This window comes from Rathayibacter sp. AY1C1, assembly GCF_002932105.1.
Taxonomy (GTDB): Bacteria; Actinomycetota; Actinomycetes; order Actinomycetales; family Microbacteriaceae; genus Rathayibacter.
In genome coordinates, this window is sequence record NZ_PSWH01000009.1 from 1 (window position 1) to 57,671 (window position 57,671).

Below are 57,671 nucleotides of genomic sequence, written 5' to 3' on the forward strand. Positions count from 1 at the left end.
CCGCCCCGCTCCCCGCCCCCGCGAGTGACTCCTGCACACTCGCGGGAGCCGGCGAGGACCGCGCGCACCCGCGAGTGGCCGCGCGTCCGCGAAAGCCAGCACACATTGCCCGCGGCAGAATGTGGACATGCGCAGCCTCGAAGTCCTCCTCGATCCGGAGTCGGAGGCTCGCGTCCGCAGCCAGTGGGAGGCGCTCGAGGCGGCCGGCATCCCGAGCCTCGCGCTGCACACGTCCGCCAGCAACCGCCCGCACCTCACCCTGGTCGCCGGGCCCGAGCTGACCGCCCCGGAGCCGGGCGCGCTCGGTCCGCTTCCGGCGACGGTCGACTTGGGTGCTGTCCTCCTCTTCCCGCACGCCGGGCGCTTCGTCCTCGCCTGGGGAGTGGTCCGCTCGCCCGCCCTCGACGCTCTGCACGACCGGGCCACGCGCCTCGTGCCGGGCGGCGTCGACACCTCGCTGCCGGACGCCTGGACGCCGCACATCAGCGTCTCGCGCCGCCTCCGCGCCGAGCAGCTCGGCGACGCCGTCCCCCTCCTCGGCGAGCCGTTCACCGTCGGCCTCGCGGGCGTCCGCTTCTGGGACGGCGACACCCGCACCCTCACCGACCTCTGATCCGGGCGCCGCAGAAGCCCCCCCGACGCTCCTTGCAGCCGCCTCCCCAGGTCCCTCCCTGCAGCCCTTCTCCACAGTTCCCCGGACCCCCGGGGCGGCGTCGGAGGCGGCGGGTAGAGTTCCCCGGGTGACAGAGCCCACCGCGACAGCCCTCCCCGCCCCGCCGCTCGCCGACCCCTCGGCGGAGTCCCGCGGCGGCGTCCGGAGCGACGCGGCGAGCGGCGCCCCGGGATCCGGATCCTCCGAGGCGCAGGCGATCCTCGAGAAGGTCTTCGGCTACGGCTCCTTCCGCGGCGAGCAGCAGGCCATCGTCGAGCAGGTCATCGGAGGCGGTGACGCCGTCGTCCTCATGCCCACCGGCGGCGGCAAGTCGCTCTGCTACCAGATCCCCGCCATCGTGCGCCCCGGCACCGGCGTGGTCGTGTCCCCGCTCATCGCGCTGATGCAGGACCAGGTCGACGCCCTCCGCGCGAACGGCGTCCGAGCCGAGTTCCTCAACTCCACCCAGGACGCGGGCGAGCGCAGCCGCGTCGAGCGCGCCTACCTCGACGGCGAGCTCGACCTGCTCTACGTCGCCCCGGAGCGCCTGGGCAACGAGGGCATGAAGCAGTTCCTCGCCCGCGGCCGGATCGCCCTCTTCGCGATCGACGAGGCCCACTGCGTCAGCCAGTGGGGCCACGACTTCCGCCCCGACTACCTCGCACTGGGCGAGCTCGCCGAGCGCTGGCCCGACGTCCCGCGCATCGCCCTCACCGCGACCGCCACCGAGGCGACGCACCGCGAGATCACCTCGCGCCTGCACCTCGGCGCCGCCCGCCACTTCGTCTCGAGCTTCGACCGCCCGAACATCCAGTACCGGATCGTCAACAAGGTCGAGCCGCGCAAGCAGCTGATCGACTTCCTGCGGCGCGAGCACGCGCACGACGCGGGCATCGTCTACGCCCTCTCCCGCAAGAGCGTCGAGGCGACGGCCGAGGCGCTGCGCTCGGCGGGCTTCGACGCCGTCGCGTATCACGCGGGCCTCGACTCGCGGGTGCGCGCCGCCGCCCAGTCGCGGTTCCTCCGCGAGGAGGGCGTCATCGTCTGCGCGACCATCGCCTTCGGCATGGGGATCGACAAGCCGGACGTGCGGTTCGTCGCGCACATCGACCTGCCCAAGTCGGTCGAGGGCTACTACCAGGAGACGGGTCGCGCCGGCCGCGACGGACTGCCGTCCACCGCCTGGCTCGCCTACGGCCTGCAGGACGTGGTGCAGCAGCGCCGGATGATCGACGAGTCGCCGGGAGACCTGGCGCACCGTCGGCGGATGTCCGCGCACCTGGACGCGATGCTCGCGCTCTCCGAGACGGTCCAGTGCCGCCGGGTGAACCTGCTCGCCTACTTCGGCCAGGAGAGCACCGCCTGCGGCAACTGCGACACCTGCCTCGAGCCGCCCGCCTCCTGGGACGGCACCGTCGCGGCGCAGAAGTTCCTGTCGACGGTCGTCCGCCTCAAGCGGGAGCGCAACCAGCAGTTCGGCGCCGGACACATCATCGACGTCCTCCGCGGCAAGACCACGCCGCGCACCACTCAGCACCAGCACGACGGCCTGGCCACCTGGGGCATCGGCGCCGAGCTCAGCGACACCCAGTGGCGCGGAGTCGCCCGCCAGCTCCTCGCGCAGGGCCTTCTCGGCGTGAACGACGACGGCTTCGGCACGCTCGTGCTCACGCCCGCGTCCGGCTCCGTCCTCAGCGGCGAGCGGAAGGTCGAGCTGCGGCAGGAGCCGGAGAAGCCGGCCCGCTCCAGCGGATCCTCCCGCTCCGGGCGGTCCACCGTCGCCGAGCTGTCGGGCGAGGCTCAGCCGCTGTTCGAGCGGCTCCGGGAGTGGCGCGCCGCGCAGGCCCGCGCGCAGGCGGTCCCGGCCTACATCGTCTTCAACGACGCGACCCTCCGCGAGATCGCGACCGCCGAGCCGGCGACGATGGACGCGCTCAGCATCATCGGCGGCGTCGGCCAGAAGAAGCTGCTCACCTACGGGGAGGCAGTGCTGGCCGTCGTCGCGGGGGAGAGCCCCGAGATCGCCGTCCCGGAACCGGGTGAGGAGGCTCCCGCTCCCCGCCGCGCGCCGGCCGCCCGTGGCGGGGCGTCCCGCTCGCAAGGGGCGAAGCCCTCGTTCGGCCGCGAGTCGTCCGGTCCGCCGGTGTCCGCCGCGCAGCCGCCGGAGGACGACTGGGTGCCGCCGGACGAGCCCGACTGGGAGCCCGGCTGGGACAGCTACTGATCCGTCGCTGAGGCGCGCGATTAACCGCCCGCGACGGAGGCGGGCGCCGGCGCGGGCGATCGTGTTCCGGGCTCCGCGTCGACGATCGTGCCCACCTCGGCACCGACGCGAGCGTCCTCGGTCCGAGGCGCCGGCGAGCGCCCTCAGCCGCCCGCGCCCGTCGACGCCATCCACCCGCCGAGCAGCGTGCAGCAGAACGACACCGCGAGACCCGCCACCGGCACCCAGAACGCGATGCGCCGCCGCACCAGCAGCACGATCGAGACGACCAGCGCCGCGAGGAACGGCACCCACACTCCTCCTGCGGCGAGGACCATCCCGCCCTCGATCAGCCCGATGTCGCAGGCGTTCGATCCGCCGCACGAGTCGCTGGCCATCGCGAAGAACAGCCCGAAGAACGACAGCAGCAGCGTCACCGCGGAGGCCACGAGGATCAGCACGATCGTCAGCACCAGGTCCCAGACGCGGACCGGACGCCGATGCGGCACCCCGGATCCCGGCGCCCCGGATCCCGGAGTCCTGGTTTCCGGCACCCGGTATTCCGGCGCGGCGGGAGGCCCTGCCGCGACGTCCGAGGGCGGCGCACCCGGAGTCCCGAGAGACGCGGGCGAGCCGACCACGGGCGGCCCGGCCGCCGGCTGTCGGGCGGGCGGAGGGGGAGGCAGCGGCGGCTCGCTCATGCCGAGAGACTAGCGAGGCGGCCTTCGGTGCGGCGTCGCTCCTCTGCTGGGATCCGCAGGGACAGTCCGTTCAGCACACGGACGAGCCGCCCCCTCCTCCGCTCCCGTCGGCAGGGACAGCCCCAGCGCACAGACGAGGCGCCCCGCCCCCGCCTGGTCGGTTCCGACAACGCGCTTCCGCCTCCGCCCGGCGCTGTTTGTGCCCGGGCGACGGAACGTTTCCGCCGCGCCGCCGCGCGACCTACCGTGCGAGGACCGCCTCCGCTGCCGCGCCCGTCGGCACACGACGCACCGGGAGCGGCCCGAACCGCAGACGGTCGAAGGGACACGAACACCATGGTCAGCACCGCTCCCCACCCCCGCTCCGCCGCCGACGCCGCCGACCGGGCGGCCACCGGACGCACGCGGGCCCGGCGCTCCCGCTCGGGCTCCATCGCGCCCACGCCGCCGGTGGACTCCCTCGGCTCCGAGGTCGACGCGCGCCTGGACGAGGACGGCGCCCCCGCCGTCGACGTCGCCGCCCTCGGCGAGACCCTGCTCGGCGCCTGGCGCGAGCAGCGCCTCGCCAGCCGCGCCCTGACCGCCCGCCCCGAGCTGCACCGCACCGACGGCCTCCCGATGAAGGAGCACCGCCTCCGCGTCTCGGAGCAGATGCGCGTGCTCGCGGCCGAGGGCGGCGTGCACCGCGCCTTCCCGGTCGACCTCGGCGGCGAGGCCGACCACGGCGGCAACATCGCCGGCTTCGAGGAGCTGGTCACCGCCGACCCCTCGCTGCAGATCAAGTCCGGCGTGCAGTGGGGACTCTTCGGCGCCGCGGTCCTGCACCTGGGCACCCGCCCGCACCACGAGAAGTGGCTGCCGGGGATCATGAGCCTCGAGATCCCGGGCGCCTTCGCGATGACCGAGACCGGGCACGGCTCCGACGTCGCGTCGATCGCCACGACCGCCACCTACGAGGACGGCGAGTTCGTGCTGCGGACGCCGTTCCGCGCGGCCTGGAAGGACTACCTCGGCAACGCGGCGGTGGACGGGCGTGCGGCGGTCGTCTTCGCGCAGCTGGTCACCCTAGGGGTGAACCACGGCGTCCACGCCTTCTTCGTCCCGATCCGCGACGAGCAGGGCGCGTTCCTGCCCGGCGTCGGCGGGGAGGACGACGGCCTCAAGGGCGGTCTGAACGGGATCGACAACGGCCGCCTCCACTTCGACGGGGTCCGCGTCCCGCGCGAGAACCTGCTGAACCGCTACGGCGACGTCGCCGCCGACGGCACCTACTCCTCGCCGATCGCGAGCCCGGGCCGCCGCTTCTTCACCATGCTCGGCACGCTGGTGCAGGGCCGCGTCTCGCTCGACGGAGCCTCGGTCGCCGCGGCGAAGATCGCGCTGACGGTCGCCGTCACCTACGGCGACCAGCGCCGCCAATTCACCGGCGGCGGCGAGCGGGAGGAGGTGCTGCTCGACTACCAGCGGCACCAGCGCCGCCTCCTGCCGCGCCTGGCCACCACCTACGCCGCCGCCTTCGCGCACGAGAAGCTGCTGACGGCGTTCGACGAGGTCTTCTCCGGCGCGAACGACACCGAGCAGTCGCGGCAGGACCTCGAGACCCTCGCCGCGGGGCTGAAGGCGCTCTCGACCTGGCACGCTCTCGACACGCTGCAGGAGGCGCGCGAGGCCTGCGGAGGCGCGGGCTTCCTCGCGGAGAACCGGCTCACGCAGCTGCGCGCCGACCTCGACGTGTACGCGACCTTCGAGGGCGACAACACCGTGCTCCTCCAGCTGGTCGCCAAGCGCCTGCTGACCGACGTCGGACGCCGCTTCAAGGGCGCCCAGCCCGCGGAGCTCGCGCGGTACGCCGCCTCGCAGGTCGCGGGGGCGACCGTCGACAACTCGGGTCTGCGCCGTCTGGCCCAGGTCGTCGCCGATCGCGGATCGACGGCCCGCTCGGTCGGCCAGCTGCGGGAGGACCAGCGCGAGCTGCTCACCGGCCGCGTCGAGAGCATGGTCGCGGGGATCGCCTCACGGCTGCGCCCGGCGTCGAAGCTGCCCTCCGACGAGGCGGCCCGCCTGTTCAACGCGCACCAGAGCGAGCTCATCGAGGCGGCGCGCGCGCACGCCGAGCTGCTGCAGTGGGAGGCGTTCACGGAGGCGCTCGCCGGCGTCGAGGACGCGGGCACGCGCACCGTCCTCACCTGGCTCCGCGACCTGTTCGGCCTGGGCCTGATCGAGAAGCACCTCGACTGGTACCTCATCCACGGGCGCCTGTCGTCGCAGCGAGCGGTCGCGGTGACGTCCTACATCGACCGGCTGCTCGCCCGCATCCGCCCGCACGCCGCCGACCTGGTCGCGTCGTTCGGCTACGGGCCCGAGCACGTGCGCGCGGCGATCGCGACCGGCGCCGAGGCGGAGCGCCAGGAGGAGGCGCACGCCTGGTACGAGGCCGCCCGCGCCTCCGGCACCCTCCCCACTCCGGAGAAGCGCCGCTGAGCCCCTCCTCGAGATGCCGCTCCGGTACGCGACACGTCGCGCGAGGCGTACCGGAGTGGCATCCCGTGGCGACAGGACGGGGAGGGGCGCGTCAGGACGCGAGGAACGCCAGCGCCTGGTCGCGCTCGGCGCGCAGCTCGAGCACGGACTCGTCGATCCGCGCGCGGGAGTGCGCGTCGATCTCGAGCCCCTCGATGATCCGCCACTCGCCGTCGACGGAGCGGACCGGGAACGAGGAGACCAGCCCCTCCTCCACCCCGTAGGAGCCGTCCGACTCGACGGCGGCCGAGGTCCACGACGTGCCGTCGACCCAGTCGCGCACGTGGTCGATCGCGGCGGAGGCGGCGGACGCGGCCGAGGAGGCTCCGCGGACCTCGATGATCTCGGCGCCGCGCTTGGCGACCCGCGGCTCGAACTCCGTGTGCAGCCACTCGGCGTCGACCAGCTCGGGCACCGGCCGTCCGCCGACGGTGGCGTGCGTCGCGTCGGGGTACTGCGAGGCGGAGTGGTTGCCCCAGATCGCGACGCCCTCGATCGCGTCGACGGGGGCGTCGAGCTTCGCGGCGAGCTGCGCGACCGCCCGGTTGTGGTCGAGTCGCGTCATCGCGGTGAAGCGGCCGGCGGGGATGTCCGGGGCGCTGCGCCGCGCGATCCAGGCGTTGGTGTTGGCCGGGTTGCCGACGACCAGCACGCGGATGTCGGAGGCGGCGTGCGCGTTCAGCGCGGCGCCCTGAGGTCCGAAGATGCCCGCGTTCGCGGCGAGCAGGTCGGCGCGCTCCATGCCCGCGCTGCGCGGCCGGGCGCCCACGAGGAGGGCGACGCTCGCGCCGTCGAACGCCGCGGCCGGGTCGTCCGTCGCCTCGATCCCGCGGAGGAGGGGGAAGGCGCCGTCCTGCAGCTCGAGCGCCGTGCCCGCGGCCGCGCGGAGGCCGGAGGGGATCTCGAGCAGGTTCAGGCGGACGGGGACGTCCGGCCCGAGGAGCTGACCCGAGGCGATGCGGAAAAGGAGCGCGTAGCCGATGGCGCCTCCCGCTCCCGTGACCGTGACCGTGACCGGAGTGCGCTGCTGGTTCATGCGCCGAGCGTATTCCCGCCGGCTGGGGGAGGGGGAGGAGTCAGCCGGACGGCGGGCCCTCGGCGGGAGGCGCCGTCGACCCGCGGAGCACGAGCTTGTTGCGCAGCCGCACGTGCTGCTCGGCCACGCTCCCGCCGTCGATCAGCGTCAGGAGCGCCCGGGCGGCCGCGCGCCCCACGCGGTGCAGCGGCTGCCTCACCGTCGTGAGCGCGGGGACCACCCGCGAGGCGTCGGGCACGTCGTCGTAGCCCACGACCGACAGCTGCCCCGGCACCGAGAGGCCCAGCGCCCGGGCCGCCTCGATCACGGCGATGGCGGAGGCGTCGTTCGCGGCGAAGACCGCCGTCGGGCGGTCGGGCAGGAGCAGCAGCTCGTGGGCGGCGACGAGGGAGGGGTCGTGCCGGTAGTAGCCGATCCGCACGAGGGCGGGGTCGTAGGGGAGGCCGGCGTCCGCGAGCCCCCGCTGATAGCCGGCGCCGCGCCGGTGCGACGACTCCAGGTCGGGGCGGCCCGCGACGAAGCCGATGCGGCGGTGGCCGAGCCCGATCAGGTGGCTCGTCGCCAGCTGCGCTCCGCCGAAGTCGTCGGTCGCCACCGAGTGCAGCTCGGTCTGCGCGGTCAGCGGATCCACGACGACGAGCGGCAGATCCGACGAGGGGATCACGCCGGAGGGAGTCACCAGGATCGCCCCCGCTACGTGCGCCTCGGTGAGGCGCCGCAGGGACTCCTGCTCCCAGCCCGCCCGGCCCCGGCGGCTCGCCCCGCTGCCGGCGAGGAGGTCGAACCGGGTCCCCCGGAGCGCCGTCGCCACTCCCTGCAGCACCTCCGTGCCGAACGGCTCGAAGTCGCCCAGGAGCACGCCGATGACGCCCGAGCGCTCCGCGCACTCCGTCGTCACGACCTCCTGCTCGGCCTCCGCCGTCGCCGCCCCTGCGGACATCCTCGTCCCCTCCCGCCGTCCCCGCCCGGCCGCGGCGGAACGCGGTGATCGCCTCGCTGCGCTGCTCCGGACGGTTGAGAACACGTCCTTGCAATCGGGAATGTTCCCGGTAACATTGCCCGCAAGACTAGCTGAGGGAAAGCTCAGCAGTCGAGAGAGACGAGTGTCGGGCAGCCTTTCTCCCCTCAGTGCTGAGGGGGTCGAGAGCTGGAGCTCGCGTGGCCACGCTGTGGAAGCCGCCGCGCACGAGCCGTCCGCCGCTCTCCGCGCGTCCTGCGCTCCAGGCGCGGCCGAACGCCCCTCGGGCTGCGCCGCGCTCCGTCCTCTCGCGGCCTCGGGCCGCGCCACCACTCCGCGCCGTCCGGCGCTCGACCTGATCGGCGACGATGCCGATCGAGTGAGGAACACCATGTCCACGCGACGCACCCCCCGACCCCTCTGGCTCGTCCGCTCGGGCGCAGCTCTCGCCGGCTGCCTGCTCCTGTCCGGCGTCGCCGCCGCGGCCGCGGCCGCCGACACCGAGTACGGCTCCGACGACGTCGACGTGAACGTCAGCATCGAGGAGCTGGAGCAGCCCGGCGCCCTCTCGATGTCGATCGACGGCACCTCCGCCACGCTCGCCGAGGAGGGCTCCACCCCGACCGTGCGCGCCTTCACGGGGCAGCTGCCCGACGTGACCGTGACGGACACCCGGACCGTCGACGAGATCCCGGCCGGAGCCGGCTGGTACGTCCTCGGCTCGGCGAGCGCCTTCACCGGCGACGCGGACCAGGAGGACATCTCCTCCGACCACCTCGGCTGGACGCCGGTCCTCGTGGACGGCGGCGAGTCGGGTCTCGTGTCCGAGGGCGACCCGGTCGACACGATCCTCGACGAGGGTGCCGACGCCGTGGGCCTGTTCGACCAGGAGCTGCTCGCGCTGTCGCTCGACTCGCAGGAGACCGCGACGGACGGGTCCTGGACCGTGTCCGCGGGCCTCACCCTGAAGACCGAGGCCGACGTCGCCCCCGGCGACTACTCCTCCGTCCTGACGCTGTCGCTGTTCGAATGACCCCGATGCGCGCAGTCGCCTCCACGGCGATCGGCGCCCTCCTCGCGGCGGGCCTGCTCACCTCCGGCGCGGCTCCGGCGACCGCGGCCGGCGCGTGGTCGCCGAAGGCCTCGTACACGTCGACGGACCGCGGCGACGGCACCTACTCCGTGCCGCTGCTGAACGCCGACGTGCCCGACGTCAGCGTCGAGCGCGTGCCCGCGTCCGAGAACGACGAGGGCCGCGACATCTACTACATGATCAGCACCACGATGCACCTGAGCCCGGGCGCCCCGATCATGAAGTCCTACGACCTCGTCAAGTGGGAGATCGTCAACTACGTCTTCGACCGGCTCGAGATCGGCGACCGCTTCTCGCTCCGCAACGGGCAGAACTCCTACGGCAACGGCCAGTGGGCCTCGTCGCTGCGGTACCACGACGGCCGCTACTACGCGGTCTTCAACACCAACAACCTCGGCGGCTCCTACCTCTACTCGACCGACGACATCGAGGACGGGACCTGGACCCGCACGGCCCTCGGCCGCGCCTTCCACGACCCGTCGCTCTTCTTCGACGACGCGGACGGCGGCACGCCGTACATCTTCTACGGCTCCGGATCCACCAGCGCCGTGAAGCTGAGCGAGGACCTGACGACAGTCGTCGCGGAGTACCCGAACATCCTCCGCACCTCCGACTACCCGGGAGCCGGCTACCTCGGCGGCCTCTTCGAGGGCGCGCAGGTGCAGTACATCGACGGGCAGTACTACATCGTCATCATCACGTGGCCCTCGGGCCAGGGCCGCCAGGTGGCGCTGTTCCGCTCCTCCGAGCTGCTGGGCCGCTACGCGACCGCCGACGGCAGCAACCCCTACGAGGGCAAGGGCGTGCTGAACTCCAGCGGCTTCGCCCAGGGGAGCCTCGTGCCGATCGCGAAGGAGGACGGCTCGACCGCCTGGCACGGCATGTTCTTCCGCGACAGCTTCCCGACCGGCCGCATCCCCGGGCTCATTCCGGCGACGTGGAAGGACGGCTGGCCGACGTTCGGGACGAACGGCTCGGTGCCGGTGGGCGGGAGCTTCCCGAAGCCGATCCGCCTCAGCCCCGAGGAGGAGCTGTTCGAGCGGCAGAAGAGCATCGTCGTCTCGGACGACTTCGACAACGACGCCCCGGCGAAGGCCTACCAGGACGAGTCGTGGACGATCCCGCCCGCGCCCGCCTACGACGCGTCGCTGCTCGGCGTGCAGCTGCTCCAGAACCCGGGAGCGGAGTCGGGGACGGCGCCGTGGGCCGGCCAGTTCGGCGCGACGCTGTCGGCCGACACGACCGACCCGGCGTCCGGCACCGCCGCGCTCCGCGTGGGTACCCGCACGCTCAACGGCTCCGGCCCGAGCCAGGTGCTGGCGAACAAGCTGCAGCGCGGCGTCACGTACACCGTGTCCGCGAAGGTGAAGTACACGACCGGCCCCGCGTCGGTCCGCTTCAACCTCTGCGCCGACTTCGGCGCGGGACCCGTGACGATGGCGTCCGCCGCCGTCACGCAGGGCCAGTGGACGACGGTCACGGGGACCTACACGGTGCCCGAGACCGCGAACGTCGGCAGCGTGAAGTTCGCCGTCGAGACGCCGTGGGGCAACCCGCAGCCGGCGTCCTCGAGCACCGAGTACCTGCTCGACGACGTCTCGCTCGTCGGCGCCGCTCCCACCCTCGAGCGCCCGACGGCCGCCGAGATCGAGCCGAACGGCTCGACCCTCGCCCTCCCCTGGCAGTGGAACCACGCCCCCGACAACCGCTACTGGTCGCTGACCGAGCGCGAGGGCTGGCTCCGCCTCACCAACGGGAAGGTGCTCAGCGGAACGGCCGCGCACACGCGCCTCTCGGGCTCGCCCGAGATGACGTACCTGGAGGAGGCGCGCAACACGCTCTCCCAGCGCATCGTGGCCCCGAAGCAGTCGGCGGAGGCGGCGTTCGACGTCTCCGGGATGAAGGACGGCGACGTCGCCGGGCTCGCGGCCTACAATTGCGGCTTCTCCTACGTCGCGGTCAAGCGCGTGGACGGCGTCACCACCGTCGGCGTCGTGAACCGCAGCCAGCCGTTCGCGACCACGTTCGACCAGGCGGCCGTGGAGTCCTTCCTCCCCGGCACCACCGCCGCCCTCGGCGATTCCTCGCAGGTGCGCCTGAAGGCCGATCTCGAGCTCTCGGCTCCGGCCGGACAGCTCTGGACGACCTTCTCGTACAGCCTCGACGGGACGAGCTGGACGAAGCTCGGCAGTCGCGTCGGCCCGCAGACCCTCGACGGTCAGCTCACGCACTTCATGGGCCACCGCCTCGGGCTGTTCAGCTACGCGACGAAGACCGCCGGCGGCCACGTCGACGTCGACGAGTTCCTCCTGAGCGACACCCTCTCCTCGGAGGGGAAGGCGCTCGACCGCTCGCAGCTCGACGCGGCCGTCGCTCACGCGGCGACGCTCCGCTCCGACGACTACCCGGCCGACGCCTGGTCCGACCTCCAGTCGGTCCTCGCGAAGGCGCAGGCGGTCGGCACCGCGGGAACGCAGAACCAGATCGACGCCCCGGAGCGCGCGCTCAGCTACCAGCTGGCCCGCCTCGGGACGCTGAAGGAGGCGTCGCTCGACGTGACCGCCGCCGCCGCGACCCGCTGCATCGCGGGGAAGGTCGTCGTGACCGTGCGGGCGACCAACGCCGACGACGTGCCCGTCGCCCTCCGGATGGAGAGCGCCTCCGGCACGAAGACGGTCGCCGCGCTCGCACCCGGCGCCACGACGAGCCACGCCTTCACCACGCGGGCGGCCTCGGTCCCCGCCGCCGAGGTGGTCGTGACCGCGACCGCCACCCTCGACGGCGAGCCGGTGACGACCACGGTGAGAGCGCCCCACCCGGCCGCGTCCTGCGGCTGAGCACTCCGGGGGCGGCCCGCGCGGCCGCCCCCGCCCCCGAACGCGTCAGCGGCACCCGTCGCCGACGATCTCCTGCACGACACGATCAAGGAGGATCCGTGAGATCACCACAACGAGAAGCCGCTCCGAAGGGGCGGTTGCGGCTGAGGCTGCTGGCCACGGCCGCGCTGACCGCGCTCCTGGTGGCCCCCTTCGCCGCCCAGACCTCGTCCGCCGCTGAGGCGGAGCTCATCGTCAACGGCGGCTTCGAGAGCGGCATCAGCAGCTGGTTCGTCAACAACGGCAACGCCGCCGACGCCGGCACCATCGCGACGACCACGGACGCGCGCACCGGCACCGCCGCAGCGCTCGTCACCGGCCGCACGACCACCGGCGCGGGCGCCATGCAGGACCTCAGCGGCAAGGTCGTCGCCGGCCAGACCTACCAGGTCAAGGCGCAGATCAAGTACGAGAACGCCGCGAGCCCCGCGACCAAGCAGTTCTTCGCCACCATGCACTACGGCGGAGGCACCTACACGAACCTCGCGAGCGTCACCGCCACGAAGGGGCAGTGGGCGACGATCAACGGATCGTTCACCATCCCCGCCGGGCAGAGCGTCGCGACCGCGCGCCTCTTCTTCGAGACGCCGTGGACCGCGACTCCCTCGGCCGCGCCCGAGACGCACCTCATGGACTACAAGCTCGACGACGTCTCGCTGGTCGGAGCGGCGCCGCCCGCGCCCGCCTCGCGCACCATCGAGGTCGTGGGCAAGATCCCGGGCGACCACAACCCGCTCATGGGCTGGAAGTTCGGCGCCGACGGCTTCGGCTTCGTCGAGAACGGCCGCGTGTACATGTACATGACGAACGACACCCAGGGCTACGCTCCGAACCCCGCCACGGGCGTCTCGGCGGGCATCGACTACGGCAAGATCAACCAGATCACCGTGATCTCCTCGGACGACCTCGTCAACTGGACCGACCACGGCGAGATCCAGGTCGCCGGCTCCACCGGAGTCGCGCCCTACACCGGCAACTCGTGGGCTCCCGGCATGGCGAAGAAGACCGTGAACGGCGTCGACAAGTACTTCCTCTACTACGCCAACGGCGGCGGCTCCAGCAACGTGATCACCGGCGACTCGCCGGTGGGTCCGTGGACCAGCCAGCGCACCTCCACGCTCATCAACGCGTCCACCCCGGGCGCCGAGGCGGTCGCGTGGAAGTTCGACCCGGCACCGCTCGTCGACGACGACGGCCAGGGCTACCTGTTCTTCGGAGGCGGACCCGCCTCGACCGCGCTCCCCGCGGCCGAGCGCTTCAACAACCCGAAGAACATCCGCGTGATCGAGCTCGGCGACGACATGATCTCGACCCAGGGCACCTCCGCCGTCGTGGACGCGCCCGTCGCGTTCGAGGCGGCCCAGGTGTTCAAGCGCCAGGACAAGTACTACCTCTCGTACTCGTCCCACTTCGGCGGCAACGACTTCGGCGGCAACCAGACCCGCGAGCCCGGCTACCCGGGCGGCGGTGAGATCGGCTACATGATCTCGGACGACCCGATGTCCTGGCCCAAGGAGAACTACGCCGGCGTGATGTTCCCGAACCAGAGCCGCTTCTTCGGAGCCGGCACCGGCGGCAACAACCACCAGTCGGTCTTCGAGCTGGGCGGCAAGTACTACTTCACCTACCACGCGCCGACGCTCAACAAGCGGATCAACGGCGACACCACCCAGGGGTACCGCAGCCCGCACATCCAGGAGCTGCAGTTCAACGCCGACGGCACGGTGCAGCAGGTGGTCGGCGACTACAAGGGCGTCGACCAGGTGAAGGACTTCGATCCGTACCGCACCTTCCCGGCCGAGACCATCGGCTGGAGCAAGGGCATCGCCACGGCGCCGCTCGGCACCCCCGCCGCGGGCGCGACGCAGAACCTCGTGCTGAAGGACCTCGACAACGGCGACTGGACCGCGCTGTCCGCCGTCGACTTCGGGGACACCGGAGCCGCGACGTTCACCGCGAAGGCCAAGGCGCTGCAGGCCGGCGGCACCGTCACCGTCCGCCTCGACTCCGAGACCGGGCCCGTCGCGGGCACCGTCGCGGTGAACGGGACGACCGGTGAGTGGACCGACGTCAGCGCCGCGCTGACCGGAGCGACCGGAGTGCACGACGTGTTCTTCAGCTACTCCGGACCCTCCGGCGACCTGTTCGAGCTCGACACCTTCGCCTTCACCGAGGGCGAGGCGGCTCCGGCGCTCGACATCACGGCGAGCGCGGCGACCCGCTGCATCGCGGGCAAGGCGATCGTCACCGTCCAGGCGAGCAACGGCTCCGACGTCCCCGTCGGCGTGACCTTCACGTCGACGTCCGGCACGAAGTCGTTCACCTCGGTGGCGCCCGGCAAGACCGTGTCGCACGCCTTCACCACCCGTCAGGCGAACCTGCCCGCCGGTGCGGTGACCGTCGAGGCCACGGCCACGATGAACGGCGCCCCCGTCGAGACGGAGGTGAGCGCTCCGTACGCGGCGCGCCCGTGCTCGTAGCGCACGGCTGAACCACCGGGGAGCGCCCCCGGCCCTGCGGGGCCGGGGGCGCTCCTGCGCGTGCGGGGGGATCTCGATGCGCCCTCCGGGGCTGCTCGATCAGCATGTGCCGGCCGCGCAGCGGGGTGATGAGACCCCGCTGGGTCAGCGGGTGTCGGCCAGGCGCATCGTGCCGCCGGCCTGGGCGGCGAAGGCGCGGGCGGTCGCCGCGATGGTGCGCTGCATGACCCGCGCCGCGGCGGTCGGCGCGAGGTCCGCCGGGCGCGCGAGGCTGATCGTCCGGGTCAGGGTGGGCTTCTCGAGCGTCGGCTCCTCGAGGCGGATCGAGCGCAGCCCCGGGCGCCCCTGCAGCACCATCGCCGGGACGACCGCGACCCCGAGGCCCCGCTCGGCGAAGCGCAGCACCGCGTCCATCTCGGCGCCCTCCAGCACCACGTCCGGCTCCAGGCCCGCGGCGGCGAACGCGGCGTCGGTCGTGCGGCGCAGGTCGTAGCTGGAGTTGAAGACGATCTGCGGGAGGCGGGCGACCGCCGCCAGGTCGAGCGCGCCGGTCGCGGCGAGGGGAGGCTCCGCGGCGGAGGAGACCACGACGAGCTCCTCGACGAGCAGCGGCGTCACCGTGAAGGCGCCGGGAGCGGCCGCGGTCGAGGTCGTCACCAGCGCCAGGTCGAGCTCGCCCCGGGCCAGCCGGTCGAAGAGGCTCCGCGACCCGTCCTCGGCGAGGTGCAGCTCCACGGCGGGATGCGCGGAGTGGAACGCGTGCAGCACCTCCGCGACGAGGCTGATGCAGAGCGTCGGCGTCGCGCCGAACCGCACCCGGCCGCGCTCGAGTCCGGCCAGCTCGGCCAGCTCGCGGCGCACCGATCCGGCGTCGGCGAGCATGCGCCGGGCGAGCGGCAGCAGCAGCTCCCCGGCCGGTGTGAGGGTGCTGCCGGAACGCGCCCGGTGGAAGAGCTCGGAGCCGAGGTCCTGCTCCAGCGCGGCGATCCGGCGGCTCAGCGAGGGCTGCGCGAGATGCAGCTCCTCGGCGGCGCGGGTGAAGCTGCCGAGGCGGGCGACCTCGACGAATCCGGTGAGCTGCTCGAGATCCACATGCATACCCTATGCGCATGGCTGTGCCCAGCATTATGCATTGGAGTAATCGAAGCGCCGTGCCTAGCGTGGAGGCATGACCACTTCAGAGACCACCGCACCGGAGCGTCGGATCTCCACCTCCGTCCTCGTCATCGGCACCGGCGGATCGGGCCTGCGCGCCGCGATCGAGCTCGCCGAGGCGGGCGTGGACGTCCTCGCGCTCGGCAAGCGCTCGAAGTCGGACGCGCACACCTCCCTCGCCGCCGGCGGCATCAACGCCGCCCTCGCCACGATGGACCCCGACGACAGCTGGCAGCAGCACGCGGCCGACACCATCACCGAGTCCTACCAGCTCGCCAACCCGCACACGGTCGAGATCGTCACCTCCAACGCCGCCCGCGGCATCCAGGACCTCGAGCGCTACGGCATGCCGTTCGCCCGCGAGGACGACGGCCGCATCTCGCAGCGCTTCTTCGGCGCGCACACCTACCGCCGGACCGCCTTCGCGGGCGACTACACCGGCCTCGAGATCCAGCGCACGCTCGTCAACCGGGCCGCCCAGCTCGAGATCCCGATCCTGGACACCGTGTACGTCACGCGCATCCTCGTCAACGAGGACGGAGCAGTGTTCGGCGCCTACGGCTTCGACCTCGTCGACGGCACCCGCTACCTGATCCACGCGGATGCGGTGATCCTCGCCGCGGGCGGGCACAACCGCATCTGGCGCCGCACCTCCTCCCGCCGCGACGAGAACACGGGCGACTCGTTCCGCCTGGCCGTCGAGGCCGGCGGCCGCCTGCGCGACCCCGAGCTCGTCCAGTTCCACCCGTCGGGCATCATCGAGCCCGAGAACGCGGCGGGCACGCTGATCTCCGAGGCCGCGCGCGGCGAGGGCGGCATCCTCCGCAACGGCCTCGGCGAGCGCTTCATGGGCAAGTACGACGCCGAGCGCCTCGAGCTCTCGACCCGCGACCGCGTCGCCCTCGCCTGCTACACCGAGATCAAGGAGGGTCGCGGCACGCCGAACGGCGGGGTCTGGCTCGACGTCTCGCACCTGCCGCGCGAGACGATCATGACCCGGCTGCCGCGGGTTTACCAGACGATGCTCGAGCTGCAGATGCTCGACATCACGAAGGACCCGATCGAGATCGCGCCCACGGCGCACTACTCGATGGGCGGGGTCTGGGTGCGCTCGGACGACCACAGCACCGACGTCCCCGGGCTCTACGCGATCGGAGAGGCCTCCAGTGGACTGCACGGCGCCAACCGCCTCGGCGGCAACTCGCTGATCGAGCTGCTGGTGTTCGGCCGGATCGTCGGGCAGGCGGCGGCGGAGTACTCCGCCTCGCTGACCGCCCAGACCCGCTCGGCCGCGTCCATCCAGGTCGCCCGCGACGAGATCGCCGGCCTGCTCGCGGCCGACGGCACCGAGAACGTCCGCGCCCTGCAGCGCGCGATCCGCAACACGATGACCGAGCACGCCGGAGTCGTCCGCGACGAGGAGGGCCTGCTCGCCGGGCTCGCCGAGCTGGACGCGATCGAGGCGCGCATCGCCGACATCGGCGTGCACCCGGACATCGCCGGCTTCCAGGACCTCGCCCACGCCTTCGACCTCAAGTCGGCCGCGATGGCCGCGCGGGCCACCCTCGAGGCAGCGCTCGAGCGCCGGGAGAGCCGCGGCTGCCACAACCGCAGCGACTACCCGGACATCGACCCGGCCCTCCAGGTGAACCTCGTCTGGTCGCCCTCCACGGGGATCACGCGCGAGGAGATCCCCGCGGTGCCGGAGGAGATCCAGGCGCTGATCAGCGGCGAGGTCGCCACCGCGGGCAAGCTGCTCGAGTAGCCGGAACCGCGACGGCACGACGCCGGTCGCCCTCACCGCCTGCTCGCCGGGCACCACCGGAGCCCAGGCGCCCCCCGGGATCCTCCTGGGGACCACGGACAAGGTCACCGCCCTGGATCCCGCCGGCTCCTGGGACCTCGGCTCGGCGACGCTGCAGAACCAGGTCTTCTCCTGGCTGCTGACCTCCGCCCCCGGATCGACGGATCCCGTGCCGGACCTCGCGGCCTCGGCCGAGTTCACCGACCCCACCCACTACCGCGTCGCCCTGCGCGAGGACGCCGCCTTCGCCAACGGCAATCCGCTCACCGCCTCGGACGTGGTCTTCACCTTCGAGCGCCAGGTGGCGATCGCCGCTCCGAACGGCCCCTCGTCGCTGCTCTCGGACATGGTCTCGGTCGAGGCGGAGGACGACTCCACCGTCGTCTTCACGCTGGCCACCCCGGACAACGCCCTCTGGCCCCAGATCCTCACCAGCCCCGCCGCCGCGATCGTCGACGAGGACGTCTTCTCGGCCGACTCCCTCACCACCGACGACGACATCGTCGCCGGCGACGCCTTCAGCGGGCAGTACTCCATCACGAGCTACACGCTGAACTCGCTCGTGCAGCTCACCCGCAACGACTCCTATGACGGCCTCCTCGGCGCCGCCGCCAACGAGTCCGTGATCGTCCGCTACTACGCGGACGAGAGCAACCTCAAGCTCGACATCCAGCGCGGCGAGATCGCGGTCGCCTACCGCACGCTGAACGCGACCGACACCGAGGACCTCCGCGGCGAGGAGGGCCTGACGGTGCACTCCGGTCCCGGCGCCGAGATGCGCTTCCTCGTCTTCAACCCCGAGACCATGCCCTACGGCTCCGCGACCCCCGAGGCCGACGCCGACAAGGCGCTCGCCGTCCGCACCGCCGTCGCCGACCTGATCGACCGCGACGAGCTGTCGGACCAGGTCTACAAGGGCACCTACGCGCCGGTCTACTCGATCGTTCCCAGCGCCCTGACCGGATCGACGCCGGCGTACGAGCAGGCCTTCGGCGACGGGAGCGGCGGTCCCAGCGCGGACGAGGCCGCCGCCGCGCTCCAGGCCGCCGGGATCACCGGTCCCGTCGATCTCAAGCTGCAGTACAACACCGACCACTACGGCTCCAGCACCTCGGACGAGTACGCGCTCATCAAGAACCAGCTCGAGCGCAGCGGGTTGTTCACGGTCGACCTGCAGTCGACGGAGTGGACGCAGTACGTGAAGGAGAAGTCGACGTCCTACCCGCTCTACCAGCAGGGCTGGTTCGCGGACTACCCGGACTCGGACAACTACCTGAACCTGCTCTACGGCACCGACGAGGCCCCCTCCATCCTCGGCGCCGCCGTGAAGGACGACGCCTACAACGAGGTCGTGCTGCGCGAGCGGAGCCTGGCGCCCGGCGACGAGCGCACCGCGGCGATCGAGGAGGCGCAGCGCCTCGCGGCGGAGAAGGCGATCACCGTGCCGCTCCTCGAGGGCACGGAGACCGTCATCGCCTCCTCCACGATCTCGGGCATCGACGACACGCTCGACGGTTCCGGCCGGTTCCGGCCGGTTCCGCTTCGGGCTGCTCCGGAGCGAGTGATCGGGACGCGCTGATCGGCCGGACGGGCCGCGGCGCCGCAGAGGGGGAGACCCTCGGCGGCAGCCGCGGCCCGTCCGTGCGTCCGGGGGCGGCTCTGCGAGGACGGCTCTGCCAGGACGGGGCACCCGGATCGATCAGCGCGCCAGCGCCGCCAGCTCCGCCCGGGTGCGGGCGCCGGCCTTGCGCAGCAGGTTCGACACGTGGAACTTCACGGTGTTGCCGCTGATGCCGAGGTCGTCCGCGATCCGCTGGTTCGAGGCGCCGAGCGTGATCAGGTTCAGCACCTCCCGCTCGCGGGCGCTGAGCTCGGCGAGGTCGAGCCCGTCGGGCTGCGCCGGCGGATCGAGGGGGAGGCGGATCGACAGGGTCGACCCCCAGCCCGCGGTCGACGCGACCGAGAGCTCCCCGTCGAGCCCGCGCACGCGCTCGGCGATCGGGCGCAGGGCGTCGTCGCGGGTCGTCAGCTCGCCCCGGCCGTCGTCGCGGATCTCGATGAGCAGGTTGAGCCCGTCGCAGTCCCACTGGATCCGCACCCGGCGCGTCTGCTCCGACTCCACGAACGCCAGCACGGCGCTCCGCACGATCGCGCGGGCCCCGTGCGCCACTTCGCCGGGGAGGGCGCGCCCGGTGGCGGGCGGCTCGACGAACTGCACGTCGAGGTCGCCGAAGCGGACGAGCGGGCGCAGGTCGCTCCGGAGCCGCGCGAACGCGCCCACGACGGGCTCCAGCATCGCGCTGCGCTGCTCGTCCGAGGCGGTGCGCAGCTCGACCAGGGCGTTCGCGGCGATGTCGATCGCGACGGTGCGGGCCGCACGGTCGTCGAGGCGCTCGGCGCGCAGGGCGGCGAGCACCGACTCCAGCGCCACCGCGTGCCGGTCGGCCTGCTCGGCCACCGTGCGGGCGTGCTGCTGCAGCAGGGTGCGGGAGGCGGGGGACTCGGCGGGATCCATCCTCCGAACCTACCCGTCCTACCCGCGAGCGGCATCGCCCACCCGATCGGGTAGGCGGACCTCCTCGATCAGGTGGCGCGCGGGCCGGTCGCCGGGCGCACTGTGGATCCATGCCCGCTGACGACCGCACCACCGACCCCGCAGAGGCGCTCGCCGTGATCGCCGCCGAGGTGTCCGCCGCGACCGCCTCGCTGACGACCGACCGCCTCGAGCCCGTCCTCGAGCTGCTCGCCGGCGCCGATCGCGTCTTCATCCACGGCGCCGGCCGCTCCGGCCTCGCCCTGCGGATGACCGCCATGCGCCTCATGCACCTCGGACTCGTCGTGCACGTGGTCGGCGACGTGACGACCCCGGCGATCCGCGGCGGCGACGTGCTGCTCACCGCGAGCGGCTCCGGCACCACCGGGGGCATCGTCCGCGCCGCGCAGACCGCCGTCGACGCCGGAGCGCGGGTCGCGGCGATCACGACCGCCGCCGACTCCCCGCTGGCCGGGCTCGCCTCCGCCGTGGTGGTCGTGCCCGCCGCCGACAAGCTCGACCGCTCCGGCGCCGCCTCGGCGCAGTACTCCGGCGGGCTCTTCGAGCAGGTCGTCGTGCTCACCGGCGACGCCCTGTTCCACGCGCTCTGGCAGCGCCGCGGCGACAGCGCCGACGAGCTCTGGCCGCGCCACGCGAACCTCGAATGACCCGACTCCCCACCTCGACAGGAAGAAGAACCCCGTGAAGCTCCAGTTCGCCATGGACACCCTCAGCACCGACGCCGCCCTCGAGCTCGCCGCTGCCGCCGCCCCGCACGTCGACATCCTCGAGCTGGGCACCCCGCTCATCAAGAGCGCCGGCCTCTCCGCCATCACCGCCATCAAGGAGGCGCACCCCGACAAGACGGTCTTCGCCGACCTCAAGACGATGGACGCGGGCGAGCTCGAGGCCGACATGGCCTTCGCGGCCGGCGCCGACCTCGTGACGGTCCTCGGCGTCGCCGGCGACAGCACCATCGCCGGCGCGATCGCCGCCGGGAGGAAGCACGGCAAGGGCGTCGTCGTCGACCTCATCGGCGTGCCCGACAAGGCCGCCCGCGCCCGCGAGGTCGTCGCCCTCGGCGCCGAGTTCGTCGAGATGCACGCCGGTCTGGACGAGCAGGCGGAGGAGGGCTTCACCTTCGAGACCCTGCTGCGCGACGGCGAGTCCTCCGGCGTGCCGTTCTCGGTCGCGGGCGGCGTGAGCACCGCCACCATCGAGTCGGTGCAGCGCGCCGGCGCCCTCGTGGCCGTCGCGGGCGGGGCCATCTACGGCGCCCCGGACGTCGGCGAGGCCGCCGCGGCCCTCCGCGCCGCCATCGTCTGACCCGTCGGCGTCGGCGCCCCCGAGGCCCGCTGATCCGGGTCGCGAGGGCGGCGGCGCCCGCGTCCGCGCGGGCGGCGGCAGCGCATCCCCGCCGGACGCCCGGCCCCTCTCGACTCGCCGACGGCGCGGTCCTACAGTGGCTGCGACGACCCTCGACTCCCGCCGCGGGACCGACGGCGCCGTCGCGAGCGGAGGGAAGCCGTGTCCTCGACCGCCCCCGTGCCCGGACCCGCCGTCGACGCCTCGACGAGGCTCCGCGACTTCCACCAGATCCTCCTCAACACCGCCGTCGCGAACGTGACGACGAGCTTCCTCTGGTTCGCGCTCACGTTCTGGGTGTACCTCGAGACGCGCTCCGTCCTGGCGACCGGGATCATCGGCGGCGCCTACATGCTGCTCGTCGCGGTCTTCGCGATGGCCTTCGGCACGATCGTGGACCGGCACCGCAAGTTCCGCGTCATGGTGTTCGCCGGCGCGGTCACGCTGGTGTCCTTCGGCGTCGCGGGCGGTCTCTTCCTCGCGCTGCCCGAGGCGGCGCTCCTGGACTTCCGCGCCCCCTGGTTCTGGGTGTTCTCGGGCACGATCCTCTTCGGCGCCGTCATCGAGAACATGCGCAACATCGCCCTGTCCACGACGGTGACCCTGCTGGTCCCGGTGGAGGGGCACGCCCGCGCGAACGGCCTCGTCGGCACGGTCCAGGGCCTCGCCTTCGTGGTGACGAGCGTCTTCAGCGGGCTCGCCATCGGCCTGCTCGGCATGGGGTGGACGCTGGTGATCGCGATCGGCCTCTCCGCCGCCGCGCTCCTGCACCTCCTCTTCCTGCGCATCCCGGAGGACCGGCCCGCGCCGACGGGGGAGAGGGCGCCGCTGATCGATCTCCGCGGCAGCATCACCGCGGTGCGGGCGGCGACCGGGCTGTTCGCGCTCATCGTCTTCTCGACGTTCAACAACCTGATCGGCGGCGTCTACATGGCGCTGATGGACCCGTACGGCCTCGAGCTGTTCCCGGTCGAGCTGTGGGGCGTGGTGCTCGGAGTGACGGCGACCGGTTTCGTCATCGGCGGTCTGCTCGTCGCGAGGTTCGGTCTCGGGAGGAACCCGATCCGGACGATGCTGCTGCTCGTGATGGCGATGGGCCTGATCGGCGCGGTCTTCACCCTCCGCGACTGGTGGTGGCTCTACGCCGGCGGCATCTGGATCTACATGACCCTGATCCCGGCGGTCGAGGCCGCCGAGCAGACGGTGATCCAGAAGGTCGTCCCCTTCGAGACCCAGGGGCGCGTCTTCGGCTTCGCGGCGGCGTTCGAGTCGGCCGCCGCTCCGATCACGTCGTTCCTCATCGCCCCGATCGCCGAGTTCGCGCTCATCCCGTACATGGAGTCGCCGGCCGGGCGCTCGGCGTTCGGCGGGCTGCTCGGCGACGGCATCGGCCGGGGGATCGCGCTGGTGTTCCTGGTCGGCGGAGTCGTCATGATCATCGCGGCCGGCGCGGCGATGCTCACCCGCTCCTACCGCGTCATGTCGGCGCAGTACCTGCGGGAGGCCGCGGCGAGCGGGGAGGCGGAGCCCGTCCGCACGGAGGCGCCGGAGACGCACCGGACCGCGCCGAGCACCGTCGAGCAGAACCGCTAGCGCCCGCAGACGCCGCCCGTCATGCGCCTCCGGGGGGTCCGGCGGACCGGACGGCGCGGACACGAGGGGGACGTGCCGGACGCCCCCTCCCCAGGGTGCGGCGTCCGGCACGTCGGCTGCGACCACCCGGTCGAGGGGCCCTCCTCGACTCCCGAGCGCTCCGCTGCCCCGCGCCTCCGGAGGGAGACATCGGGGCATGCGGCGCCGGCGGGGGGGAGGGCTCTGGTTCCCCGCCCCGCCGGCGCCGGCCGCCCGCGAGGGGCGGCGAGGATGCTCGTTCGGGCGTGCCTCGAGTGACGGCTACATGCCGTCACTGAGCATGGACTGCACCAGCTTCACGTGGCGCTCGAGGTTCAGCTGGCTGAACTCGCTGTTGTAGTTGAGGCCGTAGTTCAAGATGTGACCCGGGGTGCACTGGATTGTCGCGTCCGGTCCGTCCCAGGTGCGCAGCAGTGCCAGGGCCGAGTCCCAGCTGCTGTTCTCGCAGTTCGTGTTGAAGGTGGTCGACGTGCCCAAGCCCACGGTGTGCGAGATCTCGTGCATGGCGGTGCCCTCCACCATGTAGACGCGCTCCTTGCCGAAGCGGATCTGGCCGTAGATGTTCGCATCGGCCGTCGGGGTTCCGGGGCTGTACGAGACGGTCAGGGAGCGGGAGATGTTGCTGAGGCGGTTGTAGCGCGCCACGGCGCGGTCCATCGCGTCGGTGATGCGGGCGTAGGCGTCGGCCTCGTCCGCGGTCGGGCTCGCGACGCGGTTCAGCGTCCAGGTGATCTTCTGCACGGTCGGATCGGTCAGTGCCCAGCGCTGGGCCTTGGAGCCGGTGCAGGTCCACTGCTGAATGGGGGAGCCGTCGATCTGGCGGAAGTCCTTGTTGTCGAGGCAGAGGTCGCTGTGCCGATTGGCGATCTCGGCGTAGCCTCCGCCGACGGAGGTGATCCGCCACTGCTGGGCGGTGCTTCCGTTGCAGCTCCACTGCCGCACCTCCGAGCCCGGAGTGGTGCCGAAGTCGAAGTTGTCGAGGCAGAGGTTGCTGAAGGTGTTCTTGATCTCGGCGTAGCCGGTGCCGAGGTCGGTGACCTGCCAGCGCTGGTTGCTCCCCTCGGTGCAGCTCCACTGCCGCACCTCGGCTCCGGGCTGAGTGCCGAAGTCGAAGTCGTCGAGACACATGCTGCTGTGCTGGTTGCGGATCTCCTGCGCCGATCCGAGACCGACCGGGGCGGTGGCTGCAGAGGCGGGCGAGCTGATGCCGAAGGTCGTGATGCCGACGACGGCCGCGATCAGGGCGCCGATCAGGCGCTTGGAGGGGTGGGACTTCGTTGTCCGGGACATGGGTGCCTTTCACAGACATCCGGCGTCCCCGAAGGGACGCGGATGAGGGTCGCAGGAAGGAGCCGTGTCCGAAGGGATCGGAGCACGGCAGAGGATGCGCCGGAGCGACCGGGATGGTGATCCGGTCGTCCCGCCGCGGGACGCGTCAGCGCCGACGCTCCGAGTGGGATGGGAAGCTGATCACGACCTGCATGTTGACGTGGACAACCATCGACCGGTCGCGGAGCCGGTGTCAAGTGCCGGTCTCGAGCGGGTCCGGTCCGAGCCCCGCCGGGCGAGGGTGATCCGTCCACGCGGATCCCCGTGCTCGCAGGGAGAGAGCGCTCACACCCGCCGTCGCTGCGGCATCGCCCGGGAATCCGCCATTGTTACCGTTAACAAAAGTCGGTACGGTGTCACCTGAAGTGGGCAAGCGCGTCCTCGCGCCTCGCGTCCCACTCCGACCGGTTCGAAGGCGAACCTGAGAGGAACGTCGATGATGACGACAGCACCACCCTCCCGCCGCACCCTCCCGCCGCAGGCCCACGCCCGGCCCCGATGACTGTCGGCCCGGCCGACACCTTCAACGCGGTGACCGCGGTCGGCGCCCGCAGCGCGCGACGTCTCGTCCTCGCACCCACGTCGACCTCCGCCTCCCGATCACGGGTCGCCAGGCCCGCGTCCCGGGCCGCCTTCCGGCGATTCCCTCCCCGCCAGACGGACGCCGGACTCACCACTCCGCCGGCCGATCGCGCGGGCTCCGTCCTCCCCCTCCGACCCCTCACCTGAAGGACCCCCCATGTCACGAACCCCCCGGCAGGAGCGCACCCGGCGCTCACGCCTCCCTCGAGCGGGCGCTGCGCTGACGCTCGCCATCGCCTGCCTCGGCGGCGTCCTCGGACCGATCGGCGCCGCCGGCGCCGCAGAGACCGTCCCCGCTCCCGCGCTGCAGTACTCGTTCGACGGCATCGGCGCGACGCTCGCCAATGGAGCCGTCGTCGCCGACTCCGCTCCGGGCAACCACCCCGGCACCCTGATCAACTCCGGCGCGACCAGCGTCGCGGGTCCCTCCGGCGCCTCCACCGACCGCGCTCTCTCGCTCCCGGGCGGATCGAGCACGTCGGCCGCGCCGCACGTCCGGATCGCCCCGGGCCTGATCCCCGCCGGCACGCAGGACGTCACGATGTCCGCCTGGCTGCGCTGGAGCGGTGCTCCGGACTGCACCTGGCCCTTCACGCTCGGCTCCAGCGTCGACTCCCACGTCCTCTCCACCACGAAGTGCGGACCGGCCGGCTTCGGCGCGATCAAGAGCGGCTCCGAGGTGCGGGCCGCAGGCAACACTCCGGTCGCCGCGAACCGCTGGGTGCACATGGCGGTCGTCGTCAAGGGCGGCCAGTCGGTCTCGACCTACTTCGACGGAGCTCTCGTCGGCCAGGGCAGCACGACCTTCACCGCCGCGTCCGCGATCGGCACGTCCACGTTCTCCGGCTTCCTCGGCAAATCGTTCTACGGCGCGGACGCCTACTGGGCCGGTGCCATCGACGACATGCAGGTCTGGACCTCCGCGCTCACCGCCGGCCAGGTGCAGCAGAGCGCCGCATCCGTGCACTCGGTGCTCGCGAACCAGGACGCCGCCGTCTCGCTCGGCGACACATCGAACGTGACCTCGAACCTCGCCCTCCCCACGACCGGCGCCAACGGCTCCACGATCACCTGGACGTCGAGCGCCCCCGGCGTCGTCAGCACCAGCGGCGTCGTCACCCGGCCCGCCGCGGGCAGCCCGGACGCCACCGTCACGCTGACTCCGACCGCCGTCCACGGCGGCATCACCGTCGTCGGCCGTGCCACCACCGTGTTCGTCCCGGCGTACGCCGCCGGTGACAGCGCCGAGGCCGAGCTCGCCCGGGCCGTAGCCGACGGCATCAGCAACGATCCCGCTCTCGCCGGACCGGTGCGCGGCAGCCTGAACCTGCCCTCGAGCGGAGCCGACGTCGCCGCCACCGCAGCGCGCGCGAACAGCTCCAGCGCCGTGGTCAGCTGGACCTCGTCGAACGAGGCCGTCATCACCTCCGCCGACAAGGGCACCGCGCCGAACGTCGTCGCGAAGGGCTCGCTCACGCGTCCGTCCGCCGACACCACCGTCACCCTCACCGCGACGGTCACGGTGCCCGGCACCACGCCCCTCGTGCGGACGCTCACGCGCACCGTTCCGGCCGCGGCTCCCGTGGCCGCGAGCGACCTCGACGCGTACCTGTTCGCGTACTTCACCGGCGACAGCATCGAAGGCGAGAAGATCCGCTTCGCGACCTCCGACGGCAACGACTCGCTCACGTGGAAGACCCTGAACGACGCCCAGCCGATCCTCACCTCCACCATGGGCACGAAGGGGCTGCGCGACCCGTTCGTCTTCCGCTCGAAGGAGGGCGACCGCTTCTTCCTGATGGCCACCGACCTCTCCGTCGGCACCACCGGCTTCGGCGGATCGACCAACCGCGGCAGCCGCTACCTCGAGATCTGGGAGTCCACGGACCTCGTCAACTGGGGCCAGCAGCGCCACGTCGAGGTCAACCTGCCCAACGCGGGCATGACCTGGGCACCGGAGGCCACCTACGACCCCACCATCGACGCCTACGTCGTCTACTGGACCTCGGCCCTCTTCACCGACAGCACGCGCAACGTCGAGGACGGCAACGGACCGCAGATCCTCACGTCCACCACCCGCGACTTCCGCGACTTCACCACCCCCGAGGTCTGGTTCAAGGCCGCTGACGTCCCCTCGCTCAACAAGAGCAACGGACTGATCGACGCCACGATGCTCAAGGACGGCGACACCTACTACCGCTTCACGAAGGCGACCCAGACCAGCGGCTGCCCCTCGCCCGACATCATCGGACAGAAGTCGACGAACCTCCGCGCCACCACCGCCTCCGGTGCGTGGAGCCTCATCGACACCTGCATCGGCCGCACCGCCGGAACGCCGGAGGTCGAGGGTCCCGAGATCTTCAAGACCAACGAGGGCGACCGGGCGGGGTACAAGTACTTCCTCTGGACCGACAACTACGGCGGACGCGGCTACATCCCGCTCGGCACGAACTCGCTCGAGGGCGACATCCAGTGGACGATCCCCAGCAGCTTCTCGCTGCCGACGTCGCCCCGCCACGGATCCGTCGTCTCCATCACTGCGAAGGAGCGCGACGGGCTCGCCGCGAAGTGGAACCCGTCGCTCCTGGTGACCTCGATCGACGCCGTGGCGCGGACCGTTCAGGCCGGATCGACCACCGTCGACCTGCCCGCCACGGTGGGCGCGACGTTCAAGGACGGCCACCGTGAGACGGTCGCCGTGACGTGGGCGACCGCCGATCTCAGCTCGCTGAAGAAGGCGGGCGACACCGTGCAGGTGCGCGGACAGCTCGCCAACTCGGCAGCGACGCCGGCCATCGCCACCATCACCGCCACGGCTCCTCCCGGACCGTCGCTGACGGCCTCGGCCGCGAGCCGCTGCGTCGCCGGCAAGGTGACGGTCACCGCGACCGGCACCAACACGAGCGGCTCCACGGTCGAGATGACCGTCGGCTCGCAGTGGGGGAGCAGGACCTTCGCCGGGGTCGCTCCCGGCAAGTCCGTGTCCGCCGCCTTCACCACCCGGGCGACCTCGGTCACCGCGGGCGAGGTGAGCGTCGCCTCGAAGGACGCGAACGGCACCAGGACGGCCACCGCGCCGTACTCGGCGCTCACCTGCCGCTAGGCCGGTGACAGGGGAGGGGCGGCGTCCAGCCGCCCCTCCCCTGACCTCCTCTGTTCCGGGGCCTCCGGCCACCGGAGCAGGGGAGCATGGACCCTGGGTCCGTGCTCCCCGCATCCACCTCTCCCACGGAAGTAGACGAACAATGCGGTTCCGACGCACGACGGCCCTCCTGGTCGCCGCGAGCCTGACAGCGGGAGGGGCTGCGCTCGGCGCGGCACCCGCACAGGCCGCGGTGCCCAGCCCGGTCCTCTCCTACGACTTCTCCTCGTCCGCCGCCGTCGGCTCCGCCGTGGGCGCGGGCACGACCCTGACCGACTCCGCTGCCGGCCGCTCCGCCACCGTGCGCGGGACCGGAGCGACGACCGTCGCCGGTCCGCGCGGCGGCACCGACCGCGCACTCCGCCTCCCCGGCGGCGCCGCAGGCAGCTCCGCCGCCTACGCCGAGATCGCGCCGGGACTGACCACGGCGGCCACCACCGACGTGACCATGTCGGCCTGGCTGCGCTGGGAGGGGAACCAGAACTGCAGCTGGGCGTACGCGCTCGGGCAGTCGACCGAGCGGTACCTCTTCACCACGCCCCAGTGCGGAAGCAGCCTGATCGGTGCCGTGAAGAACGGCTCGGAGCAGCGCGCGGCCGACTCCGGTCCCGCCGCCACCGGCCGCTGGAGCCACGTCGCCGTGGTCCTGCGCAGCGGCGTCAGCGTCTCGACCTACGTCGACGGCCGGCTCGCCCAGACCACCCCGACCTCCGCGACCGGAGCGGCGACTGTCGGCACCTCCGCCTTCTCCGGCCTCCTCGGCAAGTCGTTCTACGGCCCCGACCCTCTCTTCGCCGGGGCGATGGACGACGTGCACGTCTACTCCTCCGCACTGACCCAGGACCAGGTGCGCGAGGACGCGGCTCCGGCCGCTGCCGCGATCGCTGCATCGGACGCCGCCGCGGCGACCATCGCCGTGACCGGACCCGTCACCAGCGACCTCTCCCTCCCGACCCGCGGCGCGGGCGGCTCCGTCCTCACCTGGGCGAGCAGCGACCCCGCGGTGATCGGCACCGACGGCTCCGTGCGCCGCCCGGCACCCGGCTCGGCGAACGCCACCGTGACCCTGACCCCGACCGCGACGTTCGCCGGATCCGCCGCCACCGGCACCGCGCGAACCGTCACCGTCGCCGCCGACACCGAGGCCGACGCCACGGCGCGCCTGCGCACCGCCCTCGTCGTCCCGCCGACCGTCGCCTCCGGAACCGCTCTTCCCACGGTCGCCGGCTACACCGTGTCGTGGAGCGCGGACGGTGCCGGCCTGTCCGGCAGCCGCCTCGTGAACGACTCGGCGACCGACCGGGCACTCGCGCTCACCGCCTCCGTGAAGGTCGGCGCCACCACGCTGACGAAGACCTTCCGCACCACCGTCCTCAGCGCCTCCACGGCGAAGACCGTGGTGTCATACACCCGGACGCCGACCGGCGAGGACAAGGCGAACCAGGACACGATCGCCCGCGGCCTCCACCTGGCACTCGGCTCGTCCGTCGCCGACGCAGCACCGCTCTCGGGCAACTCGGGAGTCCTCTTCGCCGACGGGGTCTTCCTCGGAACCGACAAGGCCGACAACCGCGGCCTCGCGAACCCCTCGCTGTTCACCTTCGCCGACGGCACCGTCGGCGTGATCGCCACGCGCGTCCTGCAGTCGGGCGCGTCCGACGGCACCGGGGCCTCGAGCGCTCTGATCTTCAAGGCCACGGACGCCACCGCGTCCGACTTCACCGAGCTCGGCCTCATCGACCTCGGCACCACCGGCGGCGTCGTCGCGCCGAAGGCCGTCTTCGACACGGACCAGAACCGCTACCTCGTCTCCTGGACCGATTCCTCCGGGGCGGCGAAGTACACGACCGTCACTGACCTCGCCCGCACCGAGCTCCGCGCGCAGGCGTTCTGGCCGAAGGACGGCGGCCGTCGCAGCGTCGTCGTGACCGACGGGAACCGCGGTGCGGTCCTCGGAGGAAGCCCCGCCACCGTCGCCGCTCCCGACCTCTCCGGAGTCCCGGGCCGCGTCGCCGACGCTCTGCCGGGCGGCGCGCTGACGGTCTCCGGCTCCGTCGCCGACTCGCTCGTGAAGAAGTTCGGCCGCACGGTCAACACCGGATCCTCGGTCGCACCGCAGACGATCGATCAGGGCGACACCTCCGCCCTGTCCGGAGTGAAGGCGCAGCTCTCCTACAACGACGGCTCGACCGGCAGCCTCGGCATCGACTGGAACCAGCAGCAGCTCGCCGACCTCGCCGCGAAGGGCCCGGGAACGTACGACCTCTCCGGGACCGTCCGCCAGCGGCAGTACAACGAGCCGTTCGCCTACAACCGCGCGGATCCGACGATCTACCGCTACGAGCGAAACGGGAAGACGCAGTACCTCTTCACCGCCACGGACGACACGAACAACAACAACGTCGCCTCGCAGCACCTGCCGATCCGGGTCGCCGACAGCATCGACCAGCTCAGCGACGACAACGGCGGACGGGCCCGTGAGGTGGACCTCCTCAACCGCACCACGCGGATGGACCGCACCGCCGAGGGCAAGGTGATCGCGGGCTGCTACTGGGCCCCCGAGATCCACGAGATCGGCGGCAAGCTCTCCATCCTGTTCGCCCCGTGCTTCAACCCGGACAACGACCAGTCGAACCAGAACGGTCAGTGGTTCACGGTGCAGGCGCACATCATGCAGCTGCGCGACGGCGGAGACCCCGCGAACCCCTCCGACTGGAGCGCGCCGCGCGCCGTCGTGAAGAGCGACGGGAGCGCCCTCGGACGCCCCGGCACGGGACGCAACATCAGCCTCGACATGACCTACTTCGAGTCCGGTGGAACTGCGTACTACGCCTGGTCCCAGCGCTACGTCGACAACGGAGTGAGCGACCCGGCGACCTGGATCGCCAAGGTCGATCCCGCGAACCCCACCCGCGTCATCGGCGAGCCGACCCCGATCATCGTGCCCTCGCTGACGTTCGAGGACCACCTGTCCGAGGGAGCGTTCGCGATCCAGCGCGACGGGAGGATCACGCTCGTCTACTCCAGCAGCGGCGTCAGCCCGAAGTACATCGTGGGCGGCGCCTGGGCGAAGGAGGGCAGTGACCTGACCGACATCGCGAGCTGGACCAAGTACGACGCCCCGCTCCTGCAGAGCGTTCCCATGCCCGACGGCGTCCTCGACTACCGCACCTACGAGCAGGGTCCCGGCCACGGAGCCGTCACCCAGGACGAGGACGGCAACGACGTGTACGTCTACCACACCTGGGGCAACGGAGTCGGGGGTGACGGCCGCGACACCCGTCTCGCCCGCATCCACTACGCCGCCGACGGCCGGCCGGTCTTCGATCTGACGCCGACGGAGGAGGTCGCACCCGCGAACCGGACTGTGACCGCGAAGGTCACCGTCACGTCGCCGCTGACCGTGACCGCCACGGCGTCGACCCGCTGCGTCAGCGGGAAGGTCGTCCTGACCACTGTGGTCAAGAACGACAGCCGCTCGATCATGGACATCACGACCGTCACCGCCTTCGGCTCGAAGACCGTGACCGGAGTCGCTCCGGGATCGTCCGCGTCGAGCGCCGTCACCACCCGAGCGGTCTCGATCCCCGCGGGGTCGGTGGCCGCGACAGGAAAGGCCGTCGTCGACGGGAAGACCATCAGCACGCAGACGAGCGTCGACTACTCGGCACGCAGCTGCCGTTGAGAAGGCGGGGGAGCGGGCGCCACGATCGCCCGCTCCTCCGCTGTCCCGCCCCGACCGGCACTGCGCCCGACCTGCAGCGCCGCCACCTCTGGAGGACGACCGACGAGATGCACCACAGAGTGAGAACCAGGACCGTCCCGACCACCGGGCTCGTGCTGACGAAGGTCGTGCAGTCGCACCCCCTCACCGAGGAGAAGGACGACGGAGCGGCCGGGAGCGCAGCTGCCGTCGGAGGACACGACCTCCTGCTGATCAACGGCAACGCCCTCCCTCTCTCCTGAGCCCCCCTGCGCCGTACGGACGGGTCCTCGACCCTGATCGCCCGACGATCCCGCCGCGGCGGCATCACCACCGGCTGCGGACCGGGGCGGCGATCGGGCCGTATCCTGCTGTCCGGACCGATCGCTGATGTGCGAACCTCTCCTGAGCGGACTCCCGGATGCGGGCCGACCGTGACCGGTCCGGCCCGTTCCTCTCGTTGCAGCAGGAGACCGCCGTTCCCCAGGAGACACCCGTGATGCGCCTCGATCGATTCCTCGTGTCCCTGGCACGCTCTGCGCGGTGCACGAACCGCTGCGGAGCCTGCGGGCTCGACTGCAGCATCGACGTCTTCATCCTGATCGCGCTCGCGACCGGAGAGAACCGCGACGAGACCCGCCTGCGAGCAGTCCTCGACCTCCGCTCCGGCGACCGTGTCGAGGTCCTCGAGGTGCGCAAGCGGCTCCTCCGGCTCTCCCGCCGGGGCCTGGTGCTCCTGGAGAGAGGCAGGAGGACCGCACTGCAGCGCATCGAGCGCTTCTCGATCACGCGCGACGGCCGGGCCTTCCTGGCGTCCCACGCGAGAGCGCTGGACCTCCTCGCCGAGGAGATCCACGTCGCGCTGCTGTCCCGCTGACGAGCGGAGTGCCTGTGCGGGCGCACGCGGGACGTCTCCTGGTCGGCCGTCGTCGGACCGGTCGTGTCGGTGACGCTCCAGGTGGAGCGACTTCGACACGTGCGTCGCCTCCGACCGCGTCCCGAGCGCTCCGGGGCAGCACGAGGCATCGCCGACCGTCATGGGCGCCGCGCTCGCGACCGTGCTGCCGCGGCGCGAGGCGGTGGCGGCGCTCCTCGAGGACGCCGTCCCTGCTGCATCCTCAGCAGTGCGAGGCCGGCCTGGGGCTCGCCTCGACCCAGGAGCCGGGTCCGGGGACAGGCCTGTCCTGATCCTCGACCGCAGAAGGAAGAGTCTCGGTCCCGGTCGAGCTCCTCCGACCGGGATCCGCCTCACGCCGGAACGCGCCCTTCGTGCATCACCCCGTGCTGGAGAGCTGGATGATCTCGGAGATCACCGCGGCTCGAGTGTCGTCCGGTATCCGATCGCCTCCGAGGGAGTGGTGTGACCACAGGCCGTCAGCCGCAAGGCAGGCGATGAACTGGCGGAGAGTGATCGGATCGGTCGCGGTCTCCTCTGCGGAGGGCGTCCACCTTCGGCGCACCTCCGCTACCGGCGCTCGGAGAGCGGTGTCGCTGCCCGTGGCCTGGAGGAGTCCGATCTGCATGTGCGTCGACGGCGTCAGGGCGACGGTGACGTAGGCACTCGCGCGCTCGGTCAAGGTGGCCTCGTTCGCGGTCTTCCCCGCGACGTCGATCAGCTGGGCTTCCCAGCCGGCCGCGACGTGCTCCTGGAGAGCATGGGCGAGATCGGCTCGATCGCGGAAGTGGTACATCATTCCACCGCGTGTCAGCCCAGCCTCTTCGGCAGTCGCTTCGAGCGTGACGCGAACAGAACCTTCCCTCGCCGCGACACGGACCGCTGCGTCGAGGATCCGAGTCCGGTTGTTGGGTCGCGTCGCGCGAGGAGACGTCCGAGGAGAGGGCAGGACCCCCTCACCGCTGGGCGGGTTCGGTTCCATGTCGTGATCGATTCCGCCGCTCCCTCGGTCCGAGTGAGCGGCTAGGGATGGCGGGTGCTGAGGCGCCCGGAGGGTGTCGACGCGTCACCGCACGAGCGGGTGCGACAGCGTCGGCCGCCAGTTTGCCATCCTCTCCTGCCGACGTCGGAAGGTGAGGCCCGACCCCCTCGGTGTCGAACTGTCCTGACGACGGCGCTGGTGCCTCTTCGTCAACCTGGTCTTCGTCGCCTTCGGCCTCGTCGGCGGGGCTCTCGTGCTCCGCGAGAGCAAGGCGGAAGGAGACAACCGCTACGACGTCTGGGGAACCGTCACGGTGACCCTGGGACTGGGCGCGATCGTCTACGGGTTCACGCGGGCTGAGCACGGATGGGGCGCGATCGACACCGTCGCCTTCCTCGCACTCGGCATCGTCCTGCTGACCGTCTTCGTGCTCATCGAACGCAAGGTCGACCAGCCGTTGCTGCCCCTGCGCGTCATCCTGCGTCGTGTGCGAGGCGGCGCGATCCTGATCCAGGCCGCCAATGGCGCCGTGATGATCGGGGCCATCCTCTATCTCGCGTTCTACTTCCAGATCGTGCTCGGAATGGGACCGCTGATGGCAGGACTCGCGAACCTCGCCATGACCGTCGCGATCATGGCGTTCTCGCCCGTCACCACGAAGATCCTCAACACGTTCGGCCCCCGACCCCTGATGATCGTCGGGCCGCTCGTCTCGGCAGCAGGGCTCTTCCTGCTCCTCGGCATCACCCCGGACGGGAACTACTTCCTCCATGTCCTGCCCGCCCTGGTCGTGCTCGGAATCGGACTCTCCATGCTCTTCGTGCCCGTCCAGAACCTCGCCCTTCTCGGGGTCGAGAACGAGGACGCCGGAGTGGCCTCCGCCGTCGTCAACTCCGTCTTCCACATCGGCGGGTCCATCGGTCTCGCGGTGTTCACCGTGTTCTACGCGAGCACCGCGGACTCCGCCATCGCGTCCGGAACGGCCGAGCTCACCGCATTCACCGACGGCTACAAGGCCGTGTTCCTGGCCGCAGCAGTGACCATGGTCGCCGCCTCCGTCATCGGATTCCTCCTCATCCGAGGGAAGAAGGAAGACCTGAACCCCGCCTGGGACGAGGCGGAGGCCGCCCTCGTCCACTGAGACGATGCCGAAGGGGCGGGCCGGTTCGTGCAGCAGCGGCAGACCGGCTCGCCTCTTCCCGTCCGACTCACGACACCCCGTACGTCGCCGACCGACGACCTCCCCTCGATGGGGAGTCGTTCGTGGATCGCAACGGTCCGGTCGTCCGACGCGGCCGCGTCATCCGGTGGGTCCTCTCCCGCGATGCCGGCTGCACCGCCGAGATCATCGAGGGTCGCGACCCGGTCGCCCGGCACATCACCGCAGACCGAAACGACGACGCCCGGCCGCCCTCAGGTGAGAGGCGGCCGGGCGTCGTCGGTCGGAGGACCCGGTCAGGTCAGCCGCAGCGGAGCGCCGGGTAGGCGGCGCTCACGGGAGCGGAGGCGCTGCCGACGGTGGCGACCCCCTGGACGGTGCCGGCGGCGACCGAGGCGGCCCGCGTTGTCACGGCCAGCGAGGCGGTCCGGCCCGCATCGATCTGCTGCGTCTTCGCGCCCCACAGGGTGTTCCAGCGGAGGTCGGCGGTCGACGCGGCCTTGTTGACAGTGGTCAGCGTGACCACCACCTTGCCCGCGACGCAGCGAGCCGCTGCAGTGGCGGTGACGGGCACAGCCGGCGCCTTCACGGTGATCGTCGCCGTGACGGTGCGGTTGGCCGAGGCCACCTCCTGCTCCTTCGAGAGTGAGAGGTCGAGCCGGCCGCTCGCGCGGATGTTCACGCCCTTGAACCAGGTGTTGCGGTCCGAATCGAACAGGCCGCCCGCGTTCTGCGGATCGGTCGCCGTGTGCGGGTCCGGGTAGGGGCGGGCGTGGTAGGCGAGGAGCAGGTTGCCCGACTCGTCCTCGACGAACGAGTTGTGCCCGGTGCCGGCCTGCTGGCGCGAGAAGTACTGCGTCTCGTCCGCGCCGAGGCGGCCCAAGTAGGTGTCCTCGGTGTCCAGCACGGGGAACGCGGTCTGCGTCCACGTCGCGGGGTTGAGGAGGTCGGCACTCGCGTCGGCCGTGAGCAGGCCGAGCGAGTAGTACTTGTCGACCGTTCCGCCCGAGTAGGTGAGGTACATGCGTCCTCCCTTGGACACGATGAACGGCGCCTCGACGACGCCCTGGTCGTTGCCCTCGGTGGTGTCGGACGGGGTCGGCGAGCGCTTGCCCGACTCCCACGGCTGGCTCTCGCCGTAGATGCGGGTGACCGCACCGGTCACCAGCGGGACGGTGCCCTTGGGCCCCATCGTCGCCTTGGCGAGGGAGAGCGTGTTGCCGTTGGGCAGGACCCAGTAGCCCTGGGTGGCGCCGTTCTCCTGGCGGTCGATGTAGCTGACGTCGAAGGCCGCGCCCTCGAGGACGACCGGCTCGCCCCACTTCGTCTGGTCGAGGAATCCGCCCTCGGCGATCGAGGCGTCGGTCCCGGTGTAGGGGATCAGGACGGTGTTGTCGCACCAGCCGCCCACAGGCGCGTAGCCCTTGTTCATGCCGGCGACGATCCACCAGGTGCCGTTGATCTTGTGGAACTCCTGCGCCCAGATGTATCCGCCCCAGCCGTAGAAGGTGTTCGGGTACTGGCTCTGGCGACCGGGCGTGCCGGCGTCGGGGTCGATCACGATCTGCTCGGGAGCGGAGTCGAGACCGGCGATGGTCTTCGAGCGCTTGAGGCCGATCTTGCGGTAGCTGGAGCTCTCCTCGATCGGGCCGAGCGAGTCCTGACCGTAGTGCGAGCCCGTGAGGTAGTAGTAGCCGTCGTCCTCGTTGAAGAAGACGTGCGGATCCGCGCGGGCCTCGTTGACCATCGCCTCGGGGTCCTGCTGGACGGAGCCGGTGACCCGGTAGGTCCCGGGACGCGAGGTGTCGACGGCGGTGGTCAGATCGTCCTGCCAGTCGACGTTGAGCGACTTGGTCGAGCCGTCGTTGTACTCCATCACGGCCTGCCCCGGGAGCGCTGCGGCGATCGCAGCGGATCCGGCGCCGGAGTCGACGGAGCCGCTGAGCGACTTCACACCGGTGTTCTTCAGGTCGACGTACTCGCGGTAGAACGTGCTGAACTCGGTCGAGGTCAGCGCCGTCTCGCCGGCCTGGCCCTGGGTGAACCCGGCGGGGAGACCCGAGCCCTGGACACCGGGGACGCGGGCGTCGGCGCGGGTGGTCGCTCCGGGAGCGGTGCCGGAGGCGAGGTCCGTGAACAGCGTCACGCGGCCCTCGGTGGTGAGCAGATCGGTCCAGAACAGCTTGTAGACGCCGAGGGCGGAGTCGAAGACGATCCGCGGGTCGGTCACGACCGAGCCCGGCGCGACCCGGAGGACGCGCTGGTCGCGGAACGTGCGGCCGTCGGCGGAGCTCCAGAGGTAGACGGAGTCCGTGGCGTTGTTCTGCGACGAGACCGCGCCGAGCGAGCCGTCCTTCGAGCGGAACAGCAGCGGCGAGCCCATCTGGGCGTTCGGGCGCTGCGCCTGATCGCCGTCCTTGAGGACGGAGAGGATCGACTGCGAGCGGTTCAGCGGCTCCCAGGTGGTCGCGCCGGCGGGCAGTGCGGCCGTGAAGAGCGAGTCCGCGCGGCGGTCGTCGTTGTACGCCAGCGGGTCGTCCTTCACTCCGTTCGTCGTGGTGACGGTCTTGACGGAGGTGGCGATGCGCCCGCCGGGCACGGCGAGGGTGCTGTCCCACGCGTAGGTCTGCCCGGCGACGGCTGCCTGGAGGCGGACGGCGACGGGAGCGGTGAGGCCCGAGAGGTTCACGGCGCCGGTGGAGGAGACGCGCGCGGCGCCGGCGCCGGAGGCGGTCCACGTCACGGTGTTCCCGAGGACCTGCGCGGGCAGGTCGCCGAGCACGGTCGTGGGGACGTCGAGGGCGGCGCGCAGGTCGGTCGCCACGGTGCTGCTCGTCGCGCCCAGCTCGGCCCCGGTCAGGGCGCGGTCGTAGACGCGCAGATTGTCGAGGAGTCCGGTGAAGTACTCCCCGCCGCCCCAGTTGGCCTTGCCGATCTGCAGGACTCCGCCGGTCGATCCGAGGACCGTCGCGAGCGAGGGGCCGGCCGTCGTGACGGCGACGGGCTTCGCGTCGACGTAGAGGCGGGCGGTGCCGGCGCTCAGCACGAGATCGACGTGCTTCCACTCCGTGCTGCTCGGGCCGGTGAGGTTGCCCGAGGAGTCGCGGGCGCCGCTGTTGGCGTACCGCTCGACGGTGATGCCGTTCGTCCTGTCGAGGACGCCGACGTACTTCTCCTGGGCGTAGTCCTGGGTCGCGGCCGAGCGAGCGGCGAAGACCGACCAGCCGACGTTGTCCGCGGCGGCGGGCTTGGAGTCGTACGACAGAGTGACGGAGTCGCGACCCTTCAGCAGCGGCTGCCCGTCGGTCGCGGTGAGGTCGAGCCAGAACGAGGACGACAGCGAGACGGCGCTGCCCTGCCCGGTGCGGCCGGCGACGAGGGTCGGCGTGCCCTTCACGGCGGCGCGGGTCGACCTGTCGGTGAAGGCGCCTCCGCTCGGGGCGGTGTCGAAGGTGAAGTCCGCGAGCAGGCTCTGCGCGGGAGTGGTCGCCGCTGTCGCGGCGACGGCGACCGGCACGGCGGCGCCGGCGGCGAGGGCGATCGTCGCGGATGCGGCGAGGGTGGCGGCGAGCAGGCGCGAGGGCCTGCCTCCGCCCGGGGGTCGTGACGTCATCGTCGACGTGTCCTCTCGGGTTCTGCAGCGAACCGGTGGGCGGACGGGGGATCCCGCCTGCGGTGTGGTCTTCGCACGGTACCGGCGATTGTTCACGGTAACAAGGGAGCACGACCATCGGTTGCGAAACTCCCACACCCGTCGGACATCCGGGCGAGCAGAACGCCGAAGCGGGAGGGCCGGCAGCCTCTGCGCCGGCCCCGCCCGGTCAGTGCCCGCGCGCGATCCACTCCTCGCGGTGCGGCGCCTCCGCCCCGATCGTCGTCGAGTCGCCGTGGCCGGTCCGGACGACGGTCTCGGCGGGCAGCGTCAGCAGGCGCTCCGTGATCGAGTCGATGATCGTCGGGAAGTCGCTGTAGGAGCGGCCGGTGGCCCCCGGCCCGCCCTGGAAGAGCGTGTCGCCGGTGAACACCGTGCCGAGCGCCTCGGCGACGAAGCAGACGGCGCCGGGGGTGTGGCCCGGGGTGTGCCGCACCTCGAGCTCGACGCCGGCGACGGGCACGATCCGCCCGTCGACCAGGGCGCCGCTCGGGGCCGTACCGGGGTGCACGGCGTCCCACAGCATCCGGTCGGCCTCGTGGAGCAGCACCGGGGCGCCGGTCGCAGCGCGGACTCCCTCGACCGCGTCGAGGTGGTCGTCGTGCCCGTGGGTCAGCAGCACGGCGAGGAGTCGGCGCTCGCCGACGGCCGCGAGGATCGCGTCCGCGTCGTGGGCGGCGTCGATGACGACGCACTCGGAGTCGTCGCCGACGATCCAGACGTTGTTGTCGACGTCCCAGGTGCCGCCGTCGAGGCTGAAGGTGCCGCTCGTGACGAGCTGCTCGATCCGCGCGCCCATCAGAGCACCACCACCGAGCGGAGCACGTCGCCGCCGGCCATCGTGGCGAAGGCCTCCTCGATGTCCTCGATCCCGATCCGCTCGCTCACGAACTCGTCCAGGGGCAGTCGGCCCTGGAGGTAGAGGCCGGTCAGCATCGGGAAGTCCCTCTCCGGCAGGCAGTCGCCGTACCAGCTCGACTTCAGCGAGCCGCCGCGGCCGAAGACGTCGAGCAGGGGGATCTCGAGCGTCATCTCGGGAGTCGGCACCCCGACCAGCACCACGGTCCCGGCGAGGTCGCGGGCGTAGAACGCCTGGCGCCAGGTCTCGGGGCGGCCAACGGCGTCGATGACGACGTCCGCTCCGAAGCCGTTCGTCAGAGCCTGCACCGCCGCGACGACGCCCGCCTCGTCGAGGCCGCTGGAGTCGATGACGTGCGTGGCGCCGAGCTTCTCGGCCGCGACCAGCTTCTTGGGGTCCCGGTCGATCGCGATGACCGTGCCGGCGCCCGCGAGAGCGGCGCCGACCACGGCGGCCGTGCCGACTCCTCCGCAGCCGATGACCGCGACGGAGTCGCCGCGCGTCACGTTCCCGGTGTTCATCGCCGCGCCGAGGCCGGCCATGATCCCGCAGCCGAGCAGGCCCACCGCGGCGGGGTCCGCCTCCGGATCGACCTTCGTGCACTGCTTCGCGTGCACGAGGGTCTTCTCGGCGAAGGCGCCGATCCCGAGGGCGGGGCTGAGCTCGGTGCCGTCCTCCAGGGTCATCCGCTGCGTCGCGTTGAAGGTGTCGAAGCAGTACCAGGGCTCGGCCCGGGTGCAGGCCCGGCACTCGCCGCAGACCGCGCGCCAGTTGAGGACCACGAAGTCGCCGACCGCGACATGGGTGACTCCCTCTCCGATCGCGCTGACCCGTCCGGCCGCCTCGTGACCGAGGAGGAAGGGGAAGTCGTCGCTGATCCCGCCCTCGCGGTAGTGGAAGTCGGTGTGGCAGACACCGCAGGTCTCGATGTCGACCACGGCCTCGCCCGGGCCCGGGTCGGGGACGACGATGTCGACGAGCTCCACGGGAGCGCCCTTCGACCGGGCGATGACGCCGCGCACAGTGGTGGGCATGGGGGCTCCTTCGACGGGGGCGTGCAGGTCCGATCCACAGTAACGACCGCGGGAGGCGGGTGCGCCGGGTGGACGCGGGCGCTCCCGCCCACTCCGGGGCCGGGCCGCCCGCCTCGCGGACCGCGACCCTGACAGTCGGTAGGGTGCGGGCCATGCGCACTCTGTACCCCGAGATCGAGCCCCACGACTCCGGCATGCTCGACGTCGGCGACGGCCACTCGCTCTACTGGGAGGTCTCGGGCAACCCCGAGGGCAAGCCCGTCGTGTTCCTGCACGGCGGCCCCGGAGCCGGCACCTCGCCCGCCCACCGCCGGCTGTTCGACCCCGAGAAGTACCGCATCGTGCTGTTCGACCAGCGGATGTGCGGCCGCTCCACCCCGCACGCCGGCGAGCCGGAGGCCGACCTCTCGACCAACACCACCTGGTACCTGGTCGCCGACATCGAGCGCCTCCGCGAGCACCTCGGCGTCGAGCGCTGGCTCGTGCTCGGCGGCTCCTGGGGCTCGACCCTCGCCCTCGCCTACGCCGAGACCCACCCCGAGCGGGTCAGCGAGATCGTCCTCCGCGGGATCTTCACCCTCCGGCGCGCCGAGCTCGAGTGGTTCTACGAGGGCGGCGCCGCCGCGGTCTACCCGGACCTCTGGGAGGGCTACACCTCCGTCGTCCCGGCCGGCGAGCGGGGCAGCCTCATCGAGGCGTACTACCGCCTGCTCCACGACGCGGACCCCGCCGTGCACGGCCCCGCCGGTGTCGCCTGGACCACCTGGGAGGCGTCGACCATCACCCTCCTGCAGAAGCCGGAGCTGATCGCGGACTGGTCCGATCCCGTCTTCGCGCTCGCCTTCGCCCGCATCGAGAACCACTTCTTCGTGCACAGGGGCTGGTTGGAGGAGGGGCAGCTGATCCGCGACGCCGGCGTCCTCCGCGACATCCCGGCCGTCATCGTGCAGGGCCGCTACGACATGTGCACCCCGGCCTTCACGGCCTGGGACCTGCACCGGGCCTGGCCCGAGGCCGACTTCCGGATGATCGCCGACGCGGGCCACGCCTTCGACGAGCCGGGGATCCTCGACGCGCTGATCGAGGCGACGGACCGCTTCGCGTCCTGACGGGCGGGGCGGTCCGCGCCTCGCGGCCGGGATGCCCGGGCGCCCGTGCCTGAGCGTCCCGCGCCCGGTGCCGTCGTGTCCCGGGAGCGGGTCTACCCTGATCAGATGCGCGCGGACGACGCCTCCGGGATGGAGGACTGGCCCACCGGCCGGCTGCTCTCCACCGCCTCCCGGATGGTCGAGCACGCCTGGCACGGCGCCCTCGCCGAGATCGGCCTCACCCACGCCGGCCTGATCGTGCTGCACCTCCTGCAGGCGGGTCCCGTCGCGCAGAAGGAGCTGGCCGCCGCGGCCCACGTCGAGGTGCAGACCATGTCGCGCACCATCGAGCGCCTCGAGCGCGAGGGCCACGTCTCGCGCACCACGGATCCGTCGGACCGCCGCCGGCAGCTCGTCGCGCTCACCGACGTGGGCAGCGAGGCCTGGCGCCGGGCGCACCGCCTCGAGGTCGACATGTTCCCGGGCTCGCTCGAGCACGGCCCCCTGCGCGAGGCGCTGCTCGAGATCATCCGCTCGGCCAGCGAGTCGCGCTGGGGCTGACCGCAAGCCCGAGCGGAGCCCGTCCGCGGAGCGCTAGCTTCGTCGGCATGACCTTCAACGACGACTCCCAGCTCAGCGGCGGCAAGGTCCGCCGTCGCGGCCGCACTACCGGCATCGCCGTCGGCGGGGGCGCGGTGGGCGTGGTCGTGCTCGCGCTGCTCTCGCAGCTGCTCGGCGTGAACCTCTCGGGCCTCGGCGAGGTGTTCGGCGGAGGCGGGTCCTCGCCGGAGGGCGTCACCTCCACCGCGGTGGCCTGCGACAGCGGCGCCGACGCGAACACGCAGGTCGACTGCCGCCTCGAGGGTGCGGCTGAGTCGCTCGACCGCTACTGGGGCGAGCAGACTCCGACCCTCGGAGTCGCCTACACGACCCCGACCGGCGTCGACCTGTTCGAGGACAGCACCACCACCGGCTGCGGGAGCGCGACCGCCGCGGTCGGCCCGTTCTACTGCCCGCCGGATCGGACGATCTACCTCGACACCGACTTCTTCGACGAGCTGCGCACCCGGTTCGACACCTCGGGCGGATCGCTCGCGCAGATGTACATCCTCGCCCACGAGTGGGGCCACCACATCCAGAACCTGACCGGCGCGATGGAGTCGGCGGACCGCTCCGGCACCGGCCCCGAGTCGGACTCGGTGCGCCTCGAGCTGCAGGCCGACTGCTTCGCCGGAGCCTGGGTGGGCGACGCCTCGACGGTGCCCGACGAGACCGGCACGCCCTACCTCAAGCCGGTGACGGCGCAGGAGTACCAGGACGCGCTCGGCGCCGCGGCCGCCGTCGGCGACGACCGCATCCAGGAGCAGGCCACCGGCACCGTCGATCCGGAGGGGTGGACGCACGGCTCGGCCGAGCAGCGCCAGCGCTGGTTCCAGGCCGGCTTCGAGGGCGACGCCATCGACTGCGACACCTTCGCCGCCGCGCAGCTCTGACCCGGCGCCGCTGAGCGCTCCTCGCCGCTCGATGAGGACCCGCGCGGGTCAGGACACGGAGTCGGCCGGCTCCTCCATGTACCACTCGGTGAACGAGCGCGCCCGCCCGTCAGGGGCGAAGCGGATGACCCAGAGGTTCAGGTAGGTGCGGTCGCCCGGATAGACGGTGCGCGCCTCCACCACGGCGGTCTCCTCCGTCAGCGCGACCAGGCCCCACGCGAACGTCGGGTCGGCGGGCTCCTCCTCCGCCAGCCACCACTCCACGATCGCGTCGCGCGGAGTGATCGCGTCGCGGTGCGGCGCCGTGAAGTACTCGGCGTCCTCGGTGAACAGTGCGGCCACATCGGCCGCGTCGTCCGTGGCCCAGGCCTTCTCGTAGCGGGCGATCCAGCTCTCGATGTCGATCATCCGCCCATCCTCGTCCTGCCCGACGCGCGCGGGAAGGAGAAGGAGGGAACAAAGCGGCGCCGCGCGCCGTTGAGCCCCGAGCGGGTCGAAAGCAGAGCCGAGCGATACGATCCCGCCGACGACGGCCCGCCCGCCGCCGCGGTCCGGGTGCGCGTCCGCCGCCGACACGAAGGACCGCCGTGCCCGACTCCGACAGACGCTCCCTGACCCGCTCGCCGGACCCGCGCCTCATCACCGCCGTCCTCGCCTTCGCGGGGATGAGCGCCTCCTTCATGCAGACGCTGGTCGTCCCGATCCAGTCCGAGCTGCCGACGCTGCTCGGCGCCGACCGCACCGAGACCGCGTGGGTGATCACCGCGACGCTGCTGAGCGCCTGCATCCTCACCCCGGTCTCCGGCCGCCTCGGCGACCTCTACGGCAAGCGGCGGATGGCCGTGGCCGCGCTGGTCGTGCTCGTGATCGGCTCGATCGTGTGCGCCTTCGCGGGGGACGTGTGGACGCTGGTCGTGGGCCGGGCCCTCCAGGGCGCGGTGATGGGCGTCATCCCGCTCGGCATCTCGATCCTCCGCGACACCCTCCACCGCGACCGGCTCCCCGGTGCGATCGCCCTGGTCAGCGCGACCCTCGGCATCGGCGGCGCGCTCGGCCTGCCGCTCAGCGCCCTCATCGCGCAGAACACCGACTGGCACGTCCTGTTCTGGATGTCCGCGGGCCTCGGCGTCCTCGACATCGTCCTCGTCCTCCTGGTCGTACCGGTGTCGACGCTGCGCTCGCCCGGCACCTTCGACGTGGTCGGCACGATCGGCCTCGCCCTCGGACTGAGCGGCGTGCTGATCGCCGTCTCGCGCGGCAACGACTCCGGCTGGACGAGCCCCGCGATCCTGGGCTCCGGCCTCGGCGGCATCGCCGTCCTGCTCCTCTGGGGCTGGTACGAGCTGCGGCAGGAGAGCCCGCTCGTCGACCTCCGGGTGGCGGCCCGCCCCGCCGTGCTCTTCACCAACCTCGCCTCGGTGGCGGTCGGCTTCGCGTTCTTCGGCGCCCAGATCACGCTGCCGCAGCGCCTCGAGCTGCCGACCGCGTCGGGCGTCGGCTTCGGCCTGAGCCTGATCGTGGCGAGCCTCGTGCTCGCGCCCTCGGGCCTGGCGATGATGGCGACGTCCCCGCTCGCCGCCCGCCTCTCGGCGCAGTCCGGGCCGCGGCTCGTGCTGATCGCCGGCTCCGGGCTGATCGCGGTCTCGTACCTGCTGATCCTCCCGTTCGGCGGCGAGGTGTGGCAGATCCTGGTGATCAACGCCCTCATCGGGGTCGGCCTGGGCCTCGCCTACGCCGCGATGCCGACGCTCATCATGCACGCCGTCCCCGCCTCCGAGACCGCCGCCGCGAACGGGCTGAACTCGCTGATGCGCACCCTCGGCACGACGCTCTCCTCCGCCGTGACCGCGGGCGTGCTCGCGCAGCTGACCGTGTCCGTCGGCGACGTGCAGCTGCCGAGCTCGCAGGGCTTCGAGACCACGTTCGTGATCGGCGCGATCGGAGCGCTGGTCGCCGTCGCCCTCGGCCTGCTCATCCCGCGGGCGCCCCGCCCTGAGGCGCGACCCGCTCTGCCCTGACCGGCCCGCGCGTCGTCGGCCGCGAGTGCTCCTCGCCGAGGAGACCTGGTCGCGGCCGGCGACGCGCGGCCCGCTACTCGTCCTCGAGAAGCATCCGCTCGATCTGCAGCTCGCGCAGCCGCGTCGAGGCCTGCAGGTTCTCGCGCGCGGCGAGCACCAGGCGGCACAGCAGCACCAGCAGCACGATCGCGAGCACCGCGACCGCCGTCACGACGACTCCGTACAGCGCGGTCAGGACTCCCCAGGTCTGGATCATCCCTCGACGCTACGGAGCCGCACCCGCCCACGCGTCCCCCGCCCGACGGAGTGCGCGGGGCGAGGCGAGCGGCCCGTGCAGGGGCAGCGGACGCGCAGAGCCCTGCCCGCAGGGGCTCAGCCCGCGAACGCCCCGCGGTACGCCCGCGCCGGGTGCGTCGCCGGCAGCTCGTCCGTCCCGAACAGCTTGCGGCGCAGCGTCCCCTCGGCGTACTCGGTCTGCGCGAGGCCCCGCTCCTGGAGCACCGGCATCACCCTGTCGACGAACTCCTCGTAGCTGCCGGGCAGGATCCAGTTGACGACGTTGATCCCGTCGATCCCCGCGTCGCGCCAGCCCGCCAGGTGGTCGGCGATCTGCTCGGGAGTGCCGACGACCCGTCCGCGCAGCTTCGCCGAGAGCCGGGCCAGGTCGCGGACGGTCGGCTCGCGGTCGGGGGAGGCGTCCCGGATCCACTGCAGGTGGCTCTGGCCGGCGTAGGTCTCGATCGCCGAGAGCGGCAGGTCGGGGTCGAGCTTCTCGCCCGTCGCCGGGTCGAAGCCGAGGTTCGAGTGCACGAGGAAGGCGTCGGAGGAGAGGTACTCGTCGATCTCGCGCTCAGCGCGGCGCGCCTCCTCCTCCGTGTCGCCGGTGATGAAGGAGAGCCCCAGGTAGAAGGAGGGCGCACCCGCTCCGCGACCGGCCGCCGCGGCGAGGGCCCGCGTGTCCTCGATCAGCTCGCGGGTCTTCTCCGGCGACCCCGAGAACACGAACTGCGCCTCCGCGTTCCGCGCGGCGAAGCGCCGGCCCGCGGGGGAGGAGCCGGCCTGGAAGAGCACGGGCGTGCGCTGGGGCGACGGAGCCGAGAGGTGCGGCCCCTGCACGCGGTAGCGCTTCCCGACGTGGTCGATGCGGTGGATGCGCGCCGGGTCGGCGAAGGAGCCGCTCTTGTCGCGCAGGAGCGCACCGTCGTCCCACGAGCCCTCCCACAGCTTGTAGACCACGTCGAGGTACTCCTGCGCCCAGGCGTAGCGCTCGTCGTGCTCCTCGAGCCGGTCGTAGCCGAAGTTGCGGGCCGCGCCGTCGAGGGCGCTCGTGACGATGTTCCAGGCGATCCGCCCCTTCGAGAGGTGGTCGAGGGTCGAGACCTTCCGGGCGAAGTCGAACGGATGCGACTGCAGCACCGAGCTCGTGAACGCGAAGCCGAGGTGCTCGGTGCTCACCGCCAGGGCCGAGAGCAGCACCGACGGGTCGTTGCTGGGCAGCTGCAGCCCCTCGCGGGCGTTGACGTCCCAGTCGCCGTCCGCCGGACCGTAGAGCCCCGCCACGTCGGCGAAGAACATCGCGTCGAAGCGGCCGCGCTCCAGCGTCCGGGCGAGGTCGATCCAGAGCTGCACGTCGTCGAACTCGTGCTGCCGGGCGTCGGGGTGGCGCCAGAGGCCGTGCTGGATGTGGGAGGCGGTGTTCATGACGAACGCGCAGAAGCGCAGCGGGCGGGGCTCGGTGATCACGCTCCCAGGCTAGGCCGGGCGCCTCCCACCGGTCTCGAACGACTCCGCGCGTAGGGTGTCCGACTGTGGAATCCCGCATCCCCGAACCCGCGCACGCCGTCCCTCCGCTGACGGACGCCGTCGCCGAAGCGCTCGACGCCACCACCGTCGCCGAGATCCGCGCCCTGCGCGACGACTTCGCGCGCTTCATGCTCCAGTACAAGTTCGGGATGGACGAGATCGTCACGAAGGTGTCGATCCTGCAGGAGGAGTTCCGCGAGCTGCAGGAGTACAACCCGATCGAGCACGTCACGAGCCGGCTCAAGTCGGCCGACAGCCTGATCGAGAAGATCGAGCGCAAGGGCTGCGAGACGACCTTCGAGGGCATCGCCGACGCGATCACCGACATCGCCGGCGTGCGGATCACCTGCAGCTTCGTCTCGGACGTCTACCGCGTCTTCGACCTGCTCACCTCGCAGTCCGACGTGACGGTGCTCGAGGTGAAGGACTACATCGCCGAGCCGAAGGAGAACGGCTACAAGAGCCTGCACGCGATCGTCGAGGTGCCCGTGTTCCTCTCCGGCGGATCGGTCGACGTCTGCGTCGAGGTGCAGTTCCGGACCATCGCGATGGACTTCTGGGCGAGCCTGGAGCACAAGATCTACTACAAGTACGACCGCCAGGTCCCGCAGGAGCTCCTCGACGGCCTCGCCGACGCGGCCCGCACCGCCGCCACCCTCGACGCCGACATGGAGCGCCTCCACCGCCAGGTCCGCGGCCCGCTGCCCGGCGCACGCACCTACGACGTCTGACGCGCCGCCCCACGCCCCCGATCGGGCCGCCCCGACTCCTGCCGATCGAGCACCCCGCGCAGCGGGCCTCTCGAGATCCCCCTACGGAGTCAGCAGCGGCAGCAGCGCCAGCAGCAGCACCGCGGAGCCGTTCAGTGTCGCGTGCGAGACGATCGCCGCTCCGAGCCGCCCGGTGATCGTCGCGATCCAGCCGTGCGCGAGTCCCGCGGTGACCGTGGTCACGCCGAGCGTCACGATCGTCGCCGGGTTCACCATCTGGTGCCCGTGCAGCAGGGCGAAGACCGCCGTGGACGCCAGGATGCTGAACACCATCGCCCAGACCCGGCGGCCGCGGGTGGGCGGCGCCGACTCCGCGGAGCCCCGGAGCATCCGGTTCCGCACCGCGCGCATCACGACGCCGCGGCAGAGGACCTCCTCGACCAGCGGCGCGACGACGACGGGGATGAGGACCGAGCTCAGCACGAACCACAGCGGATCGGGGTCGATGTCGAGGTTCCCCTGCGCGTCCTGGAGGAGCGGAGCGAACGCGGCGAGCACGAACAGGATCACGACGCGCACCGCGATGCCGAGCCCGATCCCGATGGGCACGTCGATCCAGCGGAACCGCAGCCCGAAGTCGGCCGCCATCGTGCCCAGCCCGCGCAGCCGAGACGCCGCGAACGGGACGATCAGCGCGACGAGGTAGCTCGCGAGCGCCCCCGCGAAGGCGAGTCCGGCGGAGTAGGGGAGCACGCCGAACCCGAACAGCAGGATGAGCACGGCCAGCGGCAGGACGATCCCGACGATCGTGAGCACGGCGGTCGGCAGGCCCCAGCGGACCCGAGGATCGGGCAGGTAGAGGAGGGAGGAGTAGGGCGCGTGGACCGAGGGGAGGGGCTCGGCCGGCCACGACGTCGTCGCAGCGGAGTCGGGCGCGAGCGTCGCGGGATCGGGCGGTGGGAAGGCGTCGGGTTGCATGGCCGGGCCAGCCTACGCAGACCGCCTGGACAGGATCCGGGCTGCCGTCACTGCTCGGCGCGGGCCGGAACGGGAGGGATGTGCGGCGGATCGCGGCGGCGGGGACCTCCGGGTACGAAGAAACCCCCGCCATGTAGAAGCTAGGCGAGGGTTCCAGTGGCTCCGACGGGCGTCGATCCCGTGACCTCACGATTTTCAGTCGTGCGCTCTACCAACTGAGCTACAGAGCCGTTGCGACGTGATGTCGCTGGAGAGGTGATCTCCTGAAAAAGGCCCTTCCTCTCGGAAGGGCCTCTTTGCGACCCTGACGGGACTTGAACCCGCGACCTCCGCCGTGACAGGGCGGCACGCTAACCAACTGCGCTACAGGGCCTCGTTGCGAAGACAAGCATACTGCCTTCGAGGCTGTTCTATTTTCACGCTCCGACCCTCTCGAGCCGGCGCACTTTCCGGTGGTGCTGGTACTTCTGGTGGTGCTGGTAGTACCGACCCATCCGTGACCCCAACGGGATTCGAACCCGTGCTGCCGCCGTGAAAGGGCGGTGTCCTAGGCCACTAAACGATGGGGCCGGAGACTCGCGGGGCGACCCTGCGGCCGACCCCCCATGACTACCGACACGCAAGCATAGGGGGCCGCGGCGCAGGATGCAAAATCGACGGTTCCGCAGGCGGCGTGCACCCCGTCCGGGGTTGACCCGGGTCTAGGAGATCGGGCAGGGCCGCGGTTAGGGTGGGGCGGAATCGCTCTTCCCCCCACCCGCGCGCCGGAGCCGGACCGCCGCGGAGGGAGGGCCCCCTATCCCCGAGGTCCCATGCCCCACTCCCTGCGCCGTCCGCGTCCCGCCCGCCTCCCCGGCGCGCCGCGACTCGGGCGACTCCGAGGTGCTGCCCTGGCCTCCGCCGTCGTCGCGCTCGTCGCCGGCCTGCTCGTCGCCACTCCCGCCCAGGCGGTCGAGTACCCGTCGTGGGCCGACGTCGAGGCGGCGAAGGGCGACACCGCCGCCGCGGCCGCTCAGGTCGACCGGATCACGTCCCTGATCGGCGACCTCCAGAGCGAGGTCGCCTCCGCTCAGCAGCTCGCGCAGCAGCGCGGCGACGAGCACTTCGCCGCTCAGCAGGCGTTCGACGAGGCCTCGGACCAGTCGAAGAAGCTCGAGGACCGGGCCGCCGCCAGCGCCGAGGAGGCCGACAAGGCCTCGCAGCAGGCGGGCCTGCTCGCCGCGCAGCTCTACCGCAGCACCGGCACCGACCTGTCCGTCAACATCTTCCTCGACCAGAAGGCCGGCCAGGCCGACCAGCTGCTGTCGAAGATCGGGAGCATGACCAAGCTGGTCGAGCGCTCCTCCGCGATCTACGAGCAGGCCAGCACCGCCCGCAACACCGCGTCCTCCCTCGCCGACCAGGCCGAGGTCGCGCAGACGGAGCGCGAGCGCCTCCGCGTCGCCGCCGAGCAGAAGCTGGCCGAGGCGACCGCCGCCCAGGAGGCGTCCGAGGCCGCGCTCGCCGAGCAGCAGGAGCAGAGCGTCGTGCTCGAGCAGCAGCTCGCCGCGCTCCGCGACACCGAGTCGAAGACCGTGGCCGAGTACGAGGCCGGCGTCGCCGCCCGCGAGGCCGAGCGCCTCCGGAAGCTCGCCGAGGAGGAGGCCGCCCGCCAGGCCGCCGCCCAGGCCGAGGCCGCGCGCCGCGAGGCCGCTCGGGCCGCAGCCGCATCCAGCGGCGGCAGCGGTGGCGGTGGCGGGTACGTCGCCCCCTCGGGCGGCGGCGGCTCCAGCGCCGTCAGCGACTCCGGCTGGGTCCGCCCTGCCGGAGGCCGCATCACCGGCACCTTCGGCCCGCGCGACAGCATCTCGACCGGCGGAGGGTCCTCCGGCTCGTACCACCGCGGCACCGACCTCGCGGGCGGCTGCGGCATCCCGATCTTCGCGGCGCACAGCGGCACCGTCTCCTACGCGGGCCCCAACGGCACCTACGGCAACTGGGTTCTGATCGACCACGGCAGCGGCATCAGCACCGGCTACGCCCACATCATGTCCGGCGGGATCTACGTCCGCGTCGGCCAGCAGGTCCAGGCGGGCGAGCAGATCGCCGCCGTCGGCTCGACCGGCGCCTCCACCGGCTGCCACCTGCACTTCGAGACCCGCGTCAACGGCTCCGCCGTCGACGCCCAACCTTTCATGGCCCAACGAGGAGTCACCCTTGGCTGACGCACAGACGACCGCACGCACCTTCACCCCGGCACCCCGGGAGCGCGCCTGGAAGGGCCGCCTCCCGCTCGTCATCTCCGCCGCCTTCGCGGTCACGGCGGTCACCGCGTCCCTCGGCATCACCCCGGCCCTCGCCGACGACGCGAAGTACCCCTCGTGGGACGACGTGCAGAACGCCAAGAAGGACGAGGCGAGCAAGCAGGCCGAGATCGACTCGATCACCGGACTCATCGCGAGCCTGCAGACCGCGGTCGACGAGAAGTCGATCACCGCGATGAAGAAGGCCGAGGCCTGGCGCCAGGCCAAGGAGGCGCTCGACGCCGCTGCGAAGGCCGTCGCCGACCTCGAGGAGAAGGCGACCACCGCCTCCGCCAAGGCCCAGACCTCGAAGATGCGCGCCGGCCTGCTGGCCGCGCACCTCTCGCGCGCCGCCGGCGGCGACCTCTCCGCCAGCCTCGTGGCCAAGGGCAAGGACGCGGGCGACCTGCTCTACCAGCTCGGCGCGATGTCGCAGCTCTCGGAGCAGTCGCAGAAGGTCTACGCCGACGCCCTCGCCGACAAGCAGAACGCGGAGTCGCTCGGCGACCAGGCCGACCGCGCCGTCACCGAGCACCAGGCGCTCTCGGACGAGGCCGACGCCGCCCGCAAGGACGCCGACGCCGCCGCCGAGTCGGCCCGCGCGTCGCTCTCGGCGCAGGAGGAGAAGTCCCAGGAGCTGGTCGCCCAGCTCGCGCTGCTGAAGGACTCCTCGGTCGAGGCCGAGACCCAGTACCTCGCGGGCGAGCAGAAGCGCCAGGCCGACGAGGCCGCCGCCCAGGCGCAGGCCGAGGCGGAGGCCGCCGCTCAGGCGCAGTCCACCGCCCGCTCCGCCCAGCAGCAGTCCTCGGCGCAGGCCGACACCGCCGCCCCGTCGCGTCAGACCGCGTCCCTCCCGCAGCCCGCCGCGCCGCAGCCCGCGCAGCAGCAGCCCGCTCCTGCTCCGGCCCAGCCCGCTGCTCAGCCGGTCGCCCAGCCGGCGGCTCAGCCGCTCCCGCAGCCGGTGACCGCTCCGGTCCTGGTGCCGACCAGCGGCGCCGTCGAGAACGCGATCTCGTACGCGATGGCTCAGCTCGGCGAGGAGTACGTCCTCGGCGGCATGGGCCCGGACCAGTGGGACTGCTCGGGCCTCACCAAAGCCTCGTACGCGTCCTCGGGCATCTACATCGGCACCCACTCGGCGACGAACCAGTACAACACCATGGCCGGCGCCGGCAAGCTCGTCCCCTACAGCCAGCGCCAGCGCGGCGACCTGATCTTCTGGGGTGGCGGCGGGGACTACTACCACGTGGCCATCTACCTCGGGAACAACCAGATCATCGAGGCCGCCGACTACGGCAAGCCCGTGCGCATCTGGAACACCTGGGGCACGCCCGCCGGCATGGTCGGCCGCCCGGCCGCCTGAGCCGCGGCCGCACAGCACAACGAGAGAACCCCCTCCTGTCGAGACGACGGGAGGGGTTTCCTTCGTTGATGCGAGGGGTCAGTGACCCTCTTCGGCCAGCTTCTTGATGCCGTCCTGGACGATCTGCTCCGCCTCGGCGGCGTCGCCCCACGCGTCGACCTTGACCCACTTGCCGGGCTCGAGGTCCTTGTAGCGCTCGAAGAAGTGCTTGATCTCGTTCTTCGTCTGCTCCGGGACGTCGCCGATGTCCTGGATGTGCTGCCAGCGCGGGTCCTTCGCGGGGACCACGATCACCTTCGCGTCGGAGCCGGCCTCGTCGCTCATGTTGAGCACGCCGACCGGGCGGACGGAGACGCCCACGCCTGGGAAGACGGGGTACTCGAGCAGCACCAGCGCGTCGACGGGGTCGCCGTCGAGGCCGAGGGTGTTCTCGAAGTACCCGTAGTCCGTCGGGTAGACGAAGGAGGTGAAGAGCACGCGGTCGAGGTAGACGCGACCGGTCTCGTGGTCGACCTCGTACTTGTTGCGGCTCCCCTTGGGGATCTCGACGACGACGTCGTATGCGGCCATGCTCTCTCCTTGAGTCGGTGGCGCCGTGAGCGGCGCATCGGCGGACGGATCGGCCTCCGGAACGCTCGCGCGGGTGCGCGCGCGGGAGGGGCGGATCGCTGGCATTACGTTACTTGATGTGCCCGATCGCCCCCGCCTGACCCCCGCCGTCGCCGATCTGCGGCGGGCGGTGCGCGAGAGCCTCGACGGGCTCGACCCCGGAGCGCTCGTGCTGGTCGCGCTGAGCGGGGGAGCGGACTCGCTCGCGCTCGCGGCGGCGGTCGCCTTCGAGGCCCCGCGGGGCGGGAGGCGGGCCGGCGCGGTGATCGTCGACCACGGGCTGCAGGAGGCGTCGGCGGAGGTCGCGCGGCGGGCCGCGGAGCAGGCGCACGGGCTGGGGCTCGCGCCGGTGCTGCGCGAGGTGGTGACGGTGTCCGCCGAGGGCGGTCCGGAGGCGGCCGCCCGCAGCGCGCGCTACCGCGCCTTCGACGACGCGCTGACCGCGACGGGCGCCGCCGCGATCCTCCTGGGCCACACCCTCGACGACCAGGCCGAGACGGTGCTGCTGGGCCTGGCACGAGGAGCCGGTGCGGCCTCGCTGCACGGGATGGCGCCGGTGAGCGGGCCGCTGCGTCGGCCGATTCTGGGCCTGCGCCGCGAGACGACCCGTCTCGCCTGCTCCGACCAGGGGCTCGTGCCGTGGGACGACCCGCACAACGACGACCCCCGCTACTCGCGGGTCCGGGTGCGGAACCGCGTGCTGCCCGTGCTGGAGGACGAGCTGGGGCCGGGAGTGGCCCAGGCTCTGGCGCGCACGGCCGAGCAGCTGCGGGAGGACGGGGACGCGCTCGACGCGCTCGCCCTCGACTGGGCGCTCGAGCTGGTGGGCCAGGACGAGGCGGGGCACGTCACGGTCGACGCGCGCGGGCTCGCGGCGGACCCGCCGGCGCTGCGGCAGCGGATCATCCGCCTGGTCGTGGCGAACGAGTTCGGAGTCGCGCTCTCGCGCTCGCAGACGCTGGCGGTCGCCGCGCTGGTCACCGACTGGCACGGCCAGAAGGGCGTCGACCTCCCCGGCGTCCTCGCCACCCGCCGCGGCACCACCCTCGTCTTCGCACCCGCGGCCCCCTGACCCCGTCCCCGCCACGCCGGTCCCCGCGAGACGCCCGACCCCTCCCCGCGAGATGCCGCTCCGGCACGCGACTCGCCGACGGAGGTGTACCGGAGCGGAGTCTCGCGGAGGGGAGAGGGGGGCCGGTCACCCGTAGAGTGGCCGGGTGGAAGCAGCCGACATCGCCGACGACATCACCGAGGTCCTCTACACCGAGGCCGAGATCCACGAGCGGATCCGCGACCTGGCCCGCGCGATCGAGCGCGACTACGCGGGCGAGAACCTGCTCATCGTCGGGGTGCTGCGCGGCGCCGTGATGGTGATGGCCGATCTGGCCCGCGAGCTCAAGCTCGACATCGTCATGGACTGGATGGCCGTCTCGTCCTACGGGAGCGGCACCAAGTCCTCCGGCGTCGTGCGGATCCTGAAGGACCTCGACTCCGACATCACGAACCGCAAGGTGCTGATCGTCGAGGACATCATCGACTCCGGCCTCACGCTCTCGTGGCTGCAGGGCAATCTCCGCAGCCGCGGCGCCGAGTCCGTCGAGATCTGCGCGCTCTTCCGCAAGCCCGCGGCCGCCAAGGTCGAGGTCGACGTGGCCTACGTCGGCTTCGACATCCCGAACGAGTTCGTGATCGGCTACGGGCTCGACTACGCCGAGCGCTACCGCAACCTCCGCGATGTCGCCGTCCTCGCCCCGCACGTCTACGAGTAGCGCCGCGGACACCGCGCAGGAGAGCCTCGAGCGGCTCTTCGCGGTGCCCCTGCTGCTCTATCACATGAGCTACCCGACCTCCCTGCGGGCCGACCTCGAGTTCAACTACTGGTGGCTTGCGCACGCGATCGACGCGGCCGTCGACGCCTTCGAGCGCACGGGCGACGAGGCGCACCTGGAGCGTGCCCGGGGGATCCACCGGGCGATCCGCCTCCGCAACGGCGGGCGCCTGGTCAACGGCTACTTCGACGACATGATGTGGCTCGGCGGCGCGCTCGCCCGCCTCGGGGAGGCCTCGGGCGACCCGCGGTTCCTCGACCGGGCCGACCGCCTGTGGCGCTTCGCCGTCGCGAAGGGCTGGAACCTCCGCCACGGGGCGAGCCTCGCCTGGCGCCGCCGGCAGCTCGACTACAAGAACGCGCCCGCGAACGGCCCGTTCGCGATCCTCGGCGCCCGCCTGGAGCGGCTGCGGCCGGACGGCCGGGAGGAGCTCTCGCGCGCCGCCCTCGACTGGATGCACGTGCGCCTCCGCGACGACGACACCGGCTTCGTCGCCGACGGCATCGGCCGCGAGGGCGGCTCCGCCCGCGACGACTGGGCCTTCAGCTACAACCACGCCGTCTACGTCGGCGCGGCGCTCGCCCTGCACCGCCTGCGGCCCGACCCCCGCCTGGTCGCCCACGCCTCCCGCACGGCCGAGGACCTGCTGGACCGGCTCGCCCCCGACGGCGTCTTCGTCGACCAGGGATCGGGGGACGGCGCCCTGTTCGGCGGCATCGCCTACCGGCACCTCGTCGACCTCGCCACGACGGCCGGAGTGGCGCCCGCGGTGGCGGCTCGCGTCCGCGGCTTCGTCGCCGGCAGCGTCGCCGCACTGCAGAGCTCGAGCGTCCGCCGCGGGGTGCTGCTGGCCGGGCCCCGCTGGGACGCGCCTCCGTCGCTGCCCGCCACGCTCTCGGCCGAGATCGGCGCCGTGCTCGCCCTGGAGGCGTCAGCGCGACTGGACCGGTCGCCGGTGCCGTCAGACTGACGGGGTGAAGGCACCCGAGAAGCGCACCGTCGCCGTCGTGATCAACCCGAGCAAGTTCGACGACGTCGGCGCCGCGGAGGACCTGGTCGCGACGATCGCGCGCCGCCACGGCTGGAACGAGCCGCTCTGGTTCGAGACCAGCCCGGGCGACTCCGGTGCCGCCGCGGCCCGCGCCGCACTCGAGGCGGGCCCGGACCTGGTCTGCTCGATGGGCGGCGACGGCACCGTCCGCGCCGTCGCCACGGTGCTGCGCGGGACCGGCGTCCCCTACGGCCTGCTGCCCAGCGGCACCGGCAACCTCCTCGCGCGGAACCTCGGGATCCCGCTCGGCTCGCTGCCCGAGGCGGTCGAGATCGCCCTGCTCGGGCAGGACCGCGCCATCGACGTGGGCACGGCCGCGTTCGACGACGGCGAGGATCGGGTGTTCATGGTGATGGGCGGGGTGGGCCTGGACGCCGAGATCATGGACAAGACGGACGAGGAGCTGAAGAAGCGGGTGGGCTGGGGCGCCTACTTCGCGGCGGGCGCGCCGGCGATGTTCAAGGCCGGATTCGAGGTGACCCTCACGATCGACGGCGCGGAGGAGCCTCCGCAGCGCTGCTTCATGGTGCTGGCCTGCAACTGCAGCTCCGTGGTCGCGAACATCGAGCTGGCCGCAGGTGCGGTGCTCGACGACGGCGACCTGGAGCTGGTGCTGCTGCGTCGGCGCTTCGGCCTCGCGCTGGACGTGGCGACCGGCAACCGCAACGGTCTCGCCTCCCTCCGCCAGTGGCCCGGTCGCGAGTTCTCGTTCGAGCTCGACCAGCCGGTGCTCGCCGAGCTGGACGGCGATCCGGTCGGCCGCACCCGCTCCGGGCGCTTCGGCGTGGATCCGGGCGCCCTGCTCGTGCGCCTGCCGGTGCCGACGCCGCGGAGCCCGGGACTGACTCCGCACGACTCGGTGATCGTCGACACGTCCGCCATCGCGACGCTGCTCCCGGAGCCGCCCTCCTCCTGACGCTTGCGCGCTCTTCTTTACGGTTGTAAGTTATCTGACGGACGTAAAGAAGGCGCTCCTCGCGCCGGGAAGAAGGACCCCGTGACCGATCCGCGGCTCACCCGCTCGCGCGAGCTCCTGCTCACCGCGATCACGACGGCCCTCGACCGCCCGGGCGACGACCAGCCCTCCATCACCGAGCTCTGCGGCGCCGCGGGCGTCAGCCGCCCCACGTTCTACCAGCACTTCGGGGATGTGCCGTCCCTGATCGAGGCCGCCGCGGTGGAGCGGATGCACGCGCTGTTCGGTGACGTCGCTCCCGGCACCGCCCCCGCCGACTGGGAGGGCGCGGTCCCGCGCATCGTCCGCGGCCTCCTCGAGGGCCTGCTCGTGCACGCCGACTTCTACCGCCGCGTGCTGAGCGGAGGGACGGCCCGCGCCGTGCAGGAGTCGGTCGTCGCGTTCCTCGCGCAGCGGCTCCTCGCCTTCTCGCCCCTCGCCGAGCGCGGATCGGGCGGCGGCGACCACGCCCGCGTCGAGCGCTTCGCCGTCCTCCTCGCCGCCGGCACCACCTGGCTGGTCGTCGGCTGGCTCCTCGACGGCGACGCCCGCCGTCCCGTGGCCTCGGCCTCCGCCGACATCGCCGAGCTCCTCGTCACCGGAGTCGCCTCGCCGCGGCTCGCCGCCCTGCACTCCACGAAGTAGAAGGACCATGACCACCTCCCCGCTCCGCCGCGCCCTGCGCGCCGTGAACCCGCGCCTCGTCGTCGTCTTCGCCGCGATCGCGCTCATCCCGCTGATCTACGCTGGACTGCTGACCTCGGCCAACCTCGATCCCACGCACCACCTCGACACGGTGCCCGCCGCGATCGTCAACGAGGACACCGGCGCGACCGCCTCGGACGGCTCCGCGCTCGCCCTCGGCGACGACCTGACCGAGCAGCTCACCACCGACACGTCCGGCTCGGACTTCGCCTGGACGGCGACCGGTGCCGACGAGGCGTCCCGCGAGCTCGCCTCCGGCGACGTTCTCGCCGTCCTGACGGTGCCGGCCGGCTTCTCGGCCGACGTCGCCTCCGTCGGCGGCGACGACCCCGCCGCGGCCGTGCAGGCGAAGCTGTCGATCGAGACGAACGACGCGGCCAACCTGATCGTCGGCAACATCGCCTCCACCATCGGCACCACCGTGACGAAGACGCTGGAGGAG

At 72.2% G+C, this 57,671-nt stretch carries 44 protein-coding genes and 3 tRNA genes (1 of these 47 running past the window's edge); 29 read left to right on the forward strand and 18 right to left on the reverse strand.

What is annotated here, in order from left to right; genetic code table 11:
- The first annotated feature begins 127 nt into the window (after positions 1 to 127).
- On the forward strand, positions 128 to 613 hold the full coding sequence (locus tag C5C71_RS06065) for a 2'-5' RNA ligase family protein (RefSeq protein WP_104337320.1): 486 nt from the start codon (positions 128 to 130) through the stop codon (positions 611 to 613).
- Positions 614 to 671: 58 nt separating this feature from the next.
- On the forward strand, positions 672 to 2,876 hold the full coding sequence (recQ, locus tag C5C71_RS06070; RefSeq protein WP_104337366.1) for a DNA helicase RecQ: 2,205 nt from the start codon (positions 672 to 674) through the stop codon (positions 2,874 to 2,876).
- Positions 2,877 to 3,019: 143 nt separating this feature from the next.
- Here the strand turns inward: recQ and C5C71_RS17755 are convergent, their stop codons facing one another.
- Positions 3,020 to 3,556, reverse strand: a complete 537-nt coding sequence (locus C5C71_RS17755) for a DUF6264 family protein (RefSeq protein ID WP_219814155.1) — start codon at positions 3,554 to 3,556, stop codon at positions 3,020 to 3,022.
- A 336-nt stretch (positions 3,557 to 3,892) separates the two neighbouring features.
- Here C5C71_RS17755 and C5C71_RS06080 point away from each other — a divergent pair, with 336 nt between their 5' ends.
- Positions 3,893 to 6,037 carry an acyl-CoA dehydrogenase gene (locus C5C71_RS06080; RefSeq protein WP_104255511.1) on the forward strand — a complete coding sequence of 715 codons (2,145 nt, stop codon included), beginning with the start codon at positions 3,893 to 3,895 and terminating at the stop codon, positions 6,035 to 6,037.
- A 91-nt stretch (positions 6,038 to 6,128) separates the two neighbouring features.
- On the opposite strand, the gene C5C71_RS06085 is transcribed toward C5C71_RS06080, so the two are convergent.
- Positions 6,129 to 7,112: a malate dehydrogenase gene (locus C5C71_RS06085; protein ID WP_104337321.1), complete on the reverse strand. Its 984-nt coding sequence runs from the start codon at positions 7,110 to 7,112 to the stop codon at positions 6,129 to 6,131.
- A 40-nt stretch (positions 7,113 to 7,152) separates the two neighbouring features.
- A complete protein-coding gene (locus C5C71_RS06090) occupies positions 7,153 to 8,052 on the reverse strand; it encodes a LacI family DNA-binding transcriptional regulator (RefSeq protein ID WP_104337322.1) in 900 nt (299 codons plus the stop codon).
- Between the two features lie 409 nt (positions 8,053 to 8,461).
- Between C5C71_RS06090 and C5C71_RS06095 the strand changes: the two genes are divergently transcribed.
- The 3 genes from C5C71_RS06095 (at position 8,462) to C5C71_RS06105 (ending at position 14,519) form a co-directional block, all read left to right on the forward strand.
- Positions 8,462 to 9,103 (forward strand): hypothetical protein, encoded by a 642-nt coding sequence (locus C5C71_RS06095; protein ID WP_104233676.1) that lies wholly within the window; start codon positions 8,462 to 8,464, stop codon positions 9,101 to 9,103.
- 5 nt (positions 9,104 to 9,108) lie between these two features.
- Positions 9,109 to 12,000, forward strand: coding sequence for a family 43 glycosylhydrolase (locus C5C71_RS06100; RefSeq protein ID WP_258068659.1), 2,892 nt, complete (start codon positions 9,109 to 9,111; stop codon positions 11,998 to 12,000).
- Between the two features lie 98 nt (positions 12,001 to 12,098).
- Positions 12,099 to 14,519, forward strand: coding sequence for a family 43 glycosylhydrolase (locus C5C71_RS06105; RefSeq protein WP_219812654.1), 2,421 nt, complete (start codon positions 12,099 to 12,101; stop codon positions 14,517 to 14,519).
- A 144-nt stretch (positions 14,520 to 14,663) separates the two neighbouring features.
- On the opposite strand, the gene C5C71_RS06110 is transcribed toward C5C71_RS06105, so the two are convergent.
- Entirely contained in the window at positions 14,664 to 15,617 is a 954-nt protein-coding gene (locus C5C71_RS06110) for a LysR family transcriptional regulator (RefSeq protein ID WP_104226031.1), read from the reverse strand.
- Positions 15,618 to 15,687: 70 nt separating this feature from the next.
- Between C5C71_RS06110 and C5C71_RS06115 the strand changes: the two genes are divergently transcribed.
- Complete coding sequence (locus C5C71_RS06115; protein WP_104337324.1) at positions 15,688 to 17,439, forward strand: L-aspartate oxidase; 1,752 nt, start codon at positions 15,688 to 15,690, stop codon at positions 17,437 to 17,439.
- A gap of 208 nt (positions 17,440 to 17,647) precedes the next feature.
- Positions 17,648 to 19,057: an ABC transporter substrate-binding protein gene (locus C5C71_RS06120; protein ID WP_258068660.1), complete on the forward strand. Its 1,410-nt coding sequence runs from the start codon at positions 17,648 to 17,650 to the stop codon at positions 19,055 to 19,057.
- Between the two features lie 120 nt (positions 19,058 to 19,177).
- Here C5C71_RS06120 and C5C71_RS06125 read toward each other — a convergent pair whose 3' ends face one another.
- Positions 19,178 to 19,993, reverse strand: coding sequence for a response regulator transcription factor family protein (locus C5C71_RS06125; protein ID WP_104262329.1), 816 nt, complete (start codon positions 19,991 to 19,993; stop codon positions 19,178 to 19,180).
- A gap of 110 nt (positions 19,994 to 20,103) precedes the next feature.
- On the opposite strand from C5C71_RS06125, the gene hxlB reads away from it, so the two are divergent.
- From hxlB to C5C71_RS06140, 3 genes are all read left to right on the forward strand, one after another.
- Positions 20,104 to 20,679, forward strand: a complete 576-nt coding sequence (gene hxlB, locus C5C71_RS06130; protein ID WP_104337326.1) for a 6-phospho-3-hexuloisomerase — start codon at positions 20,104 to 20,106, stop codon at positions 20,677 to 20,679.
- A gap of 34 nt (positions 20,680 to 20,713) precedes the next feature.
- Positions 20,714 to 21,337 (forward strand): 3-hexulose-6-phosphate synthase, encoded by a 624-nt coding sequence (hxlA, locus tag C5C71_RS06135; protein WP_104224387.1) that lies wholly within the window; start codon positions 20,714 to 20,716, stop codon positions 21,335 to 21,337.
- Positions 21,338 to 21,538: 201 nt separating this feature from the next.
- Positions 21,539 to 22,969, forward strand: a complete 1,431-nt coding sequence (locus C5C71_RS06140; RefSeq protein WP_104247856.1) for an MFS transporter — start codon at positions 21,539 to 21,541, stop codon at positions 22,967 to 22,969.
- 300 nt (positions 22,970 to 23,269) lie between these two features.
- Here C5C71_RS06140 and C5C71_RS06145 read toward each other — a convergent pair whose 3' ends face one another.
- Entirely contained in the window at positions 23,270 to 24,298 is a 1,029-nt protein-coding gene (locus C5C71_RS06145) for an RICIN domain-containing protein (protein WP_104226029.1), read from the reverse strand.
- 778 nt (positions 24,299 to 25,076) lie between these two features.
- Between C5C71_RS06145 and C5C71_RS06150 the strand changes: the two genes are divergently transcribed.
- The 4 genes from C5C71_RS06150 (at position 25,077) to C5C71_RS06160 (ending at position 32,641) form a co-directional block, all read left to right on the forward strand.
- A complete protein-coding gene (locus tag C5C71_RS06150) occupies positions 25,077 to 28,022 on the forward strand; it encodes an immunoglobulin-like domain-containing protein (protein WP_104337327.1) in 2,946 nt (981 codons plus the stop codon).
- 142 nt (positions 28,023 to 28,164) lie between these two features.
- Positions 28,165 to 31,746 (forward strand): family 43 glycosylhydrolase, encoded by a 3,582-nt coding sequence (locus C5C71_RS06155; protein ID WP_104319486.1) that lies wholly within the window; start codon positions 28,165 to 28,167, stop codon positions 31,744 to 31,746.
- A gap of 119 nt (positions 31,747 to 31,865) precedes the next feature.
- Entirely contained in the window at positions 31,866 to 32,027 is a 162-nt protein-coding gene (locus C5C71_RS17510; RefSeq protein WP_181027229.1) for a hypothetical protein, read from the forward strand.
- Positions 32,028 to 32,260: 233 nt separating this feature from the next.
- Positions 32,261 to 32,641 (forward strand): hypothetical protein, encoded by a 381-nt coding sequence (locus C5C71_RS06160; RefSeq protein ID WP_104249689.1) that lies wholly within the window; start codon positions 32,261 to 32,263, stop codon positions 32,639 to 32,641.
- 397 nt (positions 32,642 to 33,038) lie between these two features.
- On the opposite strand, the gene C5C71_RS06165 is transcribed toward C5C71_RS06160, so the two are convergent.
- The gene (locus C5C71_RS06165) at positions 33,039 to 33,641 is read right to left on the reverse strand and encodes a TetR/AcrR family transcriptional regulator (RefSeq protein ID WP_104337328.1); all 603 of its coding nucleotides are present in this window, start codon (positions 33,639 to 33,641) and stop codon (positions 33,039 to 33,041) included.
- A gap of 253 nt (positions 33,642 to 33,894) precedes the next feature.
- On the opposite strand from C5C71_RS06165, the gene C5C71_RS06170 reads away from it, so the two are divergent.
- Complete coding sequence (locus C5C71_RS06170; protein ID WP_374954287.1) at positions 33,895 to 34,782, forward strand: MFS transporter; 888 nt, start codon at positions 33,895 to 33,897, stop codon at positions 34,780 to 34,782.
- A gap of 319 nt (positions 34,783 to 35,101) precedes the next feature.
- On the opposite strand, the gene C5C71_RS06175 is transcribed toward C5C71_RS06170, so the two are convergent.
- From C5C71_RS06175 to C5C71_RS06185, 3 genes are all read right to left on the reverse strand, one after another.
- Positions 35,102 to 38,413, reverse strand: a complete 3,312-nt coding sequence (locus tag C5C71_RS06175) for a family 43 glycosylhydrolase (RefSeq protein WP_104261158.1) — start codon at positions 38,411 to 38,413, stop codon at positions 35,102 to 35,104.
- Between the two features lie 208 nt (positions 38,414 to 38,621).
- A complete protein-coding gene (locus tag C5C71_RS06180) occupies positions 38,622 to 39,251 on the reverse strand; it encodes an MBL fold metallo-hydrolase (RefSeq protein ID WP_104247850.1) in 630 nt (209 codons plus the stop codon).
- Positions 39,251 to 40,345, reverse strand: a complete 1,095-nt coding sequence (locus C5C71_RS06185) for an S-(hydroxymethyl)mycothiol dehydrogenase (RefSeq protein ID WP_104226021.1) — start codon at positions 40,343 to 40,345, stop codon at positions 39,251 to 39,253. Before C5C71_RS06185 ends, C5C71_RS06180 begins: the two co-directional genes overlap by 1 nt.
- 152 nt (positions 40,346 to 40,497) lie before the next feature.
- Here C5C71_RS06185 and pip point away from each other — a divergent pair, with 152 nt between their 5' ends.
- The 3 genes from pip to C5C71_RS06200 all read left to right on the forward strand — a co-directional run bounded on the left by pip (position 40,498) and on the right by C5C71_RS06200 (position 42,926).
- A complete protein-coding gene (pip, locus tag C5C71_RS06190) occupies positions 40,498 to 41,454 on the forward strand; it encodes a prolyl aminopeptidase (protein ID WP_104226020.1) in 957 nt (318 codons plus the stop codon).
- Between the two features lie 105 nt (positions 41,455 to 41,559).
- Positions 41,560 to 41,994 (forward strand): MarR family winged helix-turn-helix transcriptional regulator, encoded by a 435-nt coding sequence (locus C5C71_RS06195; RefSeq protein ID WP_104247849.1) that lies wholly within the window; start codon positions 41,560 to 41,562, stop codon positions 41,992 to 41,994.
- 47 nt (positions 41,995 to 42,041) lie between these two features.
- A complete protein-coding gene (locus C5C71_RS06200) occupies positions 42,042 to 42,926 on the forward strand; it encodes a neutral zinc metallopeptidase (RefSeq protein WP_104247848.1) in 885 nt (294 codons plus the stop codon).
- A gap of 48 nt (positions 42,927 to 42,974) precedes the next feature.
- On the opposite strand, the gene C5C71_RS06205 is transcribed toward C5C71_RS06200, so the two are convergent.
- Entirely contained in the window at positions 42,975 to 43,334 is a 360-nt protein-coding gene (locus C5C71_RS06205; RefSeq protein WP_104247847.1) for a nuclear transport factor 2 family protein, read from the reverse strand.
- A 179-nt stretch (positions 43,335 to 43,513) separates the two neighbouring features.
- On the opposite strand from C5C71_RS06205, the gene C5C71_RS06210 reads away from it, so the two are divergent.
- Entirely contained in the window at positions 43,514 to 44,944 is a 1,431-nt protein-coding gene (locus C5C71_RS06210; RefSeq protein WP_258062342.1) for an MFS transporter, read from the forward strand.
- Positions 44,945 to 45,017: 73 nt separating this feature from the next.
- Here C5C71_RS06210 and C5C71_RS06215 read toward each other — a convergent pair whose 3' ends face one another.
- Both C5C71_RS06215 and C5C71_RS06220 read right to left on the reverse strand, forming a co-directional pair.
- On the reverse strand, positions 45,018 to 45,200 hold the full coding sequence (locus C5C71_RS06215; RefSeq protein WP_104224402.1) for a hypothetical protein: 183 nt from the start codon (positions 45,198 to 45,200) through the stop codon (positions 45,018 to 45,020).
- 116 nt (positions 45,201 to 45,316) lie between these two features.
- Positions 45,317 to 46,645 (reverse strand): NtaA/DmoA family FMN-dependent monooxygenase, encoded by a 1,329-nt coding sequence (locus C5C71_RS06220; RefSeq protein WP_374953130.1) that lies wholly within the window; start codon positions 46,643 to 46,645, stop codon positions 45,317 to 45,319.
- A gap of 230 nt (positions 46,646 to 46,875) precedes the next feature.
- On the opposite strand from C5C71_RS06220, the gene C5C71_RS06225 reads away from it, so the two are divergent.
- Positions 46,876 to 47,478 carry a GTP pyrophosphokinase family protein gene (locus C5C71_RS06225; RefSeq protein ID WP_104234325.1) on the forward strand — a complete coding sequence of 201 codons (603 nt, stop codon included), beginning with the start codon at positions 46,876 to 46,878 and terminating at the stop codon, positions 47,476 to 47,478.
- An 81-nt stretch (positions 47,479 to 47,559) separates the two neighbouring features.
- Here the strand turns inward: C5C71_RS06225 and C5C71_RS06230 are convergent, their stop codons facing one another.
- The 4 genes from C5C71_RS06230 to C5C71_RS06245 all read right to left on the reverse strand — a co-directional run bounded on the left by C5C71_RS06230 (position 47,560) and on the right by C5C71_RS06245 (position 49,005).
- The gene (locus C5C71_RS06230) at positions 47,560 to 48,435 is read right to left on the reverse strand and encodes a CPBP family intramembrane glutamic endopeptidase (RefSeq protein WP_104224403.1); all 876 of its coding nucleotides are present in this window, start codon (positions 48,433 to 48,435) and stop codon (positions 47,560 to 47,562) included.
- Positions 48,436 to 48,592: 157 nt separating this feature from the next.
- Positions 48,593 to 48,665: transfer RNA gene (locus tag C5C71_RS06235), tRNA-Phe, on the reverse strand.
- A gap of 69 nt (positions 48,666 to 48,734) precedes the next feature.
- Positions 48,735 to 48,808 (reverse strand) — tRNA-Asp (locus C5C71_RS06240).
- Between the two features lie 124 nt (positions 48,809 to 48,932).
- Positions 48,933 to 49,005 (reverse strand) — tRNA-Glu (locus C5C71_RS06245).
- 242 nt (positions 49,006 to 49,247) lie between these two features.
- Between C5C71_RS06245 and C5C71_RS06250 the strand changes: the two genes are divergently transcribed.
- Together C5C71_RS06250 and C5C71_RS06255 are read left to right on the forward strand one after the other, a co-directional pair.
- Positions 49,248 to 50,639 carry a peptidoglycan DD-metalloendopeptidase family protein gene (locus C5C71_RS06250; RefSeq protein WP_104291751.1) on the forward strand — a complete coding sequence of 464 codons (1,392 nt, stop codon included), beginning with the start codon at positions 49,248 to 49,250 and terminating at the stop codon, positions 50,637 to 50,639.
- A complete protein-coding gene (locus C5C71_RS06255) occupies positions 50,632 to 52,080 on the forward strand; it encodes a C40 family peptidase (protein ID WP_258068661.1) in 1,449 nt (482 codons plus the stop codon). Before C5C71_RS06250 ends, C5C71_RS06255 begins: the two co-directional genes overlap by 8 nt.
- A gap of 78 nt (positions 52,081 to 52,158) precedes the next feature.
- Here the strand turns inward: C5C71_RS06255 and ppa are convergent, their stop codons facing one another.
- Positions 52,159 to 52,650, reverse strand: coding sequence for an inorganic diphosphatase (gene ppa / locus C5C71_RS06260; protein WP_068255683.1), 492 nt, complete (start codon positions 52,648 to 52,650; stop codon positions 52,159 to 52,161).
- Between the two features lie 118 nt (positions 52,651 to 52,768).
- On the opposite strand from ppa, the gene tilS reads away from it, so the two are divergent.
- The 6 genes from tilS to C5C71_RS06290 form a co-directional block, all read left to right on the forward strand.
- Entirely contained in the window at positions 52,769 to 53,761 is a 993-nt protein-coding gene (gene tilS / locus C5C71_RS06265; RefSeq protein WP_104272967.1) for a tRNA lysidine(34) synthetase TilS, read from the forward strand.
- A 145-nt stretch (positions 53,762 to 53,906) separates the two neighbouring features.
- Positions 53,907 to 54,458 (forward strand): hypoxanthine phosphoribosyltransferase, encoded by a 552-nt coding sequence (gene hpt / locus C5C71_RS06270; protein ID WP_104224109.1) that lies wholly within the window; start codon positions 53,907 to 53,909, stop codon positions 54,456 to 54,458.
- Positions 54,459 to 54,522: 64 nt separating this feature from the next.
- Positions 54,523 to 55,488 (forward strand): glycoside hydrolase family 76 protein, encoded by a 966-nt coding sequence (locus tag C5C71_RS06275; protein ID WP_181065654.1) that lies wholly within the window; start codon positions 54,523 to 54,525, stop codon positions 55,486 to 55,488.
- Between the two features lie 4 nt (positions 55,489 to 55,492).
- Positions 55,493 to 56,485 (forward strand): diacylglycerol kinase family protein, encoded by a 993-nt coding sequence (locus C5C71_RS06280; RefSeq protein ID WP_104337331.1) that lies wholly within the window; start codon positions 55,493 to 55,495, stop codon positions 56,483 to 56,485.
- Between the two features lie 81 nt (positions 56,486 to 56,566).
- The gene (locus tag C5C71_RS06285; RefSeq protein ID WP_104226013.1) at positions 56,567 to 57,169 is read left to right on the forward strand and encodes a TetR/AcrR family transcriptional regulator; all 603 of its coding nucleotides are present in this window, start codon (positions 56,567 to 56,569) and stop codon (positions 57,167 to 57,169) included.
- Positions 57,170 to 57,176: 7 nt separating this feature from the next.
- On the forward strand, positions 57,177 to 57,671 hold the 5' end (the start) of the coding sequence (locus C5C71_RS06290) for a YhgE/Pip domain-containing protein (RefSeq protein ID WP_104337332.1). Its footprint extends 1,908 nt past the window's final position; the window shows 495 of its 2,403 coding nt (coding positions 1-495); its start codon is at positions 57,177 to 57,179; its stop codon lies beyond the right edge, outside the window.

Excerpts from the sequence above, each read along its gene's own strand:
- C5C71_RS06155 (WP_104319486.1), top strand. The coding sequence starts at position 28,165 with ATGCGGTTCCGACGCACGACGGCCCTCCTGGTCGCCGCGAGCCTGACA.
- C5C71_RS06205 (WP_104247847.1), bottom strand. The coding sequence starts at position 43,334 with ATGATCGACATCGAGAGCTGGATCGCCCGCTACGAGAAGGCCTGGGCC.
- C5C71_RS06150 (WP_104337327.1), top strand. The coding sequence starts at position 25,077 with ATGTCACGAACCCCCCGGCAGGAGCGCACCCGGCGCTCACGCCTCCCT.
- C5C71_RS06250 (WP_104291751.1), top strand. The coding sequence starts at position 49,248 with ATGCCCCACTCCCTGCGCCGTCCGCGTCCCGCCCGCCTCCCCGGCGCG.
- C5C71_RS06220 (WP_374953130.1), bottom strand. The coding sequence starts at position 46,645 with ATGAACACCGCCTCCCACATCCAGCACGGCCTCTGGCGCCACCCCGAC.
- ppa (WP_068255683.1), bottom strand. The coding sequence starts at position 52,650 with ATGGCCGCATACGACGTCGTCGTCGAGATCCCCAAGGGGAGCCGCAAC.
- C5C71_RS17755 (WP_219814155.1), bottom strand. The coding sequence starts at position 3,556 with ATGAGCGAGCCGCCGCTGCCTCCCCCTCCGCCCGCCCGACAGCCGGCG.
- C5C71_RS06165 (WP_104337328.1), bottom strand. The coding sequence starts at position 33,641 with ATGGAACCGAACCCGCCCAGCGGTGAGGGGGTCCTGCCCTCTCCTCGG.
- C5C71_RS06180 (WP_104247850.1), bottom strand. The coding sequence starts at position 39,251 with ATGGGCGCGCGGATCGAGCAGCTCGTCACGAGCGGCACCTTCAGCCTC.
- C5C71_RS06215 (WP_104224402.1), bottom strand. The coding sequence starts at position 45,200 with ATGATCCAGACCTGGGGAGTCCTGACCGCGCTGTACGGAGTCGTCGTG.
- C5C71_RS06275 (WP_181065654.1), top strand. The coding sequence starts at position 54,523 with ATGAGCTACCCGACCTCCCTGCGGGCCGACCTCGAGTTCAACTACTGG.
- C5C71_RS06230 (WP_104224403.1), bottom strand. The coding sequence starts at position 48,435 with ATGCAACCCGACGCCTTCCCACCGCCCGATCCCGCGACGCTCGCGCCC.
- C5C71_RS06145 (WP_104226029.1), bottom strand. The coding sequence starts at position 24,298 with ATGTCCCGGACAACGAAGTCCCACCCCTCCAAGCGCCTGATCGGCGCC.
- C5C71_RS06200 (WP_104247848.1), top strand. The coding sequence starts at position 42,042 with ATGACCTTCAACGACGACTCCCAGCTCAGCGGCGGCAAGGTCCGCCGT.
- C5C71_RS06225 (WP_104234325.1), top strand. The coding sequence starts at position 46,876 with ATGCTCCAGTACAAGTTCGGGATGGACGAGATCGTCACGAAGGTGTCG.
- C5C71_RS06115 (WP_104337324.1), top strand. The coding sequence starts at position 15,688 with ATGACCACTTCAGAGACCACCGCACCGGAGCGTCGGATCTCCACCTCC.
- pip (WP_104226020.1), top strand. The coding sequence starts at position 40,498 with ATGCGCACTCTGTACCCCGAGATCGAGCCCCACGACTCCGGCATGCTC.
- C5C71_RS06195 (WP_104247849.1), top strand. The coding sequence starts at position 41,560 with ATGCGCGCGGACGACGCCTCCGGGATGGAGGACTGGCCCACCGGCCGG.
- hxlB (WP_104337326.1), top strand. The coding sequence starts at position 20,104 with ATGCCCGCTGACGACCGCACCACCGACCCCGCAGAGGCGCTCGCCGTG.
- C5C71_RS06185 (WP_104226021.1), bottom strand. The coding sequence starts at position 40,345 with ATGCCCACCACTGTGCGCGGCGTCATCGCCCGGTCGAAGGGCGCTCCC.
- C5C71_RS06085 (WP_104337321.1), bottom strand. The coding sequence starts at position 7,112 with ATGAACCAGCAGCGCACTCCGGTCACGGTCACGGTCACGGGAGCGGGA.
- C5C71_RS06125 (WP_104262329.1), bottom strand. The coding sequence starts at position 19,993 with ATGGATCCCGCCGAGTCCCCCGCCTCCCGCACCCTGCTGCAGCAGCAC.
- C5C71_RS06090 (WP_104337322.1), bottom strand. The coding sequence starts at position 8,052 with ATGTCCGCAGGGGCGGCGACGGCGGAGGCCGAGCAGGAGGTCGTGACG.
- C5C71_RS06100 (WP_258068659.1), top strand. The coding sequence starts at position 9,109 with ATGCGCGCAGTCGCCTCCACGGCGATCGGCGCCCTCCTCGCGGCGGGC.
- C5C71_RS06080 (WP_104255511.1), top strand. The coding sequence starts at position 3,893 with ATGGTCAGCACCGCTCCCCACCCCCGCTCCGCCGCCGACGCCGCCGAC.
- C5C71_RS06175 (WP_104261158.1), bottom strand. The coding sequence starts at position 38,413 with ATGACGTCACGACCCCCGGGCGGAGGCAGGCCCTCGCGCCTGCTCGCC.
- C5C71_RS06110 (WP_104226031.1), bottom strand. The coding sequence starts at position 15,617 with ATGCATGTGGATCTCGAGCAGCTCACCGGATTCGTCGAGGTCGCCCGC.
- C5C71_RS06095 (WP_104233676.1), top strand. The coding sequence starts at position 8,462 with ATGTCCACGCGACGCACCCCCCGACCCCTCTGGCTCGTCCGCTCGGGC.
- C5C71_RS06065 (WP_104337320.1), top strand. The coding sequence starts at position 128 with ATGCGCAGCCTCGAAGTCCTCCTCGATCCGGAGTCGGAGGCTCGCGTC.